Annotated in this window: 50 protein-coding genes and 1 pseudogene (1 of these 51 running past the window's edge); 17 read left to right on the top strand and 34 right to left on the bottom strand. The window is 67.8% G+C overall.

All coding sequences use genetic code 11. The features are described from left to right. Positions 1-133 carry the final stretch of a LysR family transcriptional regulator gene (locus tag C1926_RS04485; protein ID WP_108758359.1) on the top strand. Its footprint begins 779 nt before the window's first position, so 133 of the gene's 912 nt are visible here — the last part of the coding sequence; the start codon falls outside the window, past its left edge; the stop codon is at positions 131-133. A 3-nt stretch (positions 134-136) separates the two neighbouring features. Here the strand turns inward: C1926_RS04485 and C1926_RS04480 are convergent, their stop codons facing one another. From C1926_RS04480 to C1926_RS04465, 4 genes are all read right to left on the bottom strand, one after another. Next, the gene (locus C1926_RS04480; protein WP_108758358.1) at positions 137-1240 is read right to left on the bottom strand and encodes an NADH:flavin oxidoreductase/NADH oxidase; all 1104 of its coding nucleotides are present in this window, start codon (positions 1238-1240) and stop codon (positions 137-139) included. A 229-nt stretch (positions 1241-1469) separates the two neighbouring features. Then, positions 1470-2276 carry an NAD-dependent protein deacetylase gene (locus tag C1926_RS04475; protein ID WP_108758357.1) on the bottom strand — a complete coding sequence of 269 codons (807 nt, stop codon included), beginning with the start codon at positions 2274-2276 and terminating at the stop codon, positions 1470-1472. 43 nt (positions 2277-2319) lie between these two features. Continuing rightward, positions 2320-2742, bottom strand: coding sequence for an acyl-CoA thioesterase (locus tag C1926_RS04470; RefSeq protein ID WP_079224850.1), 423 nt, complete (start codon positions 2740-2742; stop codon positions 2320-2322). Between the two features lie 140 nt (positions 2743-2882). Further along, complete coding sequence (locus C1926_RS04465; protein ID WP_108758356.1) at positions 2883-3134, bottom strand: hypothetical protein; 252 nt, start codon at positions 3132-3134, stop codon at positions 2883-2885. A 450-nt stretch (positions 3135-3584) separates the two neighbouring features. Between C1926_RS04465 and C1926_RS04460 the strand changes: the two genes are divergently transcribed. Further along, the gene (locus tag C1926_RS04460) at positions 3585-4376 is read left to right on the top strand and encodes a hypothetical protein (protein WP_159095031.1); all 792 of its coding nucleotides are present in this window, start codon (positions 3585-3587) and stop codon (positions 4374-4376) included. Positions 4377-4549: 173 nt separating this feature from the next. On the opposite strand, the gene C1926_RS04455 is transcribed toward C1926_RS04460, so the two are convergent. After that, on the bottom strand, positions 4550-5569 hold the full coding sequence (locus tag C1926_RS04455) for a ribonucleotide-diphosphate reductase subunit beta (protein ID WP_108758354.1): 1020 nt from the start codon (positions 5567-5569) through the stop codon (positions 4550-4552). A 127-nt stretch (positions 5570-5696) separates the two neighbouring features. Further along, a complete protein-coding gene (locus tag C1926_RS04450; protein ID WP_079224842.1) occupies positions 5697-8108 on the bottom strand; it encodes a ribonucleoside-diphosphate reductase subunit alpha in 2412 nt (803 codons plus the stop codon). Between the two features lie 567 nt (positions 8109-8675). On the opposite strand from C1926_RS04450, the gene C1926_RS04445 reads away from it, so the two are divergent. After that, a complete protein-coding gene (locus C1926_RS04445; RefSeq protein ID WP_108758353.1) occupies positions 8676-9473 on the top strand; it encodes a DUF2884 family protein in 798 nt (265 codons plus the stop codon). 235 nt (positions 9474-9708) lie between these two features. Here C1926_RS04445 and C1926_RS04440 read toward each other — a convergent pair whose 3' ends face one another. The 3 genes from C1926_RS04440 to C1926_RS04430 all read right to left on the bottom strand — a co-directional run bounded on the left by C1926_RS04440 (position 9709) and on the right by C1926_RS04430 (position 11805). Further along, complete coding sequence (locus C1926_RS04440) at positions 9709-9969, bottom strand: hypothetical protein (protein WP_108758352.1); 261 nt, start codon at positions 9967-9969, stop codon at positions 9709-9711. Between the two features lie 67 nt (positions 9970-10036). Next, on the bottom strand, positions 10037-11137 hold the full coding sequence (gene zapE, locus C1926_RS04435; protein WP_079224839.1) for a cell division protein ZapE: 1101 nt from the start codon (positions 11135-11137) through the stop codon (positions 10037-10039). Then, on the bottom strand, positions 11134-11805 hold the full coding sequence (locus C1926_RS04430) for a CocE/NonD family hydrolase (RefSeq protein ID WP_108745721.1): 672 nt from the start codon (positions 11803-11805) through the stop codon (positions 11134-11136). The genes zapE and C1926_RS04430 overlap by 4 nt, the downstream gene beginning before the upstream one ends. Before the next feature lie 44 nt (positions 11806-11849). Between C1926_RS04430 and C1926_RS04425 the strand changes: the two genes are divergently transcribed. Further along, complete coding sequence (locus tag C1926_RS04425) at positions 11850-12707, top strand: hypothetical protein (RefSeq protein WP_108745720.1); 858 nt, start codon at positions 11850-11852, stop codon at positions 12705-12707. Positions 12708-12772: 65 nt separating this feature from the next. Here the strand turns inward: C1926_RS04425 and C1926_RS04420 are convergent, their stop codons facing one another. The 3 genes from C1926_RS04420 to C1926_RS04410 all read right to left on the bottom strand — a co-directional run bounded on the left by C1926_RS04420 (position 12773) and on the right by C1926_RS04410 (position 15889). Then, the gene (locus C1926_RS04420; RefSeq protein ID WP_108758351.1) at positions 12773-14215 is read right to left on the bottom strand and encodes an ExeM/NucH family extracellular endonuclease; all 1443 of its coding nucleotides are present in this window, start codon (positions 14213-14215) and stop codon (positions 12773-12775) included. 269 nt (positions 14216-14484) lie between these two features. Next, the gene (locus C1926_RS04415) at positions 14485-15003 is read right to left on the bottom strand and encodes a c-type cytochrome (RefSeq protein ID WP_079224832.1); all 519 of its coding nucleotides are present in this window, start codon (positions 15001-15003) and stop codon (positions 14485-14487) included. Positions 15004-15271: 268 nt separating this feature from the next. Continuing rightward, positions 15272-15889 carry a TetR/AcrR family transcriptional regulator gene (locus C1926_RS04410; RefSeq protein WP_108758350.1) on the bottom strand — a complete coding sequence of 206 codons (618 nt, stop codon included), beginning with the start codon at positions 15887-15889 and terminating at the stop codon, positions 15272-15274. Positions 15890-16047: 158 nt separating this feature from the next. Between C1926_RS04410 and C1926_RS04405 the strand changes: the two genes are divergently transcribed. Genes C1926_RS04405 through C1926_RS04395 form a run of 3 tightly spaced genes read left to right on the top strand, consistent with a single transcriptional unit; the run spans position 16048 to position 20856 of the window. After that, a complete protein-coding gene (locus C1926_RS04405; RefSeq protein WP_079224828.1) occupies positions 16048-17211 on the top strand; it encodes an isovaleryl-CoA dehydrogenase in 1164 nt (387 codons plus the stop codon). A 10-nt stretch (positions 17212-17221) separates the two neighbouring features. Further along, a complete protein-coding gene (locus C1926_RS04400) occupies positions 17222-18832 on the top strand; it encodes a carboxyl transferase domain-containing protein (RefSeq protein WP_108758349.1) in 1611 nt (536 codons plus the stop codon). A 41-nt stretch (positions 18833-18873) separates the two neighbouring features. Beyond that, positions 18874-20856, top strand: a complete 1983-nt coding sequence (locus tag C1926_RS04395; RefSeq protein WP_108758348.1) for an acetyl/propionyl/methylcrotonyl-CoA carboxylase subunit alpha — start codon at positions 18874-18876, stop codon at positions 20854-20856. An 18-nt stretch (positions 20857-20874) separates the two neighbouring features. On the opposite strand, the gene C1926_RS04390 is transcribed toward C1926_RS04395, so the two are convergent. Then, positions 20875-22026 carry a putative peptide maturation dehydrogenase gene (locus tag C1926_RS04390; RefSeq protein WP_108758347.1) on the bottom strand — a complete coding sequence of 384 codons (1152 nt, stop codon included), beginning with the start codon at positions 22024-22026 and terminating at the stop codon, positions 20875-20877. 125 nt (positions 22027-22151) lie between these two features. Here C1926_RS04390 and C1926_RS04385 point away from each other — a divergent pair, with 125 nt between their 5' ends. After that, a complete protein-coding gene (locus C1926_RS04385; RefSeq protein ID WP_079224820.1) occupies positions 22152-22430 on the top strand; it encodes an NHLP-related RiPP peptide in 279 nt (92 codons plus the stop codon). Here the strand turns inward: C1926_RS04385 and C1926_RS04380 are convergent. The 4 genes from C1926_RS04380 to aceB form a co-directional block, all read right to left on the bottom strand. Further along, positions 22403-24901, bottom strand: coding sequence for a putative peptide modification system cyclase (locus tag C1926_RS04380; protein ID WP_108758346.1), 2499 nt, complete (start codon positions 24899-24901; stop codon positions 22403-22405). The two genes, C1926_RS04385 and C1926_RS04380, sit on opposite strands and share 28 nt — an antisense overlap. Before the next feature lie 15 nt (positions 24902-24916). Then, on the bottom strand, positions 24917-25960 hold the full coding sequence (locus C1926_RS04375) for a GGDEF domain-containing protein (protein ID WP_108758345.1): 1044 nt from the start codon (positions 25958-25960) through the stop codon (positions 24917-24919). 322 nt (positions 25961-26282) lie between these two features. Further along, positions 26283-27584 (bottom strand): isocitrate lyase, encoded by a 1302-nt coding sequence (gene aceA / locus C1926_RS04370; RefSeq protein WP_108745712.1) that lies wholly within the window; start codon positions 27582-27584, stop codon positions 26283-26285. A gap of 76 nt (positions 27585-27660) precedes the next feature. Then, the gene (gene aceB, locus C1926_RS04365) at positions 27661-29298 is read right to left on the bottom strand and encodes a malate synthase A (protein ID WP_108758344.1); all 1638 of its coding nucleotides are present in this window, start codon (positions 29296-29298) and stop codon (positions 27661-27663) included. 110 nt (positions 29299-29408) lie between these two features. Here aceB and C1926_RS04360 point away from each other — a divergent pair, with 110 nt between their 5' ends. After that, positions 29409-30377 (top strand): LysR family transcriptional regulator, encoded by a 969-nt coding sequence (locus tag C1926_RS04360; RefSeq protein WP_079224813.1) that lies wholly within the window; start codon positions 29409-29411, stop codon positions 30375-30377. A gap of 114 nt (positions 30378-30491) precedes the next feature. Continuing rightward, complete coding sequence (locus C1926_RS04355; RefSeq protein ID WP_079224812.1) at positions 30492-31400, top strand: LysR family transcriptional regulator; 909 nt, start codon at positions 30492-30494, stop codon at positions 31398-31400. An 83-nt stretch (positions 31401-31483) separates the two neighbouring features. Here the strand turns inward: C1926_RS04355 and C1926_RS04350 are convergent, their stop codons facing one another. Both C1926_RS04350 and lepB read right to left on the bottom strand, forming a co-directional pair. Beyond that, positions 31484-32740, bottom strand: coding sequence for an MFS transporter (locus C1926_RS04350; protein ID WP_108758343.1), 1257 nt, complete (start codon positions 32738-32740; stop codon positions 31484-31486). Positions 32741-32860: 120 nt separating this feature from the next. Beyond that, entirely contained in the window at positions 32861-33487 is a 627-nt protein-coding gene (gene lepB, locus C1926_RS04345; protein ID WP_108758342.1) for a signal peptidase I, read from the bottom strand. A 170-nt stretch (positions 33488-33657) separates the two neighbouring features. Here lepB and C1926_RS04340 point away from each other — a divergent pair, with 170 nt between their 5' ends. After that, the gene (locus tag C1926_RS04340) at positions 33658-34059 is read left to right on the top strand and encodes a hypothetical protein (RefSeq protein WP_108758341.1); all 402 of its coding nucleotides are present in this window, start codon (positions 33658-33660) and stop codon (positions 34057-34059) included. Between the two features lie 3 nt (positions 34060-34062). Further along, the gene (locus tag C1926_RS04335; protein ID WP_108745708.1) at positions 34063-34509 is read left to right on the top strand and encodes a 3-dehydroquinate dehydratase; all 447 of its coding nucleotides are present in this window, start codon (positions 34063-34065) and stop codon (positions 34507-34509) included. 146 nt (positions 34510-34655) lie between these two features. Here C1926_RS04335 and dcp read toward each other — a convergent pair whose 3' ends face one another. The 3 genes from dcp to arfB all read right to left on the bottom strand — a co-directional run bounded on the left by dcp (position 34656) and on the right by arfB (position 37962). Next, positions 34656-36812 (bottom strand): peptidyl-dipeptidase Dcp, encoded by a 2157-nt coding sequence (gene dcp, locus C1926_RS04330; protein ID WP_108758340.1) that lies wholly within the window; start codon positions 36810-36812, stop codon positions 34656-34658. A gap of 111 nt (positions 36813-36923) precedes the next feature. Then, positions 36924-37484: a lysophospholipid acyltransferase family protein gene (locus C1926_RS04325; protein ID WP_234458306.1), complete on the bottom strand. Its 561-nt coding sequence runs from the start codon at positions 37482-37484 to the stop codon at positions 36924-36926. Between the two features lie 46 nt (positions 37485-37530). Beyond that, positions 37531-37962 (bottom strand): alternative ribosome rescue aminoacyl-tRNA hydrolase ArfB, encoded by a 432-nt coding sequence (gene arfB, locus C1926_RS04320; protein WP_049429794.1) that lies wholly within the window; start codon positions 37960-37962, stop codon positions 37531-37533. Between the two features lie 134 nt (positions 37963-38096). Here arfB and C1926_RS04315 point away from each other — a divergent pair, with 134 nt between their 5' ends. Next, the gene (locus C1926_RS04315) at positions 38097-38624 is read left to right on the top strand and encodes a DUF2059 domain-containing protein (protein ID WP_108758339.1); all 528 of its coding nucleotides are present in this window, start codon (positions 38097-38099) and stop codon (positions 38622-38624) included. Between the two features lie 104 nt (positions 38625-38728). Here C1926_RS04315 and C1926_RS04310 read toward each other — a convergent pair whose 3' ends face one another. The 4 genes from C1926_RS04310 to C1926_RS04295 form a co-directional block, all read right to left on the bottom strand. Further along, positions 38729-39466, bottom strand: a complete 738-nt coding sequence (locus C1926_RS04310) for a pseudouridine synthase (RefSeq protein ID WP_108758338.1) — start codon at positions 39464-39466, stop codon at positions 38729-38731. A 103-nt stretch (positions 39467-39569) separates the two neighbouring features. Then, positions 39570-41225 (bottom strand): ubiquinone biosynthesis regulatory protein kinase UbiB, encoded by a 1656-nt coding sequence (ubiB, locus tag C1926_RS04305; protein WP_079224801.1) that lies wholly within the window; start codon positions 41223-41225, stop codon positions 39570-39572. Continuing rightward, positions 41222-41857 carry an SCP2 sterol-binding domain-containing protein gene (locus C1926_RS04300; RefSeq protein ID WP_108758337.1) on the bottom strand — a complete coding sequence of 212 codons (636 nt, stop codon included), beginning with the start codon at positions 41855-41857 and terminating at the stop codon, positions 41222-41224. Before C1926_RS04300 ends, ubiB begins: the two co-directional genes overlap by 4 nt. Positions 41858-41929: 72 nt before the next feature. Then, positions 41930-42886, bottom strand: coding sequence for a class I SAM-dependent methyltransferase (locus C1926_RS04295; RefSeq protein ID WP_159095030.1), 957 nt, complete (start codon positions 42884-42886; stop codon positions 41930-41932). A gap of 260 nt (positions 42887-43146) precedes the next feature. Between C1926_RS04295 and ddlA the strand changes: the two are divergent. Beyond that, positions 43147-44231 (top strand): annotated as a pseudogene (gene ddlA, locus C1926_RS04290) (D-alanine--D-alanine ligase). Between the two features lie 133 nt (positions 44232-44364). Here the strand turns inward: ddlA and C1926_RS04285 are convergent. From C1926_RS04285 to oleC, 3 genes are all read right to left on the bottom strand, one after another. Then, entirely contained in the window at positions 44365-44520 is a 156-nt protein-coding gene (locus C1926_RS04285; protein ID WP_004153593.1) for a DUF1328 domain-containing protein, read from the bottom strand. A 121-nt stretch (positions 44521-44641) separates the two neighbouring features. Then, entirely contained in the window at positions 44642-45628 is a 987-nt protein-coding gene (gene oleD / locus C1926_RS04280) for a 2-alkyl-3-oxoalkanoate reductase (protein ID WP_079224794.1), read from the bottom strand. Further along, positions 45625-47283, bottom strand: a complete 1659-nt coding sequence (gene oleC / locus C1926_RS04275) for an olefin beta-lactone synthetase (RefSeq protein ID WP_108758336.1) — start codon at positions 47281-47283, stop codon at positions 45625-45627. The genes oleD and oleC overlap by 4 nt, the downstream gene beginning before the upstream one ends. 104 nt (positions 47284-47387) lie before the next feature. On the opposite strand from oleC, the gene C1926_RS04270 reads away from it, so the two are divergent. Beyond that, complete coding sequence (locus tag C1926_RS04270) at positions 47388-47759, top strand: YkgJ family cysteine cluster protein (protein ID WP_079224790.1); 372 nt, start codon at positions 47388-47390, stop codon at positions 47757-47759. A gap of 187 nt (positions 47760-47946) precedes the next feature. Here the strand turns inward: C1926_RS04270 and C1926_RS04265 are convergent, their stop codons facing one another. The 4 genes from C1926_RS04265 to C1926_RS04250 form a co-directional block, all read right to left on the bottom strand. Beyond that, entirely contained in the window at positions 47947-48837 is an 891-nt protein-coding gene (locus tag C1926_RS04265) for an alpha/beta fold hydrolase (protein ID WP_108758335.1), read from the bottom strand. A gap of 128 nt (positions 48838-48965) precedes the next feature. Further along, on the bottom strand, positions 48966-49982 hold the full coding sequence (locus tag C1926_RS04260) for a 3-oxoacyl-ACP synthase III (protein WP_079224786.1): 1017 nt from the start codon (positions 49980-49982) through the stop codon (positions 48966-48968). 103 nt (positions 49983-50085) lie between these two features. Beyond that, positions 50086-50403 carry a DUF4156 domain-containing protein gene (locus C1926_RS04255; RefSeq protein ID WP_108758334.1) on the bottom strand — a complete coding sequence of 106 codons (318 nt, stop codon included), beginning with the start codon at positions 50401-50403 and terminating at the stop codon, positions 50086-50088. A gap of 178 nt (positions 50404-50581) precedes the next feature. Next, the gene (locus tag C1926_RS04250; protein ID WP_108758333.1) at positions 50582-53431 is read right to left on the bottom strand and encodes a pitrilysin family protein; all 2850 of its coding nucleotides are present in this window, start codon (positions 53429-53431) and stop codon (positions 50582-50584) included. A gap of 405 nt (positions 53432-53836) precedes the next feature. Here C1926_RS04250 and C1926_RS04245 point away from each other — a divergent pair, with 405 nt between their 5' ends. Next, on the top strand, positions 53837-54313 hold the full coding sequence (locus tag C1926_RS04245) for a hypothetical protein (protein WP_108758332.1): 477 nt from the start codon (positions 53837-53839) through the stop codon (positions 54311-54313). 69 nt (positions 54314-54382) lie between these two features. Then, a complete protein-coding gene (locus C1926_RS04240) occupies positions 54383-54862 on the top strand; it encodes a tRNA (cytidine(34)-2'-O)-methyltransferase (RefSeq protein ID WP_079224780.1) in 480 nt (159 codons plus the stop codon). A gap of 59 nt (positions 54863-54921) precedes the next feature. Here C1926_RS04240 and C1926_RS04235 read toward each other — a convergent pair. Then, the coding region (locus tag C1926_RS04235; protein WP_216822043.1) for a transposase at positions 54922-55716 on the bottom strand (795 nt) is incomplete at its 5' end.

The following is a 55716-nucleotide window of genomic DNA, read 5'->3' as shown; positions in this document are numbered from 1 at the left end:
CCCGGCCAGCGCGTGGCAGCCGGCACCGATGGAGGTGTTCTTCTGCGTGAGCGACCGCCGCGATTTCACCGCGAAGATCCGCGCGCTGTTCGAGCACCTGGAGGCCGGCATGGCACCGGACTGGCAGGTCTGAGGTTCAGCGCGCGCGGAACACGTTGCGTGCTTCGCGCGGCTCGCAGCGCAGGTACTGCGGCGACGGCACCACGCTGTCACCCAGCGCGGCGGCGGCGTGCCACGGCCAGCGCGGGTCGTACAGGATGCCGCGGGCCAGCCCGATGGCATCGGCCTGGTTGTGGCGCAGGATCGATTCGGCCTGTTCCGGCTCGGTGATCAGGCCCACCGCGATGACCGGCATGCGCAGCTTCTTGGCCTTGATGGCCGCCGCGAACGGCACCTGGTAGCCCGGGCCGACGCTGATCTTCTGGCACTCATCGAGGCCGCCGCTGGACACGTGCAGGAAGTTGCAGCCACGCGCATCCAGGATCTGCGCCAGCGCTTCGCTCTGCACCAGGTCCCAGCCGCCGTCGACCCAGTCGGTGGCGGAAATGCGCACGCCCACGGCCATCTTGTCCGACACCGCTGCACGCACCGCATCGAACACCTCCACCAGCAGGCGCAGGCGGTTCGGCAGCGAGCCACCGTAGCCGTCGGTGCGGCGGTTGCTGAGCGGGGACAGGAACTGGTGCAGCAGGTAACCGTGCGCGGCGTGGATCTCGATCAGCTCGAAGCCCAGGCGCTCGGCACGCACCGCGCTGGCGGCGAAGGCAGCGATGATCTCGGCGATGCCGGCTTCATCCAGCGCCTCGGGCGCCGGATCGGTGGCGTGGAACGGTACCGGCGACGGGGCGACGGTGGCCCAGCCGTTGGCATCGTCGGCCGGCAGCTGGCGGCCACCGTCCCACGGACGGGCGGTGGAGGCCTTGCGGCCGGCGTGGGCCAGCTGGATGCCCAGCGGCATCGACGACCAGCGGCGGACGCTGGCCAGCACCTGCGCCAGGGCGGCCTCGGTGCCGTCATCCCACAGGCCCAGGTCGGCCCAGCTGATGCGCCCGCGCGGCTCGACCGCGGTGGCTTCCAGGATCAGCAGGCCCGCGCCGGACTGCGCCAGGTTGCCCAGGTGCATGGCGTGCCAATCGCTGGCGCGGCCATCTTCGGCGGAGTACTGGCACATCGGCGCGATCACGATGCGGTTGGGCAGGGTCAGGGGGCCGAGGGACATCGGCGAGAACAGCTGGCTCAAGACGGTCAGGACATGCGGAGGGGGTGCGTATTGCACCGCTGCGCGGCCTGCGGATCAACCATCTGGATGGATCGCTGTTTCGCGGCGGCGCATCGCGCGCTCGCCGGGCATGGCCCGGCGCTACCGGCTGCACGGGGCGATGAACGGTAGAGTCGACTGTCAGTCGACTGCTTTCCGCGATGCGCCCGAACACCCCGCGCTGCGCGCGGAAGTCGACTGACAGTCGACTCTACCGGGTCACGAAGCCCGCCAACGCCTCCGCGCAGTCCCGTTCATCCTTGAACTGCAGCAGGTCATCGGCGCGGGTGCGGCCGCGGTTCAGCGCCGCCACCGGCAGCCCGGCCTTGGCGGCGGCCTGCACGAAGCGGAAGCCGGAATAGACCATCAGCGAGGAACCCACCACCAGCACGGCGTCGGCCTGCTGCAGGTGCTCATGCACGGCCGCTACGCGCTCGCGCGGCACGTTTTCGCCGAAGAACACGACGTCCGGCTTCAACAGGCCGCCGCAGTACGGGCAATCCGGCACCACGAAGGCGGAAAAGTCGGTTTCCAGATCCGCGTCGCCATCCGGGGCAATGCCCGCTTCCAGCGCGTCCCAGCCCGGGTTGGCATCAAGCAGGCGCTGCTGGAAATCCTCGCGCCCGCTGCGGCGTTCGCAGCCCATGCAGCGCACCAGGTCCAGCCGCCCGTGCAGGTCGATCACGTTCCGGCTGCCCGCACGCTGGTGTAGGCCGTCCACGTTCTGGGTCAGCAGCACCTGCAGCGTGCCGCGGGCTTCCAGCGCGGCCAGTGCCTGGTGGGTGCCGTTGGGCCGGGCCAGGCCGAAGCGCGGCCAGCCCAGCAGGCTGCGCGCCCAGTAGCGCTGGCGGGTGGCCGCCTCGCCCATGAAGGCCTGGTAGGTCACTGGCGGCGTGCGCTTCCACTGGCCGTCGGTATCGCGGTAATCGGGGATGCCCGAGGCCGTGCTGCAGCCGGCGCCGGTCAGCACGAACAGGCGTTGGGCACGGTCGATGAAATCGGTCAGCGGCGGGGTCATGACAGCAAAATGGGGGCGCGTGGGCACCCCCGCAAGCGCGTGGTCAGCTGGCCGGGTCGGCCGCCGGGGTGCCCGGCAGGCGCGGCACGGCGGTCGGCTGGCCGTCGTCACCCAGTGCGATCATCACGAAGTGGCCGCGCGTGCACAGCTTGCGCTCGCCGCTGTGCAGGTCTTCGGCAATCAGTTCCACTTCGACCTTCATCGAGCTGCGGCCTACTTCGACGATGCGGCCCACGGTTTCCACCATCTGGCCGATGCGGATGGGCAGCTTGAAATCGACCTGGTCGCTGCGCGCGGTCACCACGGTGCGGCGCGAATAGCGGGCGGCGGCCAGGAAGGCGGCCTTGTCCATCCACGCCAGCGCCTGGCCACCGAACAGGGTGCCCATGTGGTTGGTGTGGTTGGGGAAGACGATTTCGGCCATGCGCACTTCGATGGGCGGCACGGTTTCGGGAATGGGGGTCATGGCGGGGCCATCGGTGTGGGGTGCGGCAATTGTAAGACCGGGGCCCCGCCGAGGGTGTGGAAGGCGGTAGCGCCGGGCCACGCCCGGCGAATTGCACAGCGCGGCGGATGGAACCCGCCGGGCGTGGCCCGGCGCTACCGTCAGTGCACGGTTGGTCCGGCAACCAGTCGTTCCACGGTTTCCGCGCAGCGGCGACCGTTGATGGCCAGACACAGCATGGCGTGGGTGGCTTCGGCCGGTTGCTTGCCGTGCAGTGGCGAGGTGCTGCCGTTGGCCTGGGCAAGCTGGTGGTCGCAGAGCAGCAGTGCGGTGCCTTCGATGCCCTGCATCAGGCGGCGCAGGCGCAGCAGCAGGTGGTTGAGTTCGTGCGCGTTCGTCGGATCGGTACTCATGGTGGTGCCTCCATTACGGATCAGGCCACCGGTGAGGGTGGCGGACGATGCGTGGCTGCAATCCCGGTCTATCGACTGAAAAACCGGAAGGCACAAGGCCTCCACGCACCGCCCGCCGCAGAAGTACGACGGGTCGCCAACCGCCGCCGGACAGTTGCCGACGACGGTTGACGAGCGTATCAGTCGATAGGATTCGGGATTGCAGTCCCGGCTGCTGGTTCGCCAGCAGCGCGCCATGATGTGCAGCGGAAACCGCGTGTTTCCAGTGGCTTACGCGACATGCCGGCACATTGCCGGCAGAGCCGGCGCATTGCGTCGCAATCGACCATCGATGCGGATTGCGTCAATGCCCACCCGGTAGCGTAGTGCCGCGTCCTGCGACCCGCGTCGTTGACGCATGCCGTGCGTGGTGCGAACACTGCCAAGTCCCTGTTGCCATTACGGTTGTCCATGTCCGAACACGATTGTTTTGTCTTTCCCGCAGCACCCCACCTGCCGGGGCCGGATCTACAGGCGCTGGAAAAGTGGATGCTGCAGGCAGGCCTCCTGCTTCCACCCGTGGGAGCCCAGGTGCCGTTCCACGCCCTGCACATGCTCAGCTATGCCATTGCCCAAGGGACCGGTGCCAGCGGCTGGCTCCATGACCCGGCGTGGCAGTGCGCGGCCGACGTGGTGGCCAGCCACATCCGCGCGGGGAATCTGCCGACCAGCTTGCAGGTGGATTGCCACGGAAGCGTGGAGGCATGCGTGCAGCACCTGCGCGCGCACGGCATTGCGCTGGACCCTGCGCTGCTGTTCGACAACCACGCGCAGTGCGCGTGGTACAGCCCGCGTTACCGGGCAGGCCCGGGCATGCGCGCGCTCTACCCCGACGGCGACCTTGACGACCTGAGCATCCGCCTGTTCCAGGTGCACGCTGACGAGCCGCCGTTCGTGGTGGCGGGGGAAGGGACGGTGCCGCCGCGTGTGCCGGGCGAACATGAGGACCGCGAAGACTTCCCACCGTTTGGAGACCACACCGATTTCATTGGCGCGGCCTACGACGACATCAATGTGCAGTGGAGCCCGCCCGACGCAGATGCGCGGTACCGCATCCTGGATCTGGACTGGTACGCAGGCCTGGGCATCGGCTGGCATTTCATCCAGTTCGAAGGCGGCACGGGCCACGACATGCTGGCATTCGTCCAAGCCATCAGCGATCAGTGCGGTCAACGCATGCAGGTGGCGCACCGCCACTTGTGAGTGTTCTGACGCGCGACGTTGCGCGATCAGAAGTTCGTGTCGAAGGCGAGGTTGTAGAGTCGAGCTTGCTCGACTGCCGTTCGCGCAGAGCAGTCGAGCAAGCTCGACTCTACAGAAACAAAAAACCCCGGCATTGCCGGGGTTTCTCGTTGCGACAGACCTGACCGGTTCGATCAGAAGTTCATGTCGAAGGCGACTTCGCCCTGCACGCCGACCTGGTAGGCCGAGGCGCGGCGTTCGAAGAAGTTGGTCAGTTCCTGCACGTCCTGCAGTTCCATGAAGCTCAGCGGGTTGCGCACGTTGTACTTGCGCTCCATGCCCAGGCGATGGAAATGGTTGTCGGCGCAGTGCTGCAGGTACTGGCGCATGTCACGGGTGGAGATGCCCGCCACGCCACCGGACAGCACGTCCTCGGCGAACTGCACTTCGCACTCGATCGCTTCGGCCAGCATGTCGTAGACATCCTGCTTCATCTTGTCGTCGAACAGGTCCGGCTCTTCCTCGCGGATCACGTCCACGCACTCGAAGGCGAAATCCATGTGCGCGCTTTCGTCGCGGAACACCCAGTTGGTGCCCGAGGCCAGGCCGTTGAGCAGGCCACGCGAACGGAAGTAGTAGACGTAAGCGAAGGCGGCGAAGAAGAACAGGCCTTCGATGCACGCGGCGAAGCAGATCTGGTTCAGCAGGAACTGGCGACGCTCTTCGCGGGTCTCGATGCGCTTCAGGCTCTGGATCGAATCGATCCACTTGAAGCAGAAATCGGCCTTCTTCTTGATCGAGTCGATGTTCTCCACCGCGTCGAAGGCTTTGGCGCGCTCGTCCGGATCCGGCAGGTAGTTGTCCAGCAGGGTCAGGTAGAACTGCACGTGCAGCGCTTCTTCATACAGCTGGCGCGACAGGTACATGCGCGCTTCGGGCGCGTTGAGGTGCTGGTACAGGTTCAGCACCAGATTGTTGGACACGATCGAATCGCCGGTGGCGAAGAACGCGACCAGGCGGTGGATCAGGTGGCGCTCACCCGGCGACATCTTGCTGTGCAGGTCGCTGATGTCGATCTGGAAGTTGATCTCTTCCACCGTCCAGGTGTTCTTGATCGCGTTCCGGTACATGTCATAGAACTGCGGGTAGCGCATCGGGCGCAGGGTCAGTTCAAAACCGGGATCGAGCAGCATCTGCTTGGGCTTGTCGGCCATGGGTGTTTCCTTGAATTCCTGGGTGAGCCGCCGGGCATGGCCCGGCGCTACCGTGGGTGTTTTTCCGCAGCCGAGCATGGCTCGGCTCTACAGGTGCGAGGTGCCGGCGGGGCCGGCACGGCGCGTTTTATTGGCAGGCCTCGCAGGCTTCCGGGTTTTCCAGCGAGCAGGCGATGGCCTCTTCCGGGCTGAACACCTTTTCCGGCGCTGCGGTGGCGGTGTGGCTGACCGTGGTCTTGGCGATCTTGGTGGCCGGGCGCGAACGCAGGTAGTAGGTGGTCTTGATGCCCTGCTTCCAGGCGTACATGTACATGGAGGACATCGCGCCGATGTTCGGGCTTTCCATGAACAGGTTGAGCGAGGCGGACTGGTCGATGAAGGCGCCACGGTCAGCGGCCATGTCGATCAGCGAACGCATCGGCAGTTCCCACGCGGTGCGGTAGACGTGGCGCAGCGTTTCCGGAATCTGGGTGATGCCCTGGATCGAGCCTTCGGCCAGCTTGATGGCGTCGCGCATTTCCGGGGTCCAGTGGCCCAGCTTCTTCAGCTCGTTCACCAGGTAGCGGTTGACCTGCAGGAAGTCACCGGACAGGGTTTCGCGCTTGAACAGGTTGGACACCTGCGGTTCGACGCACTCGTAGCAGCCGGCAATCGAGGCGATGGTCGCGGTCGGGGCAATGGCGATCATCAGCGAGTTGCGCAGGCCGTGTTCCTTGATGCGCTCGCGCAGGGTATCCCAACGCTCGGCATCTTCAGGCACCACGTTCCAGGCATCGAACTGCAGCTCGCCGCTGGCCGCACGGGTGTCGGCGAAGGACGGGTGCTTGCCGCGTTCCTGGGCCAGTTCAACCGAGGTTTCCAGCGCGTGGAAGTAGATGGTCTCGGCGATCTTCTTCGACAGCGCGCGTGCTTCGGCGCCATCGAACGGCAGGCGCTTGCGGAAGAACACGTCCTGCAGGCCCATGCAGCCCAGGCCGACCGGACGCCAGCGCAGGTTGCCGCGGCGCGCCGATTCGATCGGGTAGAAGTTCAGGTCGATCACGCGGTCGAGCTGGCGCACGGCCAAGCGCACGGTGTCGGCCAGCTTGTCGAAATCGAACTCGCCGTTGCCGTCGAAGTGGTTGCCCAGGTTGATCGAACCCAGGTTGCACACTGCGGTCTCTTCAGCCGAGGTGACTTCCAGGATTTCGGTGCACAGGTTGGACAGGTGGATGACGTTGCCGGCGCGCAGGGTCTGGTTGCTGGCGCGGTTGCACTTGTCCTTGAAGGTCATCCAGCCGTTGCCGGTCTCGGCCAGCGTGCGCATCATCCGCGAGTACAGCTTGCGCGCGGAGATGGTGCGGTTGGCCTTGCCCTGTGCTTCGGCCTGCAGGTAGGCGGCCTCGAAGGCTTCGCCGAACAGGTCGGTGAACTCCGGCACGACGCGCGGATCGAACAGCGACCATTCCTGGTCGGCCTCGACGCGCTTCATGAACAGGTCCGGGATCCAGTTGGCCAGGTTCAGGTTGTGCGCACGGCGCGATTCGTCACCGGTGTTGTCACGCAGCTCGAGGAAATCCTCGATGTCGGCGTGCCAGGTTTCCAGGTAGACGCAGGCCGCGCCCTTGCGCTTGCCGCCCTGGTTCACCGCAGCCACGGACGAATCCATGGTCTTCAGCCACGGCACGATGCCGTTGGAGTGGCCGTTGGTGGACTTGATGAGCGAACCACGCGAACGCACGCGGGTGTAGCTGACGCCGATGCCGCCGGAGAACTTGGACAGCTGGGCGATGTCGCCGTACTTGGAGTAGATCGATTCCAGCGAATCCTGCGGCGAATCCAGCAGGAAGCACGAGGACAGCTGCTCGTGGGTGGTGCCGGAGTTGAACAGGGTCGGGCTGGACGGCAGGTAGTCCAGGTTGCCCATGCGCTTGTACAGCGCCAGGGCCTCGGCCACGTCCTCGCTCAGCGCGCTGGCGATGCGCAGGAAGAACTGCTGCGGGGTCTCGATCACCTTGCGGGTGTGCGGGTGGCGCAGCAGGTAGCGGTCGTACAGGGTACGCAGGCCGAAGTAATCGAAGTTCAGGTCCAGCGAGATGTCGATGGCATCGTTGAGCTTGCGTGCGTTGGTCTGCACGAAGTTCAGCAGGCGGTCGTTGATCAGGCCCACTTCGTGGCCACGGCCGACCGACTGCGAGAAGGCGTAGATTTCCTGGCCCGACACTTCCTTGGCGATGTAGTTGGCCAGCAGGCGCGCCGCAAGGCGGCCGTACTCTGGCTCTTCACCGATCAGCAGGGCGGCGGTGCGGATGGACAGTTCGTCCAGCTCGCGGGTGGTGGCGCCGTTGTACAGGCCGGAGATGGTGCGGGTGGCCACGCGCATCGGATCGACGGCGTGCAGGCCTTCGGAGGAACGCTGCACCGCGCGCACGATCTTGTTCAGATCCACCAGCTCGGTCGTGCCGTTGCGCTTGGTCACGCTCATCGCGTTGGCCGTCGGCGGCGACGTCAGCAGGAACTCGCTTTCCTTCTCGATGGTGGCGCTGGATTCGGTGGTCACGGCGTGTGTCCTCTTGGCGTGATTGGGGGTGCTGTATGCATCAGGGTTGCTCGACCCGGGACATGACAGCCCAGGGTGGCAGGACGGCGTCGCAGGAGATGAGACCCTGCGCCTTCCACTGCCGGTTGACGATCGCTGGCGGGTACTGCGGTAGTGCCCCGTTGCGGACCCCAAGACATGGGGTCGTTGCGACCGACGGCCACAAGATAGTGGGGGTGATGGGGGCCGTCAACGCCAAATGTAGTGAAATTTGGTAATCCCTTGCGGCGCAAGGATCATGCCATCGGCGCCGCGTCTGGACGCTTTGGACCTGCCGGAACGGGCTGCGCAGTCAAGCCCGGAAGGCGTCACATCGGCGGTACAACGTGCTGCGGAAACGGAACAATGACAGCTTCACATGACAGTGACGAAGCTGGCTAGGGACAACCCTGTGGATAGGTGGTGGGCAGCCGGTGGGAAAGCCGGTATGGCCGGATGGATGACCGTCGGCCAGTGACTTCCGGCCGGTGACGGCGCCTTGCGGGCGCGGGATGCTGGGGCCCTGCTCTGACCGGAAAGGACTCCACCATGCGCCTGCCCCTGACCCTGCTGGCCTGCCTGGCCGCCGCCCCGGCGTTGGCCGGCGACGGCACGACGCTGAGCGCCGACCAGTGCGGCATGCGCACCGACTACGACGTGCTGGTGGACAGTGGCGGCGTCTGGCTGCGGCACGGCCCGCAGGCGCCGCACGAGGTGGTGTTCCACGATGGCGTGCTGAGCCTGGACAACACGGTCGTGCCGGTCAGCGAGGCCGACGCCGCCCGCCTGCGGCAGATGGAGGCCGGGGCGCGGCAGCTGATGCCGGCGGCCACGGCGCTGGCGCATGAAGTGAGCGGGGTCACCTTCGATGCGCTGGATGCCGCCTTCGAGGCCATCACCGGCAAGCGCCGCAACCGCCAGATGCGTGCGATGCGGGGCGAGATGGAGGGCTGGATCGACGGCAGCCTGGGCCGCGGCTACTGGGAACAGGCCACCTTCGGCGAGGGTTTCGACGAACACATCGAGCAGATGGCCGAGAGCATGGCCAGCTCGATGACCCGCAGCGTGCTGTGGCAGGTGTTCACCGGCCGTGGCGAAGCCATGGAGCGCCGCGCCGACCGCCTGGATGCGGAAGTCGACCGCCGCATGGAGGCCCGCAGCCAGCAGCTGGAAGCCAAGGCGCAGGCGCTGTGCCCGCTGGTGGCCGCCGTGGCCGAGGCCCACGACGCGCTGGAGGTGCGCTACCAAGGGCAGCCGCTGCGGCTGATCGAGCGCAGCGACAGCCTGCAGGCGGCGGCCAGCGTGCGCGAACAGCCGCAGGACGATGCGGTGGCGCCGAGCCGATAGCCGCGCCGTGCTGTTGTAGAGCCGAGCCCGCGCTCGGCTGCCTTTCGGCACGTCATTCAGAAGCAGCCGAGCATAGGCTCGGCTCTACAGAATCGTTCATGCCCGATAGCCGGTAAGCCCGGCGTGGATGCCGGCCAGCGGCCGGCACTACCGGGGGCGCTGCGGGGTAGTGCCGGCCGCTGGCCGGCAGACAGCCCGGATACCAGAAGAATCTGGGCTCCTGGAGACGAGTGAACTACTTCTCGATCAGCCCCAGCGCTTCGCCCAGGCTTTTCACAAAGACTGCCTGCTCATCTGAATAGTCCATTGCGATGCTTCTGAACTGCGAGCACAACGATGATTGGGATTCCAAGTCCATCATTTGCAGTGTCGAAGCCAGTTGTTCGAGCCGCTGGATTGCAGCATCGGGATCCAATACATCATCCGCCGAAAACTCGAGAAATATGGCGAGGTCAACGAGGGCTCGCGCAACGTGCTTGTCGATTTCCTGGCTCATGAATCACCCTTACCGGAATACTTGAAGCAGCCGAGCATAGGCTCGGCTCTACAACCAGCGGATCCGGTCACGCCCGGTGCGGTGTGCCCAGGTACTCCGCGCTCTGCATTTCAATCAGGCGCGAGGCGGTGCGCTCGAACGCGCCCTGCAGGCGCTCGCCGGCATACAGCTCCACCGGCGAGGTGCTGGCGGTGCAGACCAGGTTGACGTGGCGGTCGTACAGTTCGTCGATCAGGTTCACGAAGCGGCGCGCGGCATCTTCGTTCAGGCGGTCGAAGGCAGGAATGCCGCCCAGCAGCACCGTGTTGAACTCGTGCGCGATCTCGATGTAATCCGACGGGCCGCGCGGGCCTTCGCAGAGGGCGGCGAAATCGAACCAGGCGATGCTCTTGCCGCGGCCCCGCACCGCAATCTTGCGGCCCTCGATCTCGATGTTGCCGGCCTTGGCCGGCTGCCCGCCGCTCAGTTCGCCCCAACGGCTGGCCAGCCAGCCATCGCTGTCGGCCGCCAGCGGCGCGCGGTACACCGGCGAGCGGGTCAGCGCGCGCATGCGGTAATCCTCGGTGCCCTCGGCGTACAGCTCCACGCAGTAGCGCTGCAGCAGGCCGATGGCCGGCATGAAGCTCTCGCGCTGCAGGCCGTTCAGATACAGGTTCTCCACCGCCGTATTGGAGGTGGTCACCAGGGTCACGCCCTCGGCGAAGAGGCGCTCGAGCAGGCGCGCCAGCAGCATCGCATCGCCGATGTCGGTGACGAAGAACTCGTCCAGCACCAGCACGCGCAGGTTGCTGCGCCATTCCTGGGCGATCTTCGCCAGCGGGTCGCTCTGCCCCTGGTGCTCGCGCAGGCGCTCGTGGACGCTGCGCATGAAGCGGTGGAAGTGCGTGCGGTACTTCTGCTTGATCGGCAGGCCGTCGTAGAACAGGTCCACCAGGAAGGTCTTGCCACGGCCGACGCCGCCCCAGAAGTACAGGCCCTTCACCGGCTCGGGCTTCTTCCAGAACGAGGACAGGCGGTCCAGCCAGCCGTCCTCGGCGCTGTCGACCAGGCCCAGGTGGATGCGGTCCAGTTCGGCCAGGGCCGCATGCTGGGCCGGATCGTCCTGCCAGTCGCCGCTGGCAACCCCGGCCGCGTACCGCTGCGACGGGGTCAACGCCTGCTCGCTCATGCCGCCGCGCCCAGCCAGTGCTTGACGCCGTGGGTGAGCGCGCCGCGCAGGTCGATCAGCTTGCGGTGGAAGAAGTGGCTGGTTTCGGGCATGCGCACCAGCTCATGCGGGGCATCCAGCGTTTCCAGCCACTGGTAGACGGCCTGCGGGTCGACGATCTCGTCCTGCTCGCCCTGGATGACCAGCCAGCGGGCCGGCGGCTGCACGCCGCTGAAATCCCAGCGGCCAGCCGGCGGCGCGATCGAGATCAGCGCTTCCGGCTGCAGTTCGCCCGCGGCCTTCAGCGAAACGAAGGAACCGAAGCTGAAACCGGCCAGCCACAGGCGGTCGTCCGGGCGCTGGCTGCGCACCCAGGCGGTGACGGCCTTCAGGTCGTCCTGTTCGCCCACGCCATGGTCGAAGCTGCCGGCCGAACCGCCCACGCTGCGGAAGTTGAAGCGCACCGTGGCGATGCCCTGCTCGCGCAGGGTGGTGGCGGCCATGGTGACCACCTTGTTGTGCAGGGTGCCGCCTTCGGTGGACAGCGGGTGGCAGACGATGGCCACGATCGGCTGCACCGGCACGTCGGCCTTGGGCAGGTCGACGACCACTTCCAGCGGGCCGGCCGGGCCGTCCAGTACGAGGCAGGCGGTTTCGCCGGGGGCGACGGGGAACGAGGGCTTGTGCATGGCACCATGATACCGTCCCCCGCCCCTGCCCTGTGCCCCGCCCCATGCTCTACCTGTCCCTGGCCGTGATCTGCAGTGTGCTGGTTTCGGTGTTGTTGAAGCTGGCCAACCGCCGCGCGCTGGACGTGCCGCAGATGGTGACCTGGAACTACCTGGTGGCCGCCACCCTCACTGCCGTGGTGCTGCAGCCGCCGCTGGAGGCGCTGCGCGCGCCGCATGCGCCATGGGTGTCGCTGCTGGCGCTGGCGGTGGTGCTGCCGTCGATCTTCCTGGTGCTGGGCCGCGCGGTGGCGGTGGCCGGCATCGTGCGCAGCGATGTGGCCCAGCGCCTGTCGCTGCTGCTGTCGCTGGCCGCAGCCTTCCTGTTCTTCGGCCAGACGGCCACGCCGTGGAAGCTGGCCGGGCTGGGCCTGGGCCTGCTGGCGATGGTGGCCATCAGCCTGCGCCCGCGTGGGCCGGCGGTGGCGGCCTCGCCCGGTGGCTGGGGCTGGCTGCTGGGCGTGTGGGGCGGCTTTGCCGTGGTGGACGTGCTGCTCAAGCAGGTGGCGCTGTCGGGCACGCCGTCGATGGCGGCGGTGCTGGCCAGCTTCAGCGTGGCCTTCGTGCTGATGCTGGCGCTGCAGCTGTGGCGGCATGCCAGCGGCCGCAGCCGGCTGGCCTGGCGCAACCTGGGCGCCGGCGCGCTGCTGGGCCTGCTCAACGGCGGCAACATCCTGTTCTATGTGCACGCGCACCAGTCGATGCCGGACAGCCCGGCCACCGTGTTCGCCGGCATGAACATCGGCGTGGTGGTGCTGGGCGCGCTGGTGGGCGTGTTCGCCTTCGGCGAGGCCACCACGAAGTGGAACCGCGCCGGGCTGGCGCTGGCGGTGCTGGCGATCGGGTTGATCGCCTGGGGGTGAAAGAAGGTCGCCGGGCATGGCCCGGCGCTACCCGTTCAACACGCCGGGCGTGCCCCGGCGAATCCTTACTTACCGAAACCCAGCAGCAGCGGGTCGTGGTCGGAGCTGCGCCACGGGCCCGGCACGTTGCGGCCCTGGTAACCGCTGGCGTCCTGTTCGTCGGCGTTGCTGTGCCATTCGGCGGCACCGCGCAGACGCTTGGCCATGCCCGGGCTCAGCAGCGCGTGGTCGAGGCGGCCGGTGTAGCCGTTGTAGACGTAGCTGTAGGGGTGCTCGACCTTGGCCACCTTGAAGGCGTCCTGCCAGCCGAGGTCATGCAGGGTGCGGATCGGATCTTCCTGGGCGTAGGCGTTGAAGTCGCCCAGCAGCACGATGTCCTTCACCTTCAGGCGCGCCGCCTCGGCGCCGACCCACTGGTTCAGCTGCCGCGCCGATTCCACGCGGGTGGCGTTCCAGCAGCCTTGGCCATCATTGCGGTCGGCATCCGCGCCGGCAGCATCGCGGCAGCCCTTGGACTTGAAGTGGTTGGCGACCACCATGAACGGCGCGCCGTTGCCCTGGAACGCCTGGGCCAGCGGCGCACGGCTGTGTTCGGCGAACGGGCCGTCCAGCTTGGTCAGCGGTGCGCCCAGCGGCTTGAACAGGCCCTTGCGGTAGATGATGCCCACCCGGATCGGATTGGTGCCCGGGCCTTCGCCCGCATCGACCATCGCCCACTGCTGGGCCGGTTCCAGCGTGGCGTTGAGCGCGGCCAGCAGTTCGGCGATGGCCGACTGCGGGCCGTAGCCGTCGTTTTCCAGTTCCATCAGCGCGGCGATGTGGGCATCCAGCGCGTTGATGGTGGCCACCAGCTTGGCCACCTGGGCCTTGTGCTCGTCCAGCGTGCGCGCACCGCGCAGGGTCGGGAAGCCGCCGCCCTGGCCGTCACCGTTGAAGAAGTTCTCCAGGTTGAACGCGGCGATGTGCAGGTCGCCGGCCACCTTGGGCACTGCCGGGCGCTGCAGGTCCGGCAGCGTCAGCGTGCCTTCTACCTGCAGGCTGGGGCGGCCCTGTGCGTCCACGCGCACGATGCCTTCCACGTTGCGCAGCTGCATGCCGGTGCGCAGCACCGGGTTGCCGGCCAGGTACGGCACGCTGCCCGGGTCGCGGGCATCGCTGCCGTCATCCAGCACCAGGCGGCGGCGCTGGTTGTCAGCCATCACCTGCTCGATGCCGGCCGTGCCCGGCGCGGCCACTTCGGTGGGCTGCCAGAGGCGGCCGTCGAAGGCCACGGTGAGCTGGCCGAAGCGTTCCAGGCCATCGGTGCCGGCCAGGGTGAGCGGGGCGGCGATGCGGACGTGCTGGCCGTCCAGCGCGCGCCAGTCGGCCGGGGCCGTGGTCAGCACGACCGGGGCCTTGCTGCGAGCGGTGGTGGCGGTCGGGGTCGGCGCGGCCTGCGGCTGGGCCTGGGCAAAGGCGGTGGCCGGCAGCAGCAGGGACAGGGCAAGGGCGAGGGAACGGCGGCGCATCGACGGGCGACTCCACGAAATGGGCGCACAGACTAACCCCGAAATGTGCAGGCCCGCTTGCAGCGCGGGGCACGATGGGCGATCAGGCCTCGGTAGGCAAAAGCACGGGTAGTGCCGGCCGCTGGCCGGCAACCGGCGGCGGGGGCGCGGAGGTAGAGTCGACTGTCAGTCGACTGCTCTTCGCTACGTCGCCGAAAAGCCCGCGCTGCGCGCGATAGTCGACTGACAGTCGACTCTACCCCCATTCCGCCGTTTGGCCGTTCCGGCGGTTACTTCAGGTTGCCCAGCATCCAGTCCACGGTGGCGTGGATCTGCTCCTCGGTGAGGGCCGGGTTGCCGCCCTTGGGCGGCATGATGCCGCCATCCGGGCCGGTGTAGCCCTCGATGGCGTGCTTGTAGAGGGTGTCCTTGCCCTGCGCCAGGCGCTGGTCCCAGTGCGCGTGGTCGAGCGTGGGCGCTTGGCCAACGCCAGTGGTGTGGCAGGCGGTGCACAGGTTGTCGAAGATGACCTTGCCGTCCTTGGTGCCGCCGTAGGCGACCTGCGACGCGGCCTTGGCCAGTGCGGCGGCCTTGGCGGCGGCCTGCGCAGCGGCGCCGGTACTGCCGGCATACACCGCGCCGGTGGGCGAGATGCGCTGCTCGGTGCGCTTGGCCGCCGTGGGCGATACCTCGGGCGGAATCCGGGTGTGGATGTACGCCGCCAGGAGGATGAGACCGAGGGTGATGGCCGCCAGCAGCGCGATCACCATGGAGAAGCGTTTCAGGAACTCCAGATCGTAATTCCGCACTCTTCGTTACCCCTGGCTGATAGTCGTTGGACCACGGCTGAGCGACTGCGTGATGGGCCGAGTATAGAACGCGCTTTGCGTGCGACAACAGGCGTCGATGCTGGTGCGGCGCAGCATGCCTGGGCGATGGGGTCAGATCCCTTTTGCGATGCAAAAGGGATCTGACCCCGACAACGGCGCAGCATGCGGCCATGGCCGCATGCGGGTAGCGCCGGGCCACGCCCGGCGAGCGCGAAGCGCGGCAACAGCCGCCGGGCATGGCCCGGCGCTACCGTTTTGCGGGGGCGCCGATCGCGCGCAGGCAGAAGCTGCAGATCGCATCCACCAGCGCGCCTTCGTCGCGGTGCACTTCGCGGCTGGGGGCGGTCGGGCCGACCATCGCTTCGGTGAAGGCACCGACCAGGCAGGCGGCGGTGGCATGCGCGTCCTGCGCAGGCAGCTCGCCAGCCGCCACGCCCTCTTCCACCAGGCGCAGGAACACATCGCCGAAGGCGCGGCGCCCGCGCATGCGCTCGGCCTCCACGTCCGGGTCCACCGGTTCGACGATGAAGGCGTGGGCCAGCCCCGGCCCGGCCAAGGCGCGGCGGACGAAGGCGGTGATGGCCAGGCGCAGGCGCTCGCTGGCCACTTCGGGGCCGCTGGCGATGCGCTCCATGATCTCCACCTCGTGGGCCACGGCGGCGTTGAGCACCTCCACGAACAGCTCGGCCTTGGACGGGAAGTGCCGGTAGATCAGCCCGGTGGACACCCCGGCCTGGGTCGCCACGGCGGTCACCGGGGCGTTGCGCCAGCCGCCGGCAGCCACCAGCTCGCGGGTCGCCAGCAGGATCCGTTCACGGGCCCCGGCCAGGCGTTCTTCCATCAATGCAGAGCGTTTGTAGGCCATATCCTGATTCTAGTTTCAATTTTTGAATTTGTGTTCACTTCTTTCCCGAACCCCGCTACGCTGGGGCCATCGCCCGTGCTGGCCGCTGCCTTCAACAGCCACCAGCCTCCCCCTGACGGGTGCGTCCATTCCCCCACCTTCCTCGTGGAGCCGCCGCAATGCACGTGCCATCCCTGAACTTCGATCTTGGCGAAGAGATCGACCTGCTGCGCCAGAGCGTGGCCCATTTTGCCGCCGCCGAGGTCGCTCCGCTGGCCGCCGAGGCCGATGCCACCAATCAGTTCCCGCTGGCCCTGTGGCCGAAGCTGGGCGAACAGGGCCTGCTGGGCCTCACCGTGGAAGAAGAATACGGCGGCACCGGCATGGGTTACCTGGCCCACGTGGTGGCGATGGAAGAAATCTCGCGCGCCTCCGGCGGCATCGGCCTGTCCTATGGCGCGCACTCCAACCTGTGCGTGAACCAGCTGCGCAAGAACGGCAACGAGGAACAGAAGCAGCGCTTCCTGCCCGGCCTGTGCAGCGGCGCGCTGGTCGGCGCGCTGGCGATGAGCGAGCCGGGCGCCGGTTCGGACGTGGTGTCGATGAAGCTGCGCGCGGACAAGCGCGGCGACCGCTACGTGCTCAACGGCAACAAGATGTGGATCACCAACGGCCCCGATGCCGACGTACTGGTGGTCTACGCCAAGACCGACATGGCAGCCGGCGCCAAGGGCATCACCGCCTTCCTGGTCGAGAAGGGCATGAAGGGCTTCACCACCGCGCAGAAGCTGGACAAGCTGGGCATGCGCTCCTCGCCCACCTGCGAGCTGGTGTTCCAGGACTGCGAAGTGCCGGAAGAAAACGTGCTGGGCCAGGTGGGCGGTGGCGTGCGCGTGCTGATGTCCGGCCTGGACTACGAGCGCGTGGTGCTGTCCGGTGGCCCGCTGGGCCTGATGGCCGCGGCCATGGACGTGGTGATGCCGTACGTGCACGAGCGCCACCAGTTTGGTGAAGCCATCGGCAGCTTCCAGCTGATCCAGGCCAAGATTGCCGACATGTACGTGGGCCTGGGCGCCTGCCGCGCCTATGTCTACGCCGTGGCGCGCGCCTGCGACCAGGGCCGCACCACCCGCCAGGACGCCGCCGGCGCCATCCTGTATGCCGCCGAGAAAGCCACCTGGCTGACCGGCCAGGCGATCCAGATCCTGGGCGGCAACGGCTACATCAACGAATACCCGACCGGCCGCCTGTGGCGCGACGCCAAGCTGTATGAAATCGGCGCCGGCACCTCGGAGATCCGCCGCATGCTGATCGGCCGCGAACTGTTCCAGCGCACCCTGTAAGGCCACTGCGATGACCGTCCTCAACAGCCAGCTGCAACCGGGCAGCGACACCTTCGAAAGCAACCGCGCCGCCATGCAGGCCGTGGTTGATGACCTGCACGCCACGCTGGCGCGCACCGCGCTGGGCGGCAACGAGGCCGCGCGCGCCAAGCACACCGCACGCGGCAAGCTGCTGGTGCGCGACCGCATCGATGCCCTGCTCGACCCCGGCAGCGCCTTCCTGGAAATCGCGCCGCTGGCTGCGCACGGCATGTACGAAGACGCCGTGCCCGCCGCCGGCGTGGTGGCCGGCATCGGCCGGGTCAGTGGCGTCGAATGCGTGATCGTGGCCAACGATGCCACGGTCAAGGGCGGCACCTACTACCCGATGACGGTGAAGAAGCACCTGCGCGCGCAGGAGATCGCCGAGCAGAACCACCTGCCGTGCATCTACCTGGTCGATTCCGGTGGTGCTTTCCTGCCGCTGCAGGACGAGGTCTTCCCCGACCGCGATCATTTCGGCCGCATCTTCTACAACCAGGCCAACCTGTCCGCGCAGGGCATCCCGCAGATCGCCTGCGTGATGGGCAGCTGCACCGCCGGCGGCGCCTATGTGCCGGCGATGAGCGATGAAACGGTGATCGTGCGCGAGCAGGGCACGATCTTCCTCGGCGGCCCGCCGCTGGTGAAGGCGGCCACCGGTGAAGTGGTGACGGCCGAGGAACTGGGCGGTGCCGACGTGCACACGCGCATTTCCGGCGTGGCCGACCATATGGCCGACAACGACCTGCAGGCGCTGGCGCGGGTGCGCGCGATCATCGCCCAGCTGAACTGGCGCAAGCCGGAACCGGCGATGGCGGTGCAGCCTTCCGAGGAACCGCTGCTGCCGGCGCACGACCTGTACGGCGTGATCCCGGCCGATACGCGCAAGCCCTACGACGTGCGCGAAGTGATCGCACGCCTGGTGGACGGCTCGCGCTTCGATGAGTTCAAGCCGCGCTACGGCGCCACGCTGGTCACCGGCTTTGCGCATCTGAACGGCTATCCGATCGGCATCATCGCCAACAACGGCATCCTGTTCTCCGAGTCCGCGCTGAAGGGCGCGCACTTCATCGAGCTGTGCACCCAGCGCAACATCCCGCTGGTGTTCCTGCAGAACATCACCGGCTTCATGGTCGGCCGCAAGTACGAACAGGGCGGCATCGCCAAGGACGGGGCCAAGCTGGTGATGGCCGTGGCCTGCGCCAAGGTGCCCAAGTTCACCGTGGTCATCGGCGGTTCGTTCGGTGCCGGCAACTACGGCATGTGCGGCCGCGCGTATTCGCCCAACTTCCTGTGGATGTGGCCGAATGCACGCATCGGCGTGATGGGCGGCGAACAGGCGGCCAGCGTGCTGGCCACGGTCAAGCGCGATGGCATCGAAGCCAAGGGCGGGCAGTGGCCTACCGCGGAAGAAGATGCCTTCAAGGCGCCGATCCGCGACCAGTTCGAACAGCAGGGCCATCCCTACTACGCCAGCGCGCGCCTGTGGGATGACGGCGTGATCGATCCGGTCGACACCCGCCGTGTCCTGGCCCTGGCCCTGTCGGCCAGCCTCAACGCCGCCCCGCAGCAGACGCGCTTCGGCGTGTTCCGCATGTGACCCGTGCCATGACCGAGCAAGCTCCCATGAAGCCCGTTGCCATGTTCACCAAAGTACTGATCGCCAACCGCGGCGAGATCGCCTGCCGCGTCATCGCCACCTGCCGCCGCCTGGGCATCGCCACCGTGGCGGTGTATTCCGATGCCGACCGCAACGCGCGCCACGTGCGCCTGGCCGACGAGGCCATCCACATCGGTGCGGCCGCCGCGCGCGAAAGCTACCTGCGCGGCGACGTGCTGCTGGACGCCGCGCGCCGCAGCGGTGCGCAGGCCATCCACCCCGGCTACGGCTTCCTCTCCGAGAACGCCGATTTCGCCGATGCCTGTGCCGCCGCCGGCATCACCTTCATCGGCCCGCCGGCCAGCGCCATCCGCGCGATGGGCGACAAGAGCGCGGCCAAGGCCCTGATGGCCAAGGCCGGTGTACCACTGACCCCGGGCTACCACGGTGACCAGCAGGAGCCCGCGTTCCTGCGCGCGCAGGCCGATGCCATCGGCTACCCGGTGCTGATCAAGGCCAGCGCCGGTGGCGGTGGCAAGGGCATGCGCAAGGTCGAACGCAGCGAGGACTTCGTCGATGCGCTGGCCAGCTGCCAGCGCGAGGCCGCCTCGGCCTTCGGCAACGACCACGTGCTGGTGGAAAAGTACGTCGAGCGCCCGCGCCACATCGAGATCCAGGTGTTCGGCGATTCCCACGGGGATGCGGTGTACCTGTTCGAGCGCGACTGCTCGGTGCAGCGCCGCCACCAGAAGGTGCTGGAAGAAGCCCCGGCACCGGGCATGAGCGCCGAGCGTCGTGCGGCGATGGGCAAGGCCGCGGTCGATGCCGCGCGCGCGGTGGGCTACGTCGGTGCGGGCACGGTGGAGTTCATCGCCGGCCCGGACGGCGATTTCTATTTCATGGAAATGAACACCCGCCTGCAGGTCGAACACCCGGTGACCGAGTACATCACCGGTACCGACCTGGTGGAATGGCAGCTGCGCGTGGCCGCTGGCCTGCCGATGCCGCTGCGCCAGGAACAACTGGCCATCCACGGCCACGCCATCGAAGCGCGCCTGTACGCCGAAGATGCCGACCGTGGCTTCCTGCCGTCCACCGGCACCCTGCGCCGCCTGCGCCTGCCGACGCCCTCGGCGAACGTGCGCGTGGATACCGGCGTGGAGGAAGGCGACAGCATCACCCCGTACTACGACCCGATGATTGCCAAGCTGATCGTCTGGGACGTGGACCGCGAGGCCGCACTACGCCGCATGAGCCAGGCCCTGGCCGACTGCCAGGTGGTGGGCGTGACCACCAATGCCGGTTTCCTGCGCCGGCTGGTCAACACCGATTCGTTCGCGAACGCGAAGCTGGACACCGCGCTGATCGAGCGCGAACAGGCTGCACTGAACGCCGTGGGCGACAGCGATGATGCGCTGTGGCAACTGGCCGCCATCGCCGCCGTGGCCAGCACCGCGCGTGCGGGCAGCGATGCGCGCGATCCGCATTCGCCGTGGCAGGCACAGGATGGTTGGCGCCTGGGCGCAGCCGCGGCGCGCGTGCTGCCGCTGCAGCAGGGCGAGCGTACGCACACGCTGAAGGTGTGGCCGCAGGCCGACGGCTGGCGCGTGCAGCGCGACGAGGCTGCACCAGCCACGGTGCTCGGCAGCGCCGACGGCGACCGCCTGAGCGTGCAGCTGGACAGCCGCCGTTGGCAGCTGCAGCTGCTGCGCGAAGGCGACCAGCTGTATCTGTTCGGCGCCGATGGCCAGCACCGCTTCACCCTGCACGACCCGGTCGGTGAATCGGACAACGCCGTGGCCGACGCGGGCAGCCTGCTGGCACCGATGCCGGGCAAGATCGTGGCCACCCTGGTGGAAGCCGGTACGCAGGTGAAGCGCGGCACGCCGCTGGTGGTGCTGGAGGCGATGAAGATGGAGCACACCCTGCAGGCGCCGGCGGATGGCACGGTGAAGGGTTATCGCGCCAAGGCCGGTGACCAGGTGGGTGACGGTGCGGTACTGGTGGATTTCGAGGCGGGGTAAGCGTGGCTGGCCCGGCACTCAGCCGGGCCACACCACAGCGAGGGGATCCAGTTCCGGGGTGACCTGGGCGGCGCCCCTCCAGCCTGCACCACAGGCCAACAACGGTCCCTCCGCCAGGGGTTCCAGGCCAAGCGCCTGCTCGATATCCACTTCATTGATCGCGGCGGTGACATAGGCGCCCAGGCCCTGCTCGCCTGCAGCAGTGAACATCGCCTGCGAGATGTGCCCCAGATCCAGCAATGCGGCGCGGTAGGCCTTGGGATGGTTGCGGTATTTCCAGAAGGCGCGTGCATAGCGCACGGTCAGCAGAAGATGCACCGGCGCGTCTGCAAACCAGTGCTGGCCCGCCAGCAGGCGCTTGGCCAACCCTTCCATCGGTGGGCACGGCATCGCCACCAGCGCATGTTCAAGCGGTCGGTAGTGGTAGAGCCCTGGATCGATTCCGTCCACGCGCTGTACCAGCAGATAGGATTCAGCGGCATGCAGCGCGCCACCGGAGGGCACCGCCTTCTTCAGGAAGGCAACGCCGGGCTCGGCTTCCACGCGTGCATGCGCCATCACCGTGGCGGCCAGCAGCGCTGACAGCTGCGCTGGGCTGAGCGACCGCTGCGTGTCGAAATTGCGGCAGGTGACCCGCCGGTTGCCCGCAATGGCCTGGGTAGCAGGCCCCTGCGGCAGCGCGATGGGATCGCCATGACCGTGCTCGACGATCTCGGGTGCCGGCGGGCCCAGCTGCTCGCGCAGGTCGCGCGCAGTGAAAAGACGCCGCGCTTCCATCGCAGCGGCACTGTCTTCCCCTGACCAGCGCGACTGCCGGTGCAGCAGGGCGGCGGCGGGATACCAGTGCGCCTGCCGCTGTGCTTCATCGCGGGATCCCGGCTCGCCGGGTGCCGCTTCATCGACCAGAAGGCCCACGTCGATCAGCCGTGTCACATGCCCGCGATCTGGCTCGGCAAGCGTCGCCACGTCCCGCCAGCGCCCCGGGCTGACCCGTCCCAGCAGCGCTGCTTCCGCTTCATCCACCTGCACGGGCGCCTCCAGGTGCGGCGCCAGGGCCCACCACTGGACCACCTCGCGCAGGCCATCTCCGCCATCGGCCATCGCGGTGAGATCGAAGGACAGGCTCGCGCGTGGCTCCAGGAAAAGAATGCTGCAACGGCGAAAGCGCATGTCATGTACCGGAAAGCCCAAACAACTACAGTGGCGCAGGCCGCAAGGCAGGGCAATGCCTCAATTTTGCTGCAGGGCCGCCGATAGGATTTTCTACGTACTCCCACCCAGGCGCTTGATAGAAAATGACCGACACCAAGTCTCCGCTTTCAACTGAAGTCGCTTCCCGCCTGCTCGACCTGCTGGCGACCGACGATGACTTCCGGGCCCGCTTCCTGTCTGATCGCGAGGCGGCCCTGGCTTCCGTGGGCGCGGCGCCGGACCAGACGGGCGTCTACTGTGATCCGATCACCAAGCTGGCCAGCAAGGAAGCGTTTGCCGCAGCCCGCGATGCGCTGCTCGCCGACCTGACCGGAAAAGCGCTGTTCATGAATCCTCACTGCTTCATCGACGCCAAGGGCTGAGCAACCTTCGGGGCCGACCTGCTGGCCGGCCCTGTATCGAGGATGTTCCGGGTCTGCAGGCCATAGCTGCCTGCAACATCAGCGTAGGCCAGCCCGCGATGTGCCTGCAGCCACGCTGCCTCGCCCCGCTCTTTCGCCTCATCGCCCAGCATCGCGTACGCCTGCCGTTGCGACACATGCAGCGCAACCAGTGCCTCGTTCGTGTCCCAGGGCCGCAGTGCCTCCAGCGCTCGGGCCGGCTCGCCCGCCTGCATCAGCTGGCCGGCTTCCAGAATCGCAAGCATCTGCCGGGCGCGCGCATCATCAAGTGCGATGGCAACGCTGCGGTAGGTGGGCAGCCAGCGCTTGGCGACCCCCGGGTGACCTGCCCGCTGCGCCAGCCACGCCGCTGCCATCGCAGTGAACAGCCTCGATTCGCGTTCGACCGTGTCCTCGGGGCCCTGCACCTTCGCAGCGGCGGCGTCCCACTCTGCAGCAGAAGGCGCATCCCCGGCTGACCAGCGAACGTTCAAGTCGATCAGGGTGAACAGCTCGCAGAGCACCGGCTCTCCGCAGCGCTCCAGGCTTCCGGCTGACAGGGCCACTGCCTTGTCCCACTGGCCACGTTCTGCGGCGAACGTGATGCGCTCGATGCTGTTGGGCAGCGAGGGCGGAAGCTGCCCAAGCAGTGCCTCTGCACCATCAAGGTCGCCTTTGGCGGCCAGCGCTGCGGCCATCTGCCGGCTGCCCGCCCAGTCGCCCGTATGCGTGGCCGCCTGGAAGTAGAACATCGAGCGTTCCAGATCATCTTCGGCCAGGTACATGCGGCCGAGAAAATCCAGTGCCATGGCGCGTGCCGGATTCTGCGATGCCAGCAACGTCCGTGCAGCGTCGATCGCTTGCGCGTACTTGCCCTCGCTCGCCAGTGCATTGGCGTAGTTGGCACGCGCCCCGTAGTGATCCGGGTAGAGCGTGGAGAGGGCTTCCCAGCGGCGCGCGATGTCCTTGAAGGCCCCTCCGCTGAACTCCGTACCCCAGGCATCCATGTACAGGGCATCGCGGGGGCTCATGCGGTTGCGCAAGGCCATTGCCCGCTCGAAGAACGTGCGGGCCATCGCCATGTTGCCCTGGCTGTAGTGCACCCGCATGCTCCCTACATAGGCGAACGCAAACTGCGGGTCGATGCGCGCCGCCTGGTCGAAATGTTCCAGTGCCTCGCGGGTGCGGTGCTCGGCATAGGCTGACAGGCCCAGCGCATAGGCCCGCAGCGCATCCAGGTCACCCGTGGTGACTTCCGGCAGCGGACGCGAATCGTTCCTGATCGATGCCAGTGATTCACCCAGGCGCGCACGCATGGCCGATACCACCTGATCCGTGGACCCGAGCACGGACTGCAGGCCGCGGCCTTCGGCATGCTCCGAATAGACCGCGACCCCACTGACCGGATCGATGACCTGCAGCGCAACCTGCAGTTGGCCATGCACTTCCTGCACGGTGGGCAGCACGACGGCACGCGCGCCGTCGCGCAGCGCAATCTGGATCGCCAGGTCGCGATCGATGGCCGGGGCATCCTCGGCGCGCATGCGGCGCAGCGTGTCGCGGACCTTCAGGTCGCTCAGTACATTGACGTAGCGGGATTGTTCCAGGCTGATGCGCAGTGCCTGGTCCATGCCCTGCTCGAACAGCGGGTCGTTGGTCAGGTTCCGCACATCGGCGAGCACCACCCAGTCACGTTCGGCGAAGGCGATGGCAGGCTCGGGCCGCAACAGCGTCCACAGCATCGTTGCCACCAGGGCCAACGCCGCTACCTCGGCCAGCAGGGACGTCGGCCGCCGCCACAGCGGCAGGATCGGCCACGCCTTGGCGCTCCTGCGCGGGCGCCGCAGGGGTGCAGTCCCCTTGCGACCCAGTTCGACCACCTGCAGTTCGGCATCGCCGCCGCGGAAGCGCCAACGCCCGTGCGACTTCCAGACCCGTTCGGCACCCTCGGCTGGCAGCGCATCCTGCGACCGCCGGACCATCGATTCGGCCACCCCCGAAAGCAGCAACTGCCCCGGCCGCGCCATCTGCATCAACCTCGCCGCCAGTGGCTTGGCCAGGCCCTCCACTTCCACGGGCTTGGCACCCAGTGCGATGGCGTCGGTGCTGTTGGTCCAGATCATGATCTCGCCCACATGCAGGCCCGCGCGGCACAGCAGGCGAGCGCGATGGGGCGCACCCAGATCAAGCAGCCCCTGCTGGTAGTCCAGCGCGAAGCCGACCGCATCGGCAGGACGCTTGAAAATCATGAACAAGCCATCGGAGCGATCGATCTGCTGCCCGCGCCAACGCTGCTGCAGGGTCAGCACCAGGCGATCATGCTGCTGGAACAGTTCGGCGGCAGCGGCATCACCCAGCCGGTTCACGACGTGCAGCGAATCGCACAGATCAGTGAAAAGCAGTGCCCGCACCTGGGGCGTGTTGTCAGGGGTGGAGCCGATGGCATCCTTCATCGGTGGGGCTCGCCATTATCCTGCTGGAGGGTATGCAAATGCCCAACGCACGCAATCACCACCGTCGCGCTTGGCCTGGTACAGCGCGCGGTCGGCACGGCCGTACCACTCGCTCCAGTCGCCCTGCACGTCCAGCATCGTGGCACCGATGCTGGCCGGGGTGACGTGCGGGTTGCCATGGCTGCGTTCGAGCAGGCCATGCACCGCGCTGAGGATGAACTCGGCCGCGTGCTGGGCCGCCTCGCGGTCGGCGTGGCGCAGGATCAGGCAGAACTCATCGCCGCCCAGCCGGCAGGCCAGGTCGTGCTCGCCGGCCATCGAACGCAGGATGTTGCCCATGCTCTGCAGCACGCGGTCACCGGCCTGGTGGCCGTGGCGGTCGTTGACCTGCTTGAAGCGGTCGCAGTCGATCAGCAGCAGCGCCTGCGGCGCGCCATCGGGCTGGCTGCGGCAGTCCTGCAGGTACCGGGTCAGGCCACGGCGGTTGTGCAGGCCGGTCAGTTCATCGGTCTGCACCAGTTCGCGCGTGTGGGTGAGCTGGTGGGTGGTGATGTACAGGTTGTCCAGCGCGGTTTCCAGGTCGTGGTTGCGCCGGCGCAGCTGGCTGATCAGCACCTGTTCGTTGGACAGCATGCGCATGATCGTGCGGCGCAGGAAGTAGGCCACCAGCCCTGGATCGGATTCGACCAGGCAATGGAAATCGGCCGGGCCCAGTTCCAGCACCTGGCAATCGTCGATGGCACGGGCGCCGGCACTGCGCAGGTGGTCGCCCACCAGCAGGCCGAGTTCACCGAAGAACTCATGCCGCCCCAGGGTCTTGACCACCAGGTCCTCGCCGAAATCCAGTTCGATCCGGCCTTCCACGATGACGTACATGCGTTCGCCACGATGGCCGCGATGGAACAGCCACTGCCCGGCCTCGACCCGGGAGAGCCGCGCGAACCGCGCGAACAGGGCGACTTCCGCGTCCGACAACACGGCGTGCACGATCTCGGCCATCGCCACCTGGGCGATACCGGTTGTCATGTCGATGTTCTCGGCCGCACCCCTGCCGGTCATTCCCCGCCGCCAGCGTCCCCTGGTGAGGAGCGGAGCATAGCAGTGAATCAAACTGTGCGCGTCTTCTCATTTTTCATGAAGACACCACGATCGGGCCCGAACAGGCGGGCAACCCGCATTCATGAGGGCAGTTGCCGCGCGCGGGCGGCGCCCGGATACAACGACGCCGGCAGGTCCCCCGACCTGCCGGCGTCGTCTGGCCCTTCCCTGGCCACCCTGATGGGTCCGAGGGCCCGGGTAGAGTCGAGCTTGCTCGACTGTCCTGGCCTCGGGCGCGGTCACGTCAGTCGAGCAAGCTCGACTCTACGGGTCCGAGGTTGGCTCAGGCGGCGCGTTCGCTGCGGCCGCCGTGGAACTGCTCTTCTTCGGTCGAGCCGGTCAACGCGGTGGTCGAGGACTGGCCCTGCTGGATGGCCTGGGTGACCGCATCGAAGTAGCCGGTGCCGACTTCGCGCTGGTGCTTGACCGCGGTGAAGCCACGCTCGGCCGCTTCGAACTCGGCTTCCTGCAGTTCCACGAACGCGCTCATCTGGCGGCGCGCGTAGCCGTGGGCCAGGTTGAACATGCCGTAGTTCAGCGCGTGGAAGCCGGCCAGGGTGATGAACTGGAACTTGTAGCCGTAGCTGCCCAGCTCGCGCTGGAACTTCGCAATCGTGGCGTCGTCCAGGTTCTTCTTCCAGTTGAAGCTGGGCGAACAGTTGTAGGCCAGCAGCTTGCCGGGGAACTTCGCATGGATCGCCTCGGCGAATTTCCGCGCGAACTCCAGGTCCGGCTTGCCGGTCTCGCACCACACCAGATCGGCATAGGGCGCGTAGGCCAGGCCGCGGCTGATGGCCTGGTCCAGGCCGTTGCGGGTCTTGTAGAAGCCTTCCACGGTGCGTTCGCCGGTGGTGAACGGCTGGTCGTTGCCGTCGATGTCGCTGGTCAGCAGGTCGGCGGCTTCGGCATCGGTGCGCGCCACCAGCAGGGTCGGCACGCCCAGCACGTCGGCGGCCAGGCGCGCGGCGTTGAGCTTCTCGATGGCCTCGCGGGTCGGCACCAGCACCTTGCCGCCCATGTGCCCGCACTTCTTCACCGAGGCCAGCTGGTCCTCGAAGTGCACGCCGGCGGCACCGGCTTCGATCATCGCCTTCATCAGCTCGAAGGCGTTGAGCACGCCGCCGAAACCGGCTTCGGCATCGGCCACGATGGGCTGCAGGAAGTCGATGTCATCCTTGCCTTCGGCGTGGTGCAGCTGGTCGGCGCGCAGCAGGGTGTTGTTGATGCGCTTGACCACCGCCGGCACCGAGTCGGCCGGGTACAGCGACTGGTCCGGGTACATCTGCCCGGCCAGGTTGGCATCGGCGGCCACCTGCCAGCCGGACAGGTAGATCGCCTTCAGCCCGGCCTTGACCTGCTGCATGGCCTGGTTGCCGGTCAGCGCGCCCAGCGCGTTGACGAACTCGCGCTCGTGCAGCGATTTCCACAGCTTTTCCGCGCCCAGGCGGGCCAGCGAATGCTCGATGTGGACGGTGCCACGCAGGCGCACCACGTCGGCGGCGCTGTAGTTGCGCTGGATGCCTTCCCAGCGCGGGTGGGTGTCCCAGTCGTGCTGGATCTGTTCGGCAGTGGGCAGGGTGCTCATGTCTTTCTCCAGTTCGGTGTTGTAGAGCCGGGCGCTGCCCGGCTGGGATGGATTCGGGGCAGCAAGGACGATGCGGTCAGTCGATGCGCGCGTAGGCCGGCAGGGTCAGGAAATCGGTCAGTTCGTCGTCGCGGCTCAGTTCGCCCAGCAGGGCGATGGCCTCGCCGATGCGGGCGCCGCCAGGCAGTGCGCGGGTATCGCCCAGCCGCGCCGGCAGCTGCGCCAGGGCGGTGTCGAGCAGCGGCAGATCGATGGCGGTACCGTCGTCCAGCTGCTGGCCCGGCGTGTGCAGCCACTGCCACAGCTGGCTGCGGCTGATCTCGGCGGTGGCCGCGTCTTCCATCAGGTGGTGGATCGGCACGCAGCCGTTGCCGTCCAGCCACGCGGCCAGGTAGCGCACGCAGACTTCGACATTGCCCTCGAAACCGGCACGGGTGATGCTGCCTGGCGGCCGCGCGATCAGTTCATCGCGGCCCACCCGCACGTCCTGGCGCAGCACCTGGTGCTGGTTGGCGGTGGGCATGTGCTCGTCGAAGATGGCCATCGCCACCGGGATCAGCGCCGGGTGCGCGACCCAGGTGCCGTCGTGGCCAGCGCTCACCTCGCGCAGCTTGTCGGCACGCACCCGGGCCATGGCCTGTTCGTTGGCGGCGGCATCGCTGTTGATCGGGATCTGCGCGGCCATGCCGCCCATCGCATGCGCGCCGCGGCGGTGGCAGGTCTGGATCAGCAGTTCCGAATAGGCCTTCAGGAACGGCTGGGTCATGGTCACCTGGCCGCGCTCGGGCAGCACGCGGTCGGCGTGGCGGCGGAAGGTCTTCAGGTAGGAAAAGATGTAGTCCCAGCGCCCGCAGTTCAGGCCGACGATGCGCTCGCTCAGGGCGTGCAGGATCTCGTCCATCTCGAACACCGCCGGCAGCGTTTCGATGAGCACGGTCACCTTGATCTGGCCGTGCGGCAGGCCGAGCATGCCTTCGATGTGCGACAGCGCGGTCTCCCACAGGGCGGCCTCTTCCATGTTCTGCAGCTTGGGCAGGTAGAAGTACGGGCCGCGGTCCTTGGCCTGCAGCGCGCGCGCATTGTGGAAGGCGAACACCGCCGCATCGAACAGGCCGCCGGCGATGAACTGGCCATCGACGCGCACGTGCTTCTCGTCCAGGTGCCAGCCGCGCGGGCGCACGATCAGTACCGCCTGTTCCTCAAAGGGGCGCAGCGAGTAGTGCTTGCCCGGCTTGCCGTTGGCAGCCGGCGCAGTGAATTCCAGATCGCCGCGCACGGCAGCCGCCAGCGACTGCTGCCCGGCCAGCAGGTTGCGCCAGGTTGGCGAGGTGGAATCCTCGAAGTCGGCCATGAACACCTTGGCGCCGGAGTTCAGCGCGTTGATGACCATCTTCGGGTCGGTCGGGCCGGTGATCTCGACGCGGCGGTCCTGCAGTGCGGCCGGCAGCGGCGCCACGCGCCAGTCGCCGCTGCGGATGGCGGCGGTGTCTTCGCGGAAGTCCGGCAGGCCGCCCTGGTCGAAGAACGCCTGGCGCTCGCGGCGGGCCTGCAGCCGCGCCTGCCGGCCCGGTTCCACCGCCCGGTGCAGCGAGACCAGCAGCGCCAACAGCGGTGCCGGCAGCACGGTCTCCTGGCCGGCCACACGGGTCGCCAGAGCGATGCCGGGGGTGGCCTTGGCGGGGATGGAGGAAACGGCGGAAGCGACGGCGGACATGGGGCGACTCCAGCGGTGGGGGAACGCCCCCAAAGTGCCGCCCGGGCGGAGTATTTGGCAAAACAGTTTTTGCAATGTTGTACATAAGGTGTGCTAATACTTATGACGCCATGACCACGCGCAGCCCGCCAAGTCCGCGTTTTTCCTACAAATCCGACCGGCTGAAGCCGCTCCGGGCGTTCTGCCAGACGGTGCGCCTGGGCTCGGTCTCACGGGCCGCTGAGGCGCTTTTCGTCAGCCAGCCGGCGATCAGCCTGCAGCTGCAGGCACTGGAACGTGAGCTGGGGGTGCCGCTGTTCGAGCGCAGCGGGCGGCGCCTGGTGCCCAGCCGCGAGGGCCAGGTGCTGTATGAAATGGCGCAGCCGCTGGTGGAAAGCCTGGACGGGCTGGAAGCGCGCTTCCGCGACAAGGTGCGCGGGCTGGATGCGGGCGAGCTGAACATCGCCGCCAACAGTTCGACCATCCTGTACCTGCTGCCGAAGATCGTCGAACGCTTCCGCCTGCACCACCCGGACGTGCGCCTGACCCTGCACAACGCGATCAGTGCCGATGGCACCGACCTGCTGCGCGAGGACGCAGCCGACCTGGCGATCGGTTCGATGACCGACGTACCCGCAGACCTGACCTATGCGCCGGCCTACCGCTTCGAACAGGTGCTGATCGCGCCGCACGACCATCCGCTGGCCAGCGGCGGCGAGCTGGAACTGGCCGACATCGCGCGCTACCCGCTGGTGCTGCCGCCGAAGCGGCAGATCACCTACCGGCTGGTGGACCAGGTGTTCCAGCGCCACCGCATTGCCTACACCGTGGCGCTGGAAGTGGGCGGCTGGGAGGTGATCAAGCAGTACGTGGCGATGGGCATGGGCATTTCCATCGTGCCGGCGCTGTGCCTGCATGAGAGCGACCATGAGCGCTTGGCGGCGCGGTCGATGAAGCGCTGGTTCCCGGAGCGCAGTTACGGGGTGATCGTGCGACGGGGCAAAGCGTTGTCGGCGCAGGCGCGGGCGTTCATCGAGCTGATCCAGCCGGAGTTGTTCAGCCCGCGCGATTACGACCAGAGCGGGCATTCGGAAAGGTAGATCCACGCCATGCGTGGATGCCTTCGATCTACCGGGGTCAGAGCCCGCCGCTGCGCAACGGGATCTGACCCCACTTCCGACCCATTTCCGGCTGACGATGAATAAACTGGCCCCATGTCCATCGAACTCCGCCACCTGCGCTACTTCCTCGCCGTTGCCGATACGCTGCACTTCGGCCAGGCGGCCGAGCGGCTGGGCATGTCGCAGCCGCCGCTCAGCCAGCAGATCCGCCAGCTGGAGGAACTGATCGGGGCGCGCCTGTTCGTGCGCAGCCATCGCCGCGTGCAGCTCACTGCCGCCGGTGAGCTGCTGCAGGAACGTGCGCGGGCCATCGTGCAGCAGGTGGAAACGGCGGTGGACGAGGTGCAGCGCGCGCAGCGCGGTGAACAGGGCGAGCTGCATATCGGCCTGACCCGGGCCACGCCGCTGTCGCCGCAGATTCCGCGTTCGATCCTGCACTACCGCCAGCAGTACCCGCAGGTGCGCCTGCAGCTGAGCGAAATGAACACCCTGCAGCAGATCGATGCCCTGCTCGATGGCAGCCTGGACGTGGGCATCATCCGCAAGCGTGCGCTGCCGCCGGAACTGGTGGCGCACAGCCTGTTCGTCGATCCGCTGGCGTTGATCGTGCACGCCGACCACCCTGCCCTGCGCCGCCTGTCGAAGCAGGGCACGCTGGCGCTGCGCGATTTCGCCCAGGAGCCGTTCGTGGCGTTCCGCCGCAGTGCCGGGGCCGGCATCCATGACCACATGATCGCGCTGTGCGCAGCGGCGGGGTTCACCCCGCGCATCGTGCAGGAGGCCGGTGAGGCGTCGACGCTGATCAGCCTGGCAGCCGCCGGGCTGGGCGTGGCGGTGCTGCCCTCCTCGTGCGACCACATCCGGGTGGAGGGCGCACGCTTCGTGGCGCTGGCCGATGCCGGGGCGCATTCGGAAGTGCAGCTGGCCTGGCACCGCGAAGGGGTGACGCCGTTGATCCGCAATTTTGCCGGGTTGTTGCGCGGGGCGTTCGCCGAGGGGTGATGCGCCGCGCTGCGCGCTCGCCGGGCATGGCCCGGCGCTACCGCCGCATCACACAGGTAGCGCCGGGCCATGCCCGGCGGGCGTCAGGCGGTGACCGGCTGCGGGGCGCGCTGCTGCAGGGCCCAGATGATGCCGCCGCCGAGCACGGTCAGCACGCCGGTGAACAGGCACACGCCCAGCCAATCCCACGCGGCATAGGCCAGGCCACCGACGGCGCCGAGCACGCTGCTGCCCAGGTAATAGGCGAACAGGTACAGCGCCGAGGCTTCGGCACGCATCGAACCGGCACGGCTGCCAACCCAGCTGCTGGCCACCGAATGGCCACCGAAGAAGCCGAAGGTGACCAGGGCGATGCCCAGCGCCATCGTGGTCAGCCACGGCATCGACAGCAGCACAATGCCGGCACCGATCAGGCCGAAGGCAATGGTCAGCACGCGGCCACGCCCGTAGCGCGTGGCCTGCTGGCCCATCCACGCCGAGCTGAACGTGCCGACCAGGTACACGCTGAAGATCAGGCCGACCACGGTCTGGCTGAGGTGGTACGGCGGCGCCAGCAGGTGGTAGCCCAGGTAGTTGTAGAGGGTGACGAACACGCCCATCAGCACGAACGAGGTGGCGAACAGCCACGGCAGGCCCGGATCGGCGAACAACGTGCGCCAGCGCGAGGGCAGCTGGCGCAGGCCGCCACGGCGTGCCTGGAAGTGCCGCGACGCCGGCAGCTGCAGCCACAGCAGCACGGTGCTGGCCACGGCGATGATCGAGACCACGCCGATGCCCCAGCGCCAGCCCCAGTGGTCGGCGATGATGCCGGCGAGCAGACGCCCGCTCATGCCACCGATGGCGTTGCCGCCGATGTACAGGCCCATGGCCAGGCCCAGCGCGCGGCTGTCCATTTCCTCCACCAGGTAGGTCATCGCCACCGCCGGCACGCCGCTCAGCGCCAGGCCCAGCAGGGTGCGCAGCACCAGCATGGTGGTCCAGTCATCGACCAGTGCGGTGCACAGCGACAGCAGGGCCGAGGCCATCAGCGCGACGATCATCAGTGGCCGGCGGCCCACAGCATCGGACAGCAGGCCGGCCAGCAGCATGGCCACGGCCAGGGTGCCGGTGCTCAGGGACAGCGACATCGCGCTGCCGGCGGCAGACACCCCGAAGTGGCGGCTGAACTCGGGCAGCAGGGGCTGCACGGTGTACAGCAGGCCGAAGGTCGAGAACCCCGCCAGGAACAGCGCGACCGCCGTGCGCCGGAACGCCGGGGTGCCCTGCTGGATGCGGGTGTCGACAACGGAATCAGGAGTGCGGGGGCGGCCGCTGAGGGACGCCGCAGTTTCGCCAGTCATGGGATCGAAGGGCCGTGGGGGCGGCCGGCGTGGGGGTACGGGTCCCAGCGTAGGCCCCTCGATCCAGTCGATCCATAACCTGATGAGTCAGGATCGATATGCAGGACGTATCAATTCAGCTTACAGGTGCTTCCATTCGAAGCCATCGCCGCTGCGGTAGTAGATCGCCACGGCACGGCCATAGACCTTGCCGGCGTCGACGAAGCCGAAGAAGCGGCCATCGAAGCTGTTGCCGCGGTGGTCGCCCAGCACCAGCAGCTTGCCGTCCGGCACCACCATGTCGCCGATGTCCGGGCCACCGCCCATGTCCAGGTCAAGCTGGGCCTGGCGCTCACCGAAGGCTTCGGTGTCGCGCAGGTCGGCGATCTCCAGCGGCTGGCCGTTGATGGCCAGGTGGCCGCCGCGCAGCTGCACGTGGTCACCGGCCACGGCCACCACGCGCTTGATCAGGCGGGTGCCATCGGCCGGCGAATCGAACACGGCCACTTCGCCGCGCTGCGGGGTGCCGGTGGCCAGCAGCTGCTGGCTGGTGAACGGCAGGCGCAGGCCGTAGGCGCGCATGTCCACCACCACGCGGTCGCCGGGCTGCAGGGTCGGCTGCATCGAGCCGCTGGGCACCACGTAGTGGTTGGCCAGGGTGTCGCGGGCAGCGGCAAGCAGGCCGAGCATGACCAGCAGCGGCAGCGCTTCCTTCTTCAGCCAGGTGAGCGCGCGTTCGGCAAACGGGGGGCGGGTGACAGCGTCCATGGCAGGTTCCGGGTAGGCGGTAGCGCTATCAGACCACACATGGGGGGAGAGGTTCCCGCACGGGTTACGCAGGTTTTACGCGCGTCCCCGGCAACGGGCATCGCTCCTTTACGGGCACCGCGCGCATCGTGTGCCCACCGCGCCACAGGGCGCATTCCACAAGGTGTTGTATGACCCTCCTGGTGATCCGCCACGCGTCTTCGCCGGCACCGCGCCCGCAGCTGCCGGCACAGCTGAGCGGCCATTGCGTGCTGTGCAGCGACTGCGCCAGCCTGTCCGAAGTGCGCCACTGCCTGTGCCAGCCGCAGGCGCGCTCGGCCGACTGGGTACTGCTGGATGTCGGTGCGGCCGACGAGGCGCAATGGCAGGCCGAGGGCGGCGCATTGCAGGCGGCGCTGGAACGACTGCCAGCGCAGTACATCGAACTGCAGTCGCGCAGCGAACCGGGGCTGGAGGCGCGCCTGCGCCTGCAGCACGGTCCGGCCGCGGTGGTGGTCGACCAGCGCAGCCAGCAGGCCGGTTACCCGTTGTCGCTGGCCATCGTTGGCCGCCGCCTGGCGCAGGAGGGCTGAGCCATGTCGATCTTCATCATTCGTGGCCCGGAAGCCGCCGGCACCCTGATCCGCACGGCGATGCCGCTGCCGGCGCCGGTGCTGAAATCACTGGTGCACCGCGCGATCGACGCCGGCACCAGCGTGGCCATCCGCGCCTGCGGCTCGGAACAGGAACTGCTGGATGCACTGCGCGTGGCCGACCACAGCCGCGGCGAGGTGACGCTGCTCGACCCGGGCGCGTGTGCCAACAGCCTGCGCCTGCAGCGCCTGCTGCCGTACCTGCACAACGCCTACGTGGAAGTACATGACGACGGTGCAGTTGCCGAACCGTGCCTGCCGGCCGGTGTCGGCCAACGCCTGGGCATCGCCGCCGGCTACGGTGCGCAGAGTTACGTTCTGGCGCTGGACATCGCGCTGGATCACCTTGGGTTGGCCGAACAGGCCAATCGCGTGCACGTAGGGACGTAACGCGCTTCTGTAGAGTCGAGCCATGCTCGATTGGCTTTTCGCGGAAAGGCAGCCGAGCGCGGGCTCGGCTCTACAAAGACCAGTCGAGCATGGCTCGACTCTACATAAAGAAAAACGGCGGGGTTGCCCCCGCCGTTTTCTGTTTCTTACTTCAGCCCGCGGAACTTCAGCAGCGGTTCCACCGACGGGTCCTTGCCGCGGAAATCGCGGTACAGGGTCGACAGTTCCACGCTGTTGCCGCGCGAGAGGATCTTGTCGCGGAACTCCTGGCCGTTGGCCGCCGTCAGGCCACCGTGTTCGGTGAACCACTGGTAGGCGTCATGGTCCAGCACTTCGGCCCAGAAGTAGGCGTAGTAACCGGCCGAATAGCCACCGCCCCAGATGTGGTCGAAGTAGGTGGTGCGGTAACGCGGCGGCACCTGCGGCAGGTCGACCTTGAACTTCTTCAGCGCGCTGGCTTCAAAGGCGCCGACGTCCTGCAGCGGCGCATCGGCCTTCTGCGTGTGCCAGGCCAGGTCAAGCAGCGCGGCCGACAGGTACTCGGTGGTCGCGTAGCCCTGGTTGAAGCTGCGTGCCTTGAGGATCTTGTCGACCAGTTCCTGCGGCATCGCTTCGCCGGTCTTGTAGTGCTTGGCGTAGTTGGCGAAGACCTTCGGGTCCAGCGCCCAGTGCTCGTTGAACTGCGAGGGGAACTCGACGAAATCGCGCGAGGTGGCGGTACCGGCGATCGACGGGTACTTCACGTTCGAGAACATGCCATGCAGGGCGTGGCCGAACTCATGGAACATGGTGGTGACGTCGTCGAAGCTGATCAGCGCAGGCTGGCCATCGGCCGGCTTGGTGAAGTTGCAGACGTTGTAGACCACCGGCTTGGCACCGGTCAGGCCGTCCTGCTCGACGAACACGTCCATCCAGGCGCCGCCGGACTTGGTGTCACGCTTGAAGTAGTCGGTGTAGAACAGGGCCAGCGAGGTGCCGTCCTTGTCGAACACTTCGTACACCTTCATGTCCGGGTTGTAGGTCGGAATGTCGGTGCGCGGCTTGAAGGTGATGCCGTACAGCTGGGTGGCGGCGTAGAAGACGCCGTTCTGCAGCACGTTGTCCAGTTCGAAGTACGGCTTGACCTGCGACTCGTCCAGATCGTACTTGGCCTTGCGGACCTGCTCGGCGTAGAAGTCCCAATCGGAAGCGGCGACCTGGAAACCACCCTTCTGGGCGTCGATCACCTTCTGGATTTCGCCGGCTTCGGCACGCGCCTTGGCGGTGGCGGCCGGCACGGTGTCGGTCAGCAGCTTCAGCGCCGCGGCCGGGGTCTTGGCCATCTGGTCGCCCAGCTGGTAATCGGCGAAGGTTTCAAAGCCGAGCAGCTTGGCCTTCTGCGCGCGCAGCTGGGCCAGGCGCTGCACGGTCTCGCGCGTGTCGTTCTTGTCGCCACGCTCGGCGCGGGTTTCCGAGGCCTTCAGCACGGCCGCGCGCTGGTCGCGATCGCTGAGCGAGCCCAGCACCGGCTGCTGGGTGGTGTTCTGCAGCGGCAGCACGAACTTGCCATCCAGCTTGCGATCCTTGGCGGCGTTGGCCGCGTTGTTGATCGCGTTCTCGTCCAGGCCGGCCAGCTTGGTCTTGTCATCGACGACCACGGCCGCAGCGGCGGTTGCAGCCACCAGGCGGGTGTGGAACTGGGTGGACAGGGTGGTCTCTTCGACGTTGAGCTTGCGCAGACTCGCCTTGTCGGCGTCGGACAGCTGCGCGCCAGCGCGCACCAGGCCGTCGTAGTAATGCTCGACCAGGCGCTTCTGCACCGGGTCCAGTTCCAGCGTGTCACGCTGGTCGTACAGCGACTTCACGCGGGCGAACAGCTTCGGGTCGAGGTTGATCTCGTCCTGGTGCGCAGCCAGCTTCGGGGCGATGTCTTCCTGGATCTTCTGGCGCGCTTCGGTGCCATCGGCCTGGACCAGGCCGAAGAAGATGCGCGACACGCGGTTCAAGGTCTCGCCGCTGCGCTCCATCGCCACGATGGTGTTGTCGAAGGTGGCCGGCTCGGCGTTGTCGGCGATCTTGCGGACATCGGCCAGGTGCTGGCGCATGCCTTCTTCGAAGGCCGGCGTGTAGTCGCTGTCCTTGATCTTGTCGAACTGCGGCGCCTGGAACGGCAGCGTGCTGGCGCTCAGCAGCGGGTTGGTGGAGGCTTCGGCCGGCTGCTGGGCCGGGGCTTTCTGTGCTTCGGACACGGGGGTGGACTCCTTGCCGGAACAGGCCGCCAGCGCCAGGCTGATGGCGGCGGCCAGGACTACGGTACGCGACATGTAAAACGCTCCTTGGGCGGACGGTATGGGATACCAGCCCTCCACCCTACTCCTGTCGCGCTCGCCCGGCATGTGCCGGACGTGGCGCCTCGGTTGCCGGCCGTGGCCGGCTCAGACCGTGCCGCGGGTCTTGCCCATCCAGGGCCGGTAGAACTCACGGATGGCGGCCATGTCGGCGGCGTCATCGCCGGTCGGCTGGAACAGCGGGCCGATGCCGATGGTCTTTTCCGGGTAGTGGAAGTACGCCGCCAGGACCGGCACGTCGGCCATCCGCGCGATCTTCAGGAAACCGGCTTTCCAGTCCTTCACGGCCTTGCGGGTGCCTTCGGGGGTGATGGCGAACCACATCTTCTCGTTGTTGCGCAGCAGGTCCACGGCCTGGCCGACGGTGCCCTGCGGCGCGCTGCGGTCCAGCGGGATCACGCCCAGCTTGTGCAGCAGGGGGCCCAGCGGCCACCAGAACAGCGAGGCCTTGCCCAGCACTTTCACCTTCATGCCCAGTGCGATCTTCGCCGCCATGCCCCACAGGCCGTCCCAGTTGGACGAATGCGGGGCGATGATGAAGACCAGCCTGGGCACGTCAGGCAGGGTACCGGTGACCTTCCAGCCGCCCATGCGCAGCGTGCAGCGCGCCAGCCAGCGCAGGAAGGCGTTGGGTTTGACCTGCGGCATGCTCGGCGGAACGGCCGGCAGCAACGGCGTCGGGTTGTTCAAGCAATCACTCCCAGTCACGTGATGAGCGCCCGCGCTTGATCTGCGCGCGCCCGCGTTTGGCGTCCAGACGACGCAGTTTCGACCCGAGGGTCGGCTTGGTGGCCTTGCGTGGCTTGGGCACGCTCAACCCGGCCTGGATGAAGGCCGCCAGCCGCTCGCGCGCATCCTCGCGATTGCGATCCTGGGTCCGGAACCGTTGCGCATCGATGACCAGCACGCCTTCGCCGGTCATGCGCCGGTCGCGCCGCGCCAGCAGGCGCTCGCGCAACGGGTCGGGCAACGAGGGCGAGTTGGCCACGTCGAAACGCAGTTCCACCGCGGTGGAGACCTTGTTGACGTTCTGCCCGCCGGCGCCACTGGCACGCACGAACCGCTCGACGATCTCGCCGTCGGGGATTTCAAGCTGCGCGCTGATGGTGACCGGTCCACTGCCCATCCGCGCATTGTAGCGGCAGCTGCGTTGCCGTGGCTGCCATCGCGTGGCGTATGCCGCCGATCAGGCACCGAACACGCCGCCTTCGCCTGTCCAGCAGGTATGCTGGCCGTCCCATGTACCGCAGGAAGCTTCGCATGACCCGCTTCATTCCCGCCCTGTCCACCGCGCTGCGCCGTACCGTGCTGCTGCTGGCGCTGGCCGCGGCGAGCGCGCCGGCCCTGGCGGCAGCGCCCACCGATGCCGACATCAACCGCCTGCTGGCCGCCTCGCGTGCGCAGAGCCTGCTCGACGGCATGCTGCCGCAGCTGGAGGCGATGCAGCGCCAGCAGTTCGAGGAAATCGCCCGGCAGCGCCAGCTCACCCCGCAGCAGACCGAGCAGCTGCAGCGCATGCAGCAGCGCACCACCGCCACCCTGACCAAGGCGCTGTCCTGGCAGCAGCTGCGGCCGATGTACGTGGATCTCTACAAGAAGAGCTTCAGCAAGGAAGACGTGCTGGCGATGGCCGAGTTCTACGAGAGCTCGGCCGGGCAGAGCCTGCTGGACAAGACCCCGCTGCTGATGCAGAACGTGATGATCGCCATCCAGGAAAAGATGAAGCCGCTGATGGCCGACCTGGAGAAGGACATGCAGGCGATCATCAACGAGCCCGAAGTGAAGTGAGGCGGTAGCGCCGGGCCATGCCCGGCGAGCGCGAAGCGCGGCCGTTTCAGATGGATGGGGTCAGAGCCCTTTCCCTGCGGGAAAGGGATCCGACCCCGGAAACATCAGGCGACCTGCCAGCCGAACAGGTCCAGCGCCTTCTGGAACTCGCCATCCACCGGTGCGCGCACGTCCACCGTGCCGCCATCGGGGTGCGGGAAACGCAGGCGTTCGGCGTGCAGCAGCATGCGGTGCACGCCCTGCATGCGGAAATTGCGGTTGTGGCGGCCATCACCGTGGCTGGTATCGCCGATCAGGTGATGCGAGAGATGCTTGAGGTGGCGGCGGATCTGCCGGAAGCGGCCGGTCTGCGGCTGGCAGCGCAGCAGCGCATAACGCGAACTGGCGAAGTCGCCCACCGGCACCGACAGTTCACCGGTGGCCAGGCGCTGGAAATCGGTCACCGCCGGCTTTTTCACCGGCTTGCCCGGGCCGCCATCGAGGTCGTGGTCGACCTGCCAGGCCTCCTCGGCCGGCCAGCCGCGGCAGATGGCCAGGTAATCCTTGCTCACCTCGCCGCCCATCAGGGCCTTTCCCAGCGTGCTGGCGGTCTCGCGGTCGAAGGCCAGCAGCAGGCAGCCGCTGGTGGCGCGGTCCAGGCGATGCACCAGGAAGATCGGCCGGCCCAGCTGCTCGCGCAGGCGGTCGGCGAGGAAATCGTCTTCGCCACGGGCCAGCTTGCTGTCGTGGACCATCAGCCCGGCCGGCTTGTTGACCACGGCCAGGCGCTCGTCCAGGTGCAGCAGCTGCAGGGGGGCGGTTTCAGTCTCGACCGCGGCGAGGATGTCGGGTTCGGTGCTCACCGGTGGATTATCGGTGATGGGGGGCCATGCGTACACGGCACGCGAATCCGGTGGGTGGCGACCGTTGGTCGTCACCCAACAGAGCGGGTGGCAAGCGCGGTGCTTATCGCCACCACGCGCGGGCCAGGGCGAAGGCCCCTACCGCCGCCGCGCCCAGGCTCAGCACCGGCAGGTCGCCCCAGTACCAGCCGGGCGGCTGCAGCACGTACATCAGCGTGGCGATGGCCAGCAGGCCGACGCCGGTGATCGCCCCCACCGCGCGCTTCTGCAGGCGCTGCAGGCTGGCATCAAGGGTGACCAGGTCGCGCGAGCGCATCGCCAGTTCGTGGCGGCCTTCCACCTGCTGGGTCAGCCAGGCATGCACCAGGCGCGGCATGTCCGGTGCGTGGGTCATGATTTCCGGCAGGCGCTTGCCGATCTCGCGCACGACCCGGCGCGGGCTGTAGCGGTCGCGCAGGATCCTGGCCAGGACCGGCTTGGCCACCGCCCAGATGTCGATCTGCGGGTCGAGCTGGCGGCCCACGCCTTCGATGTTCAGCAGGGTCTTCTGCAGCAGGATCAGCTGCGGCTGCAGGGTGAGCTGGTAGCGCTGGGCCACCCGGAACAGCTTCAGCAGCACCTCGGCCAGCGAGATCTGCGACAGCGGGCGGGTGAAGTACGGTTCGCACACCGAACGCACCGCCGCTTCCAGATCGTCGATGCGCACGTTGTCCGGCATCCAGCGCGCCTGCACGTGCAGTTCGGCGATGCGGCGGTAATCGCGGTTGAAGATGGCCATGAAATTCTCGGCCAGGTAGTACTGATCTTCCTGCGAGAGCTGGCCCATGATGCCGAAGTCCAGCGCGATGAAGCGCGGGTTGTCGCGGCGCGCCGGATCGGTGTCGACCCAGATGTTGCCGGCGTGTGCATCGGCGTGGAAGAAGTTGTCGCGGAACACCTGGGTGTAGAACACCCGCACGCCCTTGGCGGCCAGCGCCTTGCGGTCGATGCCGGCCTTGTCCAGCGCGGCGATGTCGTCGGACGGAATGCCCCACACCCGCTCCAGGGTCAGCGCGCGCTCGGCGGTGTGGCTCCAGATCACTTCCGGCACGTACAGGTCGTCGCTGTTTTCCCAGAAGCGGCGCAGCACGCTGGCATTGGCACCTTCGCGCTGCAGGTCCAGCTCGGCGGCCAGGGTGTTCTCGACCTCGGCCACCACTTCGCGCGGGCGGATCTTGTCGGCGCGCGGATGGGTGCGCTCGACCAGCGCAGCCAGCGAATTGAGCAGGGCGATGTCGGCATCGATCTGCTTCTCGATGCCCGGGCGCAGCACCTTCACCACCACCTGGCGGCCATCGGACAAGGTCGCGGCGTGGACCTGGGCGATCGACGCCGAGGCCAGCGGTTCGGTGTCGAAGCTGGCGAACGCTTCGCTGACCGGCAGGCCCAGCGCCTCTTCAACGATGCGGCGCGCGGTGTCGCCATCGAAGGGCTTGACCCGGTCCTGCAGCAGGGTCAGTTCGTTGGCCACGTCCGGCGGCACCAGGTCGCGGCGGGTGGACAGGATCTGCCCGAACTTGACGAAGATCGGGCCCAGGTCCTGCAGCGCCAGGCGCAGGCGCGCACCGCGCGACTGCGAGGCGATGCCGGCCGAGGCGCGCGGCACGAAGGGCTTGGCCAGGCGCAGCCAGCGCTCGGCCGGCGTGCCCTGCAGCAGATCGTCAAGGCGATAGCGCAGGATGATGCGGCCGATGCGGTTGGCCCGCAGCAGCGCCTTCATGCGGCACCCCGCAGGCGCTGCACGCGTGCACCCAGGCGCTCGACGTCGTCGCGCAGCACGTCCACGTCGTCGTGGAAGGCATCCAGTTCGGCACGTGGCACCACGTCGCGCGACTCTTCGGTGATGAATTCGGCGGCGCTGTGGGCCAGGTCGATGGCGCCCTGGCGCGCGTGCTGCAGGGCGCTGCGCAGGGTGTTGGCCACCTGCACGCCCAGCACTTCACCGAACACGCTGACGAAGGGTTGCTGCCAGTCGGGGTCGAAGCCCTTGGCCAGCTGCTGCAGGCGGCGCGCGAGTTCGGCATCGCCGGCCACGCGCACGCGGCCCTTGCCGTTGTCGCTGCCGCGGCGTGCATTGGCCAGCAGCGGCAGCTGGGCAAGCACGCCGGCCAGGCTGCTGCGCACGGCCAGGTCGGCTTCCTGTGCATCCACCGGGCCGACGCGCAGCTGGTCGCCAGCCACGCTGATGCGCATCGCCAGCGACGGGGCGTCCAGGGTCAGGTCGATGTGGCGGCCATCGAGGCTGGCCAGGGCATGCCGGGTATCCGGATCCAGCGCCAGTGCGCGGTTCAGGGCGGTCTGCAGGGCGCGGCCGGCGAGCGGCTTGAGGGACGAGAGCAGGGAGAGAGCCATGCGTGCATTCTACCTGCGTGGGTGGTGGGCTTGGGCCGGGCGCCCGGCACCCGCCGCTGCATCACCGGGCGCTCAGGGTTTCACGGCAGTGATGACGACCTCTTCCGCCCACCGCGGCGTCAGCGTGGCCAAGCCATCGCAGGCCCACCGCGCGAGATGCCTGAAGCCTGCCGAAGGCAGGGCGATGCCATGGGCCTGCGCGATTGCGGCGCTGTCGCGCCAATGGACCCTGGCATGGGTGCCGCGCCGATGGACCTTGATGTCCTTGAAGCCGGCGTCCGCGAGCAGCCGGCACATCTGCGCCTGGGTGGTCAGGCAGATGTGGTACGGCGGATGCAAAGCGCACCAGGCGCTGCCGAACACCTTGAGGCCCAGTGCCTCCGGGTTCGGGTAGGCAAGCCACAGCAGCCCATCCTTCTTCAGCGCGCCGAAGCAGCTGGACAGCAGCTCGCGCTGGTCGAAGACGTGCTCCACCACCTGGTTCATCGTGACGATGTCGTAGCGCTCGTGCTCGGCCGCCAGCAGATCGAAGCCTCCCAGGCGGACATCCAGCCCCTTGCGCTGCGCAAGCGCGGCAGCCTTGGGGTCCGGATCGATGCCGCTGGCCTGGATGCCCATCCTGCCTGCGAGCGAGAGAAAGCCACCGTTTCCGCAGCCGACGTCCATCAGCCGCAGGTCGGCGCGACGCCCGCGCTTGAGGTGGACATGTCGCCCGAAGCGGTCCAGCTTCAGGCGGAACGGCTCGATCAGCGAAAACAGCAGGTGACCGGCGCGCAGCGTCCTGCCCGGCACCTCCAGGCAGAACCGTTGCTGCAGATAGCCGCGGATGAGTGCTCCGACGATGCCGCCTGACGGGATCCCCTGATCGGCGTCGCCGTCATGGTGGGTCGGGTAGTCCTCGTAGGCGCGGTGGATCGAGGTGGCGTCGGGGCGCACCGCAAGAAAGACCGACGCACAGCTGCTGCAGCGTGGCATTTCCCACGTGTCCGGCATGCTGAGGAGATCGTCCCGCCGGGTGTAGGCAGGCATGAAGGCAGTGGCCCCACACGCAGGACAGCGGTCAACGTTCTCGGCGCCGCCTTTTGACCACTCCATCATCCGGATCCACCCGTGGAAAAGCGATGACTGTAGGCCCTACCACGCCCCGAGGGAAAGCTCCGCCCTCCGCCGATCACCCTGCTGCACGAGGGATGCGGCGCCAAACGGCGACTGAGCGGCCTGCACCCGGTTGTACCTGATCGGCTGCGGAAGGTTCATGCTGTGTGGCCTTGTTGCACAGGACAACACCCATGGCACGGACCCGGGTCGGCATCATCTTCGGGGGCATGTCCTCCGAGCACGAAGTTTCGCTGCAGTCGGCGAAGAACATCCTCGATGCGCTCGATCGCGAGCGGTTCGAGCCGGTACTGGTCGGCATCGACAAGCAGGGCCAGTGGCACCTGAGCCAGCCCGATACCTTCCTGGTCCATGCCGATGACCCGGCGCGCATCGCGCTGCGCCCCTCGGGCACGGCGTTGGCGCTGCGGCCGGGCGCGGGCCACGCACAGCTGCAGCCGGTGGATGCATCCACCGCGCTGGACCAGATCGACGTGGTGTGCCCATCGTGCACGGCCCGCTGGGCGAGGACGGCGCACTGCAGGGGCTGCTGCGCATGGCCAACCTGCCCTTCGTCGGTTCGCCGGTGCTGGGGTCGGCAGCGGCGATGGACAAGGACGTGGCCAAGCGGCTGCTGCGCGACGCGGGCCTGCCGGTGGCGCCGTGGGTATGCATCCGCCGCCACGAGGCCGCAGGCGTGGATGTGCAGGCACTGATCGCACAGCTGGGGCTGCCGCTGTTCGTCAAGCCGGCCAACCAGGGGTCGTCGGTGGGGGTGAGCAAGGTCAAGCACGCCGGTGAGTTCGCCGACGCGCTGCAGCTGGCGCTGCGCCATGACCACAAGGTGCTGGTGGAATCGGCCGTGGTCGGCCGTGAGATCGAGTGCGCGGTGCTGGGCAACGACCAGCCGCAGGCCAGTGTCTGCGGCGAAGTGGTGGTGCACGATGAGTTCTATGCCTACGACACCAAGTACATCAACGTCGATGGCGCGGACGTGGTGGTGCCGGCGGTGATCGAGGGAGATGCGCAGGCGCGCATCCAGCAGATCGCGCTGCAGGCCTACCAGGTGCTGGAATGCGCGGGCATGGCGCGGGTGGATGTGTTCCTCACCGCTGAGGGGCAGATCGTCATCAACGAGATCAATACCCTGCCCGGCTTCACCCACATCAGCATGTACCCCAAGCTGTGGGGTGCCAGCGGGTTGGGCTATACCGCGCTGATCACGCGGCTGATCGAACTGGCGCTGGAGCGGCACGCGGCCGATCGAGCGTTGGTGTAACCCGCTTCTGTAGAGTCGAGCCATGCTCGACTGCATTTTCATCAGTCGAGCATGGCTCGACTCTACAAAGGCAGTCGAGCAACGCTCGACTCTACGAAAAAGCGGGAAAAGCAGTCGAGCAAGCTCGACTCTACTAGCCGCGCTTGCGGAACATCGAGATCACGGCAAGCACCAGGAACACCACGAACAGGATCCAGGCGATGTTGCTGGCGGCGCCCGCAATGCCGGAGAAACCGAGCACGGCGGCAATGATGGCGATGACGAAAAAGATGACGGCGTAATGCAGCATGGCGTTCCTCGCGGGTGGTCCGGCCGGTGTGGCGTTGGGTCCATCCTGCGCATCTGCCGGTGTGCAACCGGTGATGGCGATCTCTGCGGCTGATGAAGCCTTCAGCGCCGTGACGCTGCCGTCACGACGCGGCCTTCAAGCGGCGCAGCCCTTCTTCGATGCTCACCTGCGGCACGTAACCGAAATCGCGACGCGCCGGTTCCATGCTGTACCAGTGCGGCGTGCACAGCTGTTCGGCCAGGAAACGGGTCAGCGGCGGTTCGCCGCGCAGGCGCAGCAGCGGCCACAGCCGTTCGCTGATCGCGCCGATGCGGTAAGCGGTCTTGAAGCTGAGCGTCTTTTCCACGGCCGGTGCACCGACGGCGGCCAGCAGCTTGTTGAGCAGCTCGCGCATCGGCAACGGTTCGCCGTTGGAAATGAAGTAGGCCTTGCCGGCGCAGGCCGCGCCCGGGGCCAGTGCATCCAGTGCGAGGAAATGCGCCAGCGCGGCGTTGTCGATGTAGGTGGTGTCGACCTTGTTGCTGCCATCACCGACCAGGCGCAGGCGGCCCTGGCGGGCACGCTGGGCCAGGCGCGGCACCAGCTGCTGGTCACCCGGGCCCCAGATCAGGCGCGGGCGCAGCGCCACGGTGGCCAGCGTGGCGTCGTTGGCGGCCAGCACGCGCTGTTCGGCAATCGCCTTGGTCGCCGCGTACGGTGCCTGGAAATTCTCGCCGTAAGGCACTTCATCGGCACCCAGCCCTTCCACCGGGTGGGTGGCACGGTGGGTCACGCTGGGCGTGGAGGTGTAGACCAGTCTGCCGATGCCGTGCGCGCGGCAGGCAGCGATGACGTTGTCGGTGCCGACCACGTTGGCCTGGTGGTAGCTGTCGTAGCTGCCCCAGGCACCGGCCTTGGCACCGTTGTGCAGCACGGCGTCGACGCCGGCCACCGCATGCAGCACGGCCTGTGCATCGGCCAGGTCGCCGCGGATCTGGCCTACGCCCATCGCCTGCAGTTCCGGGTAGTGGCTGCGGTTGAAGGCCAGCACCTGGTGGCCACGTTCAAGCAGGCCGCGGCACAGCGCCTGGCCAAGGAAACCACCGCCGCCGGTGACCAGGATCTTCATGCGCGCTTCTCCAGTTGGGCGCTGGCCCAGACGGCGAGCTTCTCGCGGCCGATCTTGGCGTTGTGACGGATATCGACGGGGAACGCTGGATGCACCAGGAAGTGCTGCAGGCCGGCGTCGGCCACGCGGGCGGCCGCATGCGCGCGCAGGGCCTCCTGCAGCGCCGGGCTGTCGCTCTGGCCGCGCTGCAGCTCCACGCACAGCACCGGCACCTGCGCGCCGGCGGCACCTACGCCGACCAGTGCGGTGCGGGCCACGCCCGGCACGGTGTTGAACACCGGCTCGACCTGTTCGGTGTACAGCGGCCCGCGCGCGGTTTCCACGCGCTGGGTCTTGCGCCCGCAGAACCAGAGGCGGCCCTGCGCGTCGAAGTAGCCGACGTCGCCCATGCGGTGCACCACGCGGGTGCTGCCGTCGGCCAGGGTTTCGCGGATCTTCGCCGCGGCCGTGGCCTGCGGACGGTTGAAGTAGGTATCGGTGGCGGTCGGCCCGGCCACGGTGATCTCGCCCACTTCGCCAGTGGCCAGCACGCGCGCCTGCGACCAGTCGGGCAGCGGCGCGTCGTCGATGGCGATGATGCGCACCTCGTTGGGTGCGACCACGCTGCCGACGCAGGTACCGACGCCGGCCTCGGTGGCGCCGCGGGTGCGCTCCAGCTCGCGGCCTTCGACCACGGCCACGGGCAGGCACTCGGTGGCGCCATAGGGCGTCCAGAACTGCGCATCGGCGGGCAGCAGGCGGCGGATGGTGGCCACCACGTCCGGCGGCACCGGCGCACCGGCCGAGGTCACCCGGCGCACCGTCGGCAGCGGCCGGCCGTGCCTGGCCAGCACGCGCATGAGTGCCGGTGAACCAAACAGCTGGGTGACGCCGAAGCGCTGGATGGCATCGTGCAGGCGTGCCGGGTCGGCCTGCGCCGGCCGGGTCGGGTCCATGTCCGGAATGACCGAGGTCAGGCCCAGCGCCGGGTCGAACAGGGCGAACGGCGGGAAGGTCGGCAGGTCCACCCCGCCCGCTTCCATGCCGAAGGCGCTGCCCAGCAGCTGGATCTGGCCGACGAAGTGGCGGTGGCGGTAGACCACGCCCTTGGGCACGCCGGTGGACCCACTGGTGAACAGGATCGCCGCCATGTCCTCGCCATCGGTGGCGGCCAGCATCGGGCCGCCGCTGGCGCCTGCGCGCTCCAGCGCGGCCAGGGTGGTGCCGCCCCAGCCCAAGCGGCGGCCGACGGTGACCAGGCGGGTGGCCGACGGCGCCCAGCGCAGCGCCAGCCGCGCCACGTGGGCCAGCGGGATGCCGATGAAGGCCTCCGGCTGCGCTTCGTCCAGGCACTGTTTCAGCGCGCGCTTGTCGATGCCCGGGTCGACCAGCACCGGCACCGCGCCCAGCTTGAACAGGGCAAACATCAGCAGGAAGAACTCCGGCGAGGGCCGCACCATCACCACCGTGCGCACGCCGCGGCCGATGCCGTAGCCGGCCAGGCCGGCGGCCATGGCGTCGCTGCGGGCGTCCAGCTGGCGGTAGTCCAGGGTGACGTCATAGGCGGCCATGCCGTTGCCGGCACCACGGCGGCCGGGACAACGGATGGCGATCTGGTCAGGGCGCTCACGGGCCAGTTCAGGCAGCCGCGCGGCGATATTGCAGGGTCCGTTCATCCGTTCATTGTCGCCGCTTACGGAATTTCTTGCGCGGCCGCCCGCTTCGTGGAAAATCCGCAGCCTCGTTCCCGATTCCCACTGCCGCCCGAGGCGGCTTGCCCATGCAACACCCCTGCATGACCTGCGGCGCCTGCTGCACCCAATACCGTGTGGCCTTCCACTGGATGGAATCGGACGAGGTCACCCCCGGCGGCGTGCCGCACCAGCTGACCGAAACCCTGGACCCGCACCGCCTGTGCATGCGCGGAACGCACTCCAAGCCCGTGCGCTGCGTGGCGCTGGACGCGCAGATCGGCGTGTATTCGCGCTGCACCATCCACCCCAACCGGCCCAGCGTGTGCCGCGAGGTGGACGCGTCGTGGGAGTACGGCAAGGCCAGCCCGCAGTGCGACAAGGCCCGCATCGCCTATGGCCTGGACCCGCTGACCGCAGCGGACTGGGAAGGCGGCGATAACAACCCGATCGCGGCCTGAGCCACGGGGTCGGATCCGTTTCGCAGAAACGGCTCTGACCCCGGATTGCCCTGATGGGGTCAGAGCCCTCTCTGCGAGAGGGATCCGACCCCGCACCTGGATCGCGGCGTAATCCGGTGTGCCGACCAACGGTCGGCACCCACCCATGCCATCCCCGGTAGGTGCCGATCGTTGGTCGGCACATCCTTCAGATGGGATTCGCGTCCAGGAAGGCGCGGATTTCCGGCACCAGCACTTCGTGCTTGTCTTCCAGCACGTAATGCCCGGCGTCCTCGAAGGCATGCACCTTCGCCTGCGGCAGCGCCGCCTGGAAGCCCTTCAGGAAGTGGTGGTCGAACACGAAGTCGCGCAGGCCCCAGCCGATGAAGGCCGGACGATCCGCGAAGGACGGCAGCGCCTGGCCGGCGCGCTCCAGCAGCGACCAGGCCTTGTCGGCCGGCGACAGCGGGATGTCCTGCATGAAGCGGATGGTGCTGATGCGGTTGGCGTAGCTGTTGTACGGCGACACGTAGGCGCGGCGCACGTCGGCCGGCATCTTCCGTTCCACGCCCAGCCACGACGCACCGGACGAGAAGGCGTTGAAGCTGCGGATGATCCACTCGCCGATCTTCCAGTGGCGGCCCAGCGCGATCTGCCACGGCATCTTCTTGGCCGCCGGCATCGGGAAGGCGGCGGTGTTGAGCACCACCAGGCGCTTGACCTGCGCATGGTGCGACAGCGCCCAGCCGAAGCCGATCATGCCGCCCCAGTCGTGCACGGCCAGGGTGACCGGGCCGGTGATGCCCAGGTGCTGCAGCAGCGCGTCCAGGTCATCCACGCGCGACTGCAGGGTGTATTCGTAGCGGCGGTCATCAGGCTTGTCCGACAGGCCCATGCCGATGTGGTCCGGCACGATGCAGCGGTATCTGTCCGACAGGCCGGCCACCAGCGTGCGCCAGTAATAGCTCCACGACGGGTTGCCGTGCACCATCACCACCACCTCGCCATCGCGCGGGCCTTCGTCGAGATAGCTCATCGACAGGCCGGGACGGACCTCGAAACGCTGCGGGTGGGCGGGGTAACCGGGAAGATCGCGCATGCGGAGCACCTAGGGAGAATCGCGGCGCAGTGTAGAGCCGAGCCGATGCTCGGCTGCTCTCCGGTCAGGCCGCAGTGGAACCGCGCTGGGCGCGTGAGCCGAGCATGGGCTCGGCTCTACAGGGGGTCTTACCAGACCACTTCAGCCATCGAACAGTTCAGGCCCGAGCCGATGCCCAGAAGCGCGATGCGATCGCCCTTCTTCAGCTTGCCCAACTGCTTGAGCTTGCTCAGCACGATCGGCACCGAGGCCGGGCCGATGTTGCCGTGCTCGCCGAAGATGGTCATGACCTTCTTCGGGTCGATGCCGAAGTTCTTGATGAACGCGGCGGTGTGCGGCTGGCTGACCTGGTGGATGACGAACTGGTCCAGTTCCTCCACGGCCCAGCCGAGGGCGATCTTGGCGGCGGCAAAGGTCTTCTGCGCCAGCTTGATGCCTTCGATCAGCAGCAGGCGCGTGTCGGTGACCATGCGGTCCAGGTTGCCCAGGCACAGCTGGTTCCACTCGGTGGCCGAGCGGGTCACGCCACCCTTGTAGCGCGGGGCGTCGGGCACCAGCTCCGAGCGCGCCATGACCATGGCGGCGGCACCCGAACCGGTAGTCAGGGCGGCCAGCTCGTTGCGGAAGTCGTCGGCGGTGACGTCCGGGGCGGTCATGCGCTCCAGGGTCTTTTCGTACACCAGGTTGGCAGTCTCGCCGTCCACCACCAGCGCGTAGTCGATGTCACCGCGCTCGAGCATGCGCGCGGCGATATCCATGCCGTTGATGAAGGCCAGGCAGGCATTGGCGACGTCGAAGGTCATGCACTCGTCGCTGACGCCGAGGTTGCCGGAGACGATGGAGGCCGTGGACGGCTCCAGGTAGTCGCGGCTGACCGAGGTGTTGACCAGCAGGCCCACCTGGCCCGCGGTGATGCCGGCATCTTCCAGCGCCTTGCGGCCGGCCATGGTGGCGGCGTCGGAGGCGAGCACGCCGTTGTCCCACAGGCGGCGGGCGTGGATGCCGGCGATATCGCCGAGCACGTCGGTGCGGATGCCCAGGCGATCCAGCGTCGGCTGCAGCCGCTCGTTGATTTCCTTGGTCGTCAGCGTATGCGGCGCGTCGACGTGTGCCAGGCCGGCGATCGAGACATTCTTGAAGAGCATCGAAGTTAGCGCCAAGGCTCAGGCAAAAGGGGGCGCTATTCTATAACTGCGAGGGCTTTCACCGCACCTTTACGAATTCAGCCCCTGCCGTATGGTGAATGCTTCAGCGCGGCGGGCACTGGAAAGCGGCGAAGCGCTGGCTGCCGTCGGCGGGCGGCGCAGCGGCCTGGACGGCGTTGGCGCCGGCGCTGGGGGCCTCGTTGCGGGCCAGGGTTTCCAGCTCTTCCTGCACGCGCAGGGGGTTGCGGTTGTAGAAGCCGACCTTGCTCTTCACGGTGACCACGACCTCGCCCTTGGTGATGCAGCCGGCGGGCAGCGGGCCTGCCGGGAGCACGCGCACGGTCTTGCCGGCCGGTTCCATCGGCACCCAGGTGCAGGCGGTGACGGTGAGCAGCAGGGACGACAGCAGCAGAAGGCGCATGGGCAGATCCTGGAAGGGTATGGGGCGATTCTGCCTGAACCGCCTGAATCGGGGGTAGCCGGGGCCGGGGTCGGATCCCCCGCAGGGGGCTCTGACCCCAGATGCACGACGGGGTTGCCGGCCAGCGGCCGGCACTACCGGGGGAGCCGGCCCGCCACATGGCGGGCCGGGTATTGCCTTATTTCTTGACCGGGTTGCCTTCGGCATCGATCACGGTCACTTCGCCCAGCTTCAGCGCGCGCACGGCCGCTTCGGTCTGCTTGAGGTCACCCACCACCACCCAGGTCAGGCCCTGCGGCTTGATCTCGGTCGCGGCCTGCTGCACCTGCGCCGGGGTCATCGCCTCGATTTCGGCCTTGCGGCGCACCACGTAGTCATCCGGGCGCTTGAACTGCACGATGGCGCCGATGGTCGAGGCAACCGCAGCGGCGGTCTCGTAGGCGCCGGGCAGGCTCAGGGTCTGGATGTTACGGATGCGGTTGACCTCGGCCTCGGTGGCCGGCTTGCTGCCATCGGCGAACTCGGCGATCTCCTTGCGCATTTCCGCCAGGGCCGGGCCGGTCTTGTCGATCTGCACCGGTGCCATGGCCATCCACGGGCGCTGGCCCACGGTGCTGCTGGCACTGGTACGGGCACCGTAGGACCAGTGCTTGTCCTCGCGCAGGTTCATGTTCAGGCGCGAGGTGAAGTCGCCGCCGAGCACGCCGTTGGCGATGTCGAAGCGGGTCGAGCCGGCATCGCTGGACGGCGGCACGACCTGGCCGGCGAACAGGTTGGCCTGCACCGCACCGGGCTGGTCGATCAGGAACACGCGCGCGGCCTTGGGCACGGCCACGGCGGTGCTGGCCTTGATCACCGGAGCATCGCCGCTGGCCTTCCAGTCGCCCAGCTGCTTGTCCAGCAGCGGCACGATCTCGGCCAGGGTGGTGTCACCGACCACGATCAGGGTGCCGTCCTGCGGGCGCAGCCAGTCGCGGTGGAAGTCGACCAGGTCTTCGCGGCCCAGGCTGGTGATCGCCGCTTCGTCACCGCTGCCGGTGAACGGAATGGCGTACGGGTGGCCCTTGCCGTACAGCAGCGGCGGCAGCACGCGCATGGCCACGGCGTTCGGATTGACCTTCTCCTGCTTGATGCCGGCGATCCACGAAGCCTTCACCCGGTCGATCTCGCCCTGCTCGAAGCGCGGTTCGCGCAGCAGGTCGCGGTACAGCGCCAGCGACGGCACCAGGTTTTCCTTCAGCGCCGACAGGTCGACGGTCACCGAGTCCAGGCCGGCGCCCGCATCCAGGCTGGCGCCCAGCGCGTCGGCGGCATCGGCGAAGGCCAGCGAGCCCAGCTTGCCGGCGCCTTCGGTCATCAGGTTCATGGTGAAGTTGGCGGTGCCCGGCTTGCGGCCCTGGTCGGCGGTGAAGCCGCCCGGGAACTGGTAGCTGAACTGCACCACCGGGATCTCGTGGCGCTCGGCCAGCACCACGGTGGTGCCGTTCTTCAGGGTGGCGCGCTGCAGCGCCGGGAACTTCAGTGCAGGGAACTCACGGGTCTGCGGCACGCCGGCCTTGCGGTCGACCTGCTCCGGCAGGGTGCTGTACTTCGCATCCACGGCCGGCACGTTGAACGGCTTCGGCGTGGCCGAGGCTTCTTCCTGCAGGGCGACACGTTCGCCGGGCTCGACCACCAGGGTGTGGCTGCCCTTGTCCAGCCACTGCGCGCCCACGCGCTTGAGGTCGGCGGCGGTGGCCTTGTCGATGTTGGCCAGCGAGGTGCGGAAGCAACCCGGATCGCCGGTGTAGACCGCGCACTCGGCCAGCGCGTCGGCCTTGCCGCCGAAGCCACCGATGCGCTCGATGCCGCGGATGAAGCCGGCGCGGAAGCCGGTCTTGGCGCGCGACAGTTCGTCGGCGGTCGGGCCGTCCTTCAGCAGGCGCTCGATTTCCTCATCGATGATCTTCTCGACCTGGGCCGGATCCTGGCCCTGCTTCACCGTGGCCATGACCATGAAGTTGGAGCCCAGCTGCGAGCCATAGGCACCGGCGCTGATGTTGTCCACCAGCTTGTCCTGGTGCTGCAGGCGCTGGCTCAGGCGCGAGGACTTGGCGCCGCCGAGGATCTGCCCCAGCAGCTGCAGCTGGTCGATGTCGGTGGTGCCGACCTGGGCCACGTTCCAGGCGCGGTAGATGCGCGCCTGCGGCACCTTGTCGGTCATCACTTCACGGGTGTCGGCATCGCGCTTGGCCACGTCCACCTTCGGCTGGGCCATGGTCGGGCCGGCCGGGATGCTGCCGAAGTACTTGGCGGCCTTTTCCTTGGCGGTGGCCAGGTCGATGTCGCCGGCCAGCACCAGCACCGCGTTGTTGGGGCCGTACCAGGTGCGGAACCAGGTCTTGACGTCATCCAGCGAGGCGGCGTTGAGGTCGTTCATCGAGCCGATGACGCTGTGGTGATACGGGTGGCCAACCGGGTACAGCGAGCGGTTGATCTTTTCCCACACCTGGCCATAGGGCTGGTTCTCGCCCTGGCGCTTTTCGTTCTGCACCACGCCGCGCTGTTCGTCCAGCGCCGCCTGGTCGATGGCACCGACCAGGTGGCCCATGCGGTCCGACTCCATCCACAGCGCCATGTCCAGCGCGGTGGTGGGCACGTTCTCGAAGTAGTTGGTGCGGTCGGTGTTGGTGGTGCCGTTCTGGCCGGTGGCGCCGACCTGCTTGAAGGGCTCGAAGTACTCGCCGTCGTGGTTTTCGCTGCTCTGGAACATCAGGTGTTCGAACAGGTGGGCGAAACCGGTGCGGCCGGCCGGCTCGTCCTTGCTGCCCACGTGGTACCAGATGTTGACCGCGACGATCGGCGCCTTGCGGTCGGTATGCACGATCACGCGCAGGCCGTTGGGCAGGGTGAACTGCTCGAACGGGATATCGACCTTGGTGGCGGCGGCCGGCTTGGCCGCCAGTGCCGCGGTCGGCACAAGCGTGCCGAGGGCGGTACTGAGGGCGACGGCCAGCAGCGCGGTGCGCGGGCGCAGGGCGAGAGACATTTCCGGGTCCTTGGTCACGTTGGTGAATCGCGATCCTAGCGCGCGGGCGCGGGGCCGGGTATCGGCCACCAGTCACTGGGGGTATCCGCCGCCCAGCACCGTCAGGCCTGCCTTCCACACGGTCACGTGCGGCCGGATTCATCGTCCGGACAGTGTCCACGGCGGTTCGAACGGACAGGTGTCCGCCCCGCGGACACTCCAAGCCGCCTACAAAACCCTTTGAAATCAATGACGTGAAGTTGGCACGGGGATTGCTCTGTTGTTCCTGCGCCAGGAAGGGCTTCAGATCCAAAATGACTGGATGCTGAACAAAAGAAGGAAATTGAAAATTTTCCTTGCAAGCCCCGGATTGGTGTTCTACCTTACTACCACACCACCGCTCACCAACACTAAACAGGCCCCGTCATGAACGCCAAGACCATTGCCATCGCCATCGCCCTGATTGCCGGCACCGCGGTTGTTTCGTCGGTGCAGGCCTCCGAATCCATCAAGACCCTGTCCACCGTGCAGGTCCGCCCGGCCGCCGACCAGCTGGCCCAGCAGGCCTGGGAACAGGCCAGCGGCATCGTCACCCTCGCCACCGTGGAAGTGCGCCCCAGCACCGACCAGCTGGCCGAGCGCGGCGGCTTCATCGCCGCCCCGGTCGCCGCCGCCCTGCCGATCACCACCCTGGCTGCCGTCGAAGTGCGCCCGAGCCTGGAACAGCGCGTGGCCCTGGCCGCCGAGCTGGAAGCCGAGCGCTACGCCGCCACCCTGGCCGCCGCCGCCACCAGCGTCGCCAACCAGGTCATCACCAACCTGCCGGCCCTGCAGGTGCGCCCGAGTGCTGCCGACCTGCAGGCCCTGGCCACCGAAACCGCCCAGGTCCTGCTGCGCCCGTAAGCGGCGTCCGCCCTGCCCCTGCAGGGCGTGCGCCGTAAAGGCGGCATCGGTCGCAGGTACACTGCAGCGATGAATGCCGCGCCCCTGTTCCACGTGATCCTGTTCCAACCGGAAATCCCGCCCAACACGGGCAATGTGATCCGGCTCTGCGCCAACACCGGCGCGCAGCTGCACCTGGTCGAACCGCTCGGGTTCGCACTGGAAGACAAGCAGCTCAAGCGCGCCGGGCTGGACTACCACGAGTATTCGCGCCTGCAGGTGCACCCCGACCTGGACACCGCGCTGGCGCGCATCGCGCCCAAGCGGCTGTTCGCCCTGAGTACGCGGGCCAGCGTGCGCTATGACAGCGTGGCGTTCGAAGAAGGCGATGCCTTCCTGTTCGGGCCGGAAAGCCGCGGCCTGCCGCAGGACCTGCTCGATGCCCTGCCCGAAGGCCGGCGCCTGCGCCTGCCGATGCGCCCGGACAACCGCAGCCTCAATCTGTCCAACACCGTGGCCGTGGTGATGTACGAGGCCTGGCGCCAGCACGGGTTTGCCGGCGGCGCGTGAAAGTAAGCAGCCGAGCATGGGCTCGGCTCTACACGTACGCTCCTGTAGCAACTGTCTTGTTAGGCGGAGGCCATCTGGGCCTCCGCGTCCCGCTTGCGGGCGTTGAGGATCACCAGCATCTTGCGCATCACCGCGACCAGGGCCACCTTGCCTGGCTTGCCTTGGTTGACGAGGGATTCAAAGAATTCCTTGAGCCGGGGCTCATAGCGTTTGGCGGTCAGCGCTGCCATGTAGAGCGCTTCGCGTACAACGGCACGGCCACCGGTGATACTCCGTCGTCCTTTCCAGGTGCCGCTTTCGCGGCTCATGGGGGCAACCCCTACCAACGCCGAGATGGCTTTCCCACTGAGCCTTCCCAGCTCCGGCAGCTCGCAGGCCAGGGTTGCCATCAGCACCGGGCCAGCGCCTTTGAGCTTGGCAAAATCACGCCATCCATCCTGCTCGGCCAAGAGCGCTGCGATGATGGAATCGAGCTGCTTGATGCTCCTCTGGATCTCGCGCAGATGCTGATTCAGCATGGAAATCAGGCTGGGTTCGCTGAACGCGCGCATGCGCTGATGCTCGCTCACCCGCATCTGCACCAGATGGCGCCGACGCTGGCAGAGCTCACCCAGACGGCGCTGCCAGGCCGCTGGCGGGACGTAGCGGGTCAGCTTGAGAGCGTCGGCCATGTGAGCCAAAACCATGGCGTCAATGCGATCGGTCTTGGCCTGCTTCCCGGTGGCTGAGGCGAAGCTGCGGCCACGGCCTGGGTTGATCCGCACCATCGGCAAGCCAGCTCCGTGCAAGGCGTCCAGCGCCTTCTGTTCATAGCCGCCGCTGGCCTCCAGCACGACCTGCTTGGCTGGCCACTG

The organism is Stenotrophomonas sp. ZAC14A_NAIMI4_1 (assembly GCF_003086915.1).
Classification (GTDB): Bacteria; Pseudomonadota; Gammaproteobacteria; order Xanthomonadales; family Xanthomonadaceae; genus Stenotrophomonas.
This window is presented reverse-complemented; position numbering and strand designations above follow the sequence as displayed.

Bases quoted from the DNA above. Each gene is read 5' to 3' on its own strand.
- arfB (WP_049429794.1), bottom strand. From the start codon at position 37,962: ATGGGCAGTGGACCGGTCACCATCAGCGCGCAGCTTGAAATCCCCGAC.
- C1926_RS04410 (WP_108758350.1), bottom strand. From the start codon at position 15,889: ATGGCCTACAAACGCTCTGCATTGATGGAAGAACGCCTGGCCGGGGCC.
- C1926_RS04405 (WP_079224828.1), top strand. From the start codon at position 16,048: ATGCACGTGCCATCCCTGAACTTCGATCTTGGCGAAGAGATCGACCTG.
- C1926_RS04425 (WP_108745720.1), top strand. From the start codon at position 11,850: ATGCTCTACCTGTCCCTGGCCGTGATCTGCAGTGTGCTGGTTTCGGTG.
- C1926_RS04470 (WP_079224850.1), bottom strand. From the start codon at position 2,742: ATGACCCCCATTCCCGAAACCGTGCCGCCCATCGAAGTGCGCATGGCC.
- C1926_RS04255 (WP_108758334.1), bottom strand. From the start codon at position 50,403: ATGCGCCTTCTGCTGCTGTCGTCCCTGCTGCTCACCGTCACCGCCTGC.
- oleD (WP_079224794.1), bottom strand. From the start codon at position 45,628: ATGAAGATCCTGGTCACCGGCGGCGGTGGTTTCCTTGGCCAGGCGCTG.
- aceA (WP_108745712.1), bottom strand. From the start codon at position 27,584: ATGAGCACCCTGCCCACTGCCGAACAGATCCAGCACGACTGGGACACC.
- C1926_RS04335 (WP_108745708.1), top strand. From the start codon at position 34,063: ATGTCGATCTTCATCATTCGTGGCCCGGAAGCCGCCGGCACCCTGATC.
- C1926_RS04285 (WP_004153593.1), bottom strand. From the start codon at position 44,520: ATGCTGCATTACGCCGTCATCTTTTTCGTCATCGCCATCATTGCCGCC.
- C1926_RS04315 (WP_108758339.1), top strand. From the start codon at position 38,097: ATGACCCGCTTCATTCCCGCCCTGTCCACCGCGCTGCGCCGTACCGTG.
- C1926_RS04385 (WP_079224820.1), top strand. From the start codon at position 22,152: ATGACCGACACCAAGTCTCCGCTTTCAACTGAAGTCGCTTCCCGCCTG.
- C1926_RS04355 (WP_079224812.1), top strand. From the start codon at position 30,492: ATGTCCATCGAACTCCGCCACCTGCGCTACTTCCTCGCCGTTGCCGAT.
- oleC (WP_108758336.1), bottom strand. From the start codon at position 47,283: ATGAACGGACCCTGCAATATCGCCGCGCGGCTGCCTGAACTGGCCCGT.
- C1926_RS04460 (WP_159095031.1), top strand. From the start codon at position 3,585: ATGTCCGAACACGATTGTTTTGTCTTTCCCGCAGCACCCCACCTGCCG.
- dcp (WP_108758340.1), bottom strand. From the start codon at position 36,812: ATGTCGCGTACCGTAGTCCTGGCCGCCGCCATCAGCCTGGCGCTGGCG.
- C1926_RS04270 (WP_079224790.1), top strand. From the start codon at position 47,388: ATGCAACACCCCTGCATGACCTGCGGCGCCTGCTGCACCCAATACCGT.
- C1926_RS04325 (WP_234458306.1), bottom strand. From the start codon at position 37,484: ATGCCGCAGGTCAAACCCAACGCCTTCCTGCGCTGGCTGGCGCGCTGC.
- lepB (WP_108758342.1), bottom strand. From the start codon at position 33,487: ATGGACGCTGTCACCCGCCCCCCGTTTGCCGAACGCGCGCTCACCTGG.
- aceB (WP_108758344.1), bottom strand. From the start codon at position 29,298: ATGTCCGCCGTCGCTTCCGCCGTTTCCTCCATCCCCGCCAAGGCCACC.
- C1926_RS04245 (WP_108758332.1), top strand. From the start codon at position 53,837: ATGAACGCCAAGACCATTGCCATCGCCATCGCCCTGATTGCCGGCACC.
- zapE (WP_079224839.1), bottom strand. From the start codon at position 11,137: ATGAGCGAGCAGGCGTTGACCCCGTCGCAGCGGTACGCGGCCGGGGTT.
- C1926_RS04440 (WP_108758352.1), bottom strand. From the start codon at position 9,969: ATGAGCCAGGAAATCGACAAGCACGTTGCGCGAGCCCTCGTTGACCTC.
- C1926_RS04340 (WP_108758341.1), top strand. From the start codon at position 33,658: ATGACCCTCCTGGTGATCCGCCACGCGTCTTCGCCGGCACCGCGCCCG.
- C1926_RS04300 (WP_108758337.1), bottom strand. From the start codon at position 41,857: ATGGCTCTCTCCCTGCTCTCGTCCCTCAAGCCGCTCGCCGGCCGCGCC.
- C1926_RS04445 (WP_108758353.1), top strand. From the start codon at position 8,676: ATGCGCCTGCCCCTGACCCTGCTGGCCTGCCTGGCCGCCGCCCCGGCG.
- C1926_RS04390 (WP_108758347.1), bottom strand. From the start codon at position 22,026: ATGCGCTTTCGCCGTTGCAGCATTCTTTTCCTGGAGCCACGCGCGAGC.
- C1926_RS04475 (WP_108758357.1), bottom strand. From the start codon at position 2,276: ATGACCCCGCCGCTGACCGATTTCATCGACCGTGCCCAACGCCTGTTC.
- C1926_RS04350 (WP_108758343.1), bottom strand. From the start codon at position 32,740: ATGACTGGCGAAACTGCGGCGTCCCTCAGCGGCCGCCCCCGCACTCCT.
- C1926_RS04395 (WP_108758348.1), top strand. From the start codon at position 18,874: ATGTTCACCAAAGTACTGATCGCCAACCGCGGCGAGATCGCCTGCCGC.
- C1926_RS04375 (WP_108758345.1), bottom strand. From the start codon at position 25,960: ATGACCGGCAGGGGTGCGGCCGAGAACATCGACATGACAACCGGTATC.
- C1926_RS04430 (WP_108745721.1), bottom strand. From the start codon at position 11,805: ATGCACAAGCCCTCGTTCCCCGTCGCCCCCGGCGAAACCGCCTGCCTC.
- C1926_RS04240 (WP_079224780.1), top strand. From the start codon at position 54,383: ATGAATGCCGCGCCCCTGTTCCACGTGATCCTGTTCCAACCGGAAATC.
- C1926_RS04265 (WP_108758335.1), bottom strand. From the start codon at position 48,837: ATGCGCGATCTTCCCGGTTACCCCGCCCACCCGCAGCGTTTCGAGGTC.
- C1926_RS04465 (WP_108758356.1), bottom strand. From the start codon at position 3,134: ATGAGTACCGATCCGACGAACGCGCACGAACTCAACCACCTGCTGCTG.
- C1926_RS04360 (WP_079224813.1), top strand. From the start codon at position 29,409: ATGACCACGCGCAGCCCGCCAAGTCCGCGTTTTTCCTACAAATCCGAC.
- ubiB (WP_079224801.1), bottom strand. From the start codon at position 41,225: ATGAAGGCGCTGCTGCGGGCCAACCGCATCGGCCGCATCATCCTGCGC.
- C1926_RS04455 (WP_108758354.1), bottom strand. From the start codon at position 5,569: ATGGCCGACAAGCCCAAGCAGATGCTGCTCGATCCCGGTTTTGAACTG.
- C1926_RS04420 (WP_108758351.1), bottom strand. From the start codon at position 14,215: ATGCGCCGCCGTTCCCTCGCCCTTGCCCTGTCCCTGCTGCTGCCGGCC.
- C1926_RS04380 (WP_108758346.1), bottom strand. From the start codon at position 24,901: ATGAAGGATGCCATCGGCTCCACCCCTGACAACACGCCCCAGGTGCGG.
- C1926_RS04295 (WP_159095030.1), bottom strand. From the start codon at position 42,886: ATGCCTGCCTACACCCGGCGGGACGATCTCCTCAGCATGCCGGACACG.
- C1926_RS04400 (WP_108758349.1), top strand. From the start codon at position 17,222: ATGACCGTCCTCAACAGCCAGCTGCAACCGGGCAGCGACACCTTCGAA.
- C1926_RS04250 (WP_108758333.1), bottom strand. From the start codon at position 53,431: ATGTCTCTCGCCCTGCGCCCGCGCACCGCGCTGCTGGCCGTCGCCCTC.
- C1926_RS04260 (WP_079224786.1), bottom strand. From the start codon at position 49,982: ATGCTCTTCAAGAATGTCTCGATCGCCGGCCTGGCACACGTCGACGCG.